Genomic DNA, 57,154 nt, shown 5'->3' on the forward strand with positions numbered 1-57,154 from the left:
GTACCGCCTTGGGCAGGAACTCCGGCTCGACGTCCTTGAGCACCAGCTCGAAGGCGTCGAAGAAGTGCAGCTGCCGCTCGTCGCCGACCTGCGTCAGCGAGCCGGACACCTGGCGGCGGTAGAAGACGCCGGCCAGCGACACCACGGCGAACGTGGCGGCCTCCCTGTGCAGCCGCCAGATCCACGGCCGGTCCTCGGCGGTGTGCAGCGAGCCGGGGAAGTGCAGCAGGTCACGCAGCGAGCGCCGGTAGATCCCGGCCCACGCGTACGGGTAGTCGACCATGGTGCGCACGCTCGCGGGCAGGATGGCGCCGCGGGGGTCGAGCACGACGCCCCTGGGAGCCGACAGCGGGGCGCGGTGCACGACCCGTTTGCGGCCTTCGACCTGGACGTGGTCGGCCCGGACGAAGTCGCAGCCGAGCCCTTCCGCGGCCTCGACGAGCAGCGCCAGGTAGCCGGGGGCGAGCCAGTCGTCGCCGTCCATGAACGTGACGTACCGGCCGGAGGCGGCGGAAAGGCCGATGTTGCGGGCGTCGGCCAGGCCGACGGGGGCCGGGTTGCGCACGACGGTCAGGCCGGGCAGGTCCCGGCGGAAGTCCTCGGCGATCTCGGCGGTGGCGTCCACCGAGCCGTCGTCCACCACGATGAACTCGAAGTCGCGCCGGGCGTTGCGGCACAGGGAGGCGAGCGCGTCCGCGAGGAAGCGCTCGCCGTCCCGCACCGGCAGGATGAGGGAGAGCGTCGTCTCTGCCATGCTCGGCGGGCTCAGACGGTCACGCGGCGCAGCCGGGCCTTGGGCGCCTCCTCACCGGGGAAGACCCTCTTCACGCCGTCGCCGAGGGCCTGCTCGATGATGCGGATGTCGCGCACCAGGTGCTCCAGACCGGCCGGCTCCAGCGAGGCGGCGTGGTCGGAGCCCCACATGGTGCGGTCGAGCGTGATGTGCCGCTCCACGCACACCGCGCCGAGGGTGACGGCGGCGAGCGAGATCTGCAGGCCGCGCTCGTGGCCGGAGTAGCCGACCGGCACGCCGTACCGCTCCTTCAGCGTGGTGATGGTGCGCAGGTTCGCCTCCTCCGGCGGCAGCGGGTACGTGGAGGTGGCGTGCATCAGGATCAGCTGGTCGGTGCCCAGGATCTCGACGGCCTGGTCGATCTCGGACAGGGTGGACATGCCGGTCGAGAGGATGACCGGCTTGCCGGTGGCGGCCAGGGCGCGCAGCAGCTCGTGGTCGGCGACGCTGGCCGAGGCCACCTTGTGCACCAGGACGTCCATCTCCTCCAGGAACTCCACCGACGGGACGTCCCAGGGGGAGGCGAACCAGTGCAGGCCGCGCTCGTCGCAGTACTTGGCGATCTGCCGGTACTCGTCGTGGCCGAACTCGGTGCGCTCCTTGTACTCCAGGTAGGTCATCTCACCCCAGGGCGTCTGCCTGATCTGGCCGCGCTGCTCCACGGGCACGCAGATCGACGGGGTGCGCTTCTGGAACTTCACCGCCTGGCAGCCGGCGTCGGCGGCCACGTCGATGAGGCGGCGGGCGATGTCCAGGTCGCCGTTGTGGTTGATGCCGATCTCGCCGATGACGTACACCGGCTCGCCGTCGCCCACCAGGACGTCGCCGACGGCGACGGGGCCGAGCCGCGGCCGGCTCTTGACGACGGGGGCGGCCGGCTCGGGCCGGGCGGCGAGGACGCGGTCGCACAGCTCGCGCACCGCGCCCGACCCGCCGGGCCTGGTGAGCACGACGCGGGCGGCGGCGCGCACCCGCGGGTGGGCGTCGGGCGTGGCGACGGGCCAGCCGACCTCCGCCATCGGGCCGAGGTCGTTGACGTCGTTGCCGACGTAGGCGACGCGGGCCGGGTCGAGGCCCTCGATCGTCAGCCAGTCGCGCAGCACCGTGCGCTTGTCGGCGAGGCCCTGCAGCACCGGCACGCCCAGCTTGCGGGCGCGGGCGGCGACGACCGGGTTGTGCTCGGTGGACATCACGAGCACCTTCACGCCGGAGCGGCGCAGCAGCGAGACGCCCATCCCGTCCGAGCGGCTGACGAGGACCATCTCCCGGCCCTCGGAGTCGACGTAGGCGCGGTCGTCGGTGTGGACGCCGTCGAAGTCGGTGATGACCGCGTCCACGTCGATCGGCTCGGGCGCGTCGACGAACGGGGCCAGCGCGCGCACCAGCTCCAGGTCCTCGGGGTCGTCCACCTCGATGGCGTGCCGCGGCGACACCGGCTGCACGGCGACGGCGCCGAAGAAGCGGTGCCCGTGCTCGCGCAGGCCGGAGGCGCGCATGACGTAGAAGGCGCCGTTCTCACGGAACTGCGGCTCGCGGTCCTGCCTGCGCGGGCGGACCGCCGGGTCGTGGTTGACCCCGGAACCTGCGGCCGTCCACAGGAACTCGTGGGTGGGCAGGCCGGAGACGACCGAGTCGGCCTCGCCGTCGAGGACGCGGCGCACGGCGGCCGACAGGTCGGCCGGGTCGATGAACGCGCTCGTGCACTGCACCAGCACGACCACCTCGGGGTCGGCGCCGAGCGCGTCGAGCGCGTGCAGCACGGCGGACTCGCTGGAGGCCGTCGCCCCGCTCAGCTCCTCGGGCCGGTCCACCACGGTCGCGCCCGCCTGCCTGGCGGTCTCGGCGATCGCGGCGTGGTCGGTGCTGACGACCACCTGGTCCACCAGCTCGGCCCGCTGACACGCGCGCACGGCGCGGGTGACCAGCGGGACACCGCCCACGAGGGCGAGGTTCTTCAGGGGGACGCCCGCCGAACCTCCGCGGGCGGGAACTACGGCCAGGACTCGCAAGGTGAACTCCTCCACGCTTTCGGATTGCACCCAGAAGCTAGAGGCCCGGATTGAACGCCCAGCGTCACCTCCATTAACTTTCCATGGGGATCCGGTAGAGCAACTCTGGCCTGCCGACCCCGCCGTACCTGGGCACGCGCACCGCCACGCCCAGCTCCACGAGGTGTTCGAGGTAGCGGCGCGCGGTCACCCGCGACACCCCGGTGGCGTCGGCCACGGCCTGCGCCGTCAGGCCCTCGGGCCGGCCGCTCAGCTCGGCGGCCACGGTGTCCAGGGTGTCCCTGGCGAGCCCCTTGGGCGGCTCCGAGCTGCCGCGCAGGTTCCCCAGCACCCGGTCCACGTCGCCCTGGCCGACGATCAGCCCCGCTTCCTCCCTGAACCTGGCATAACGGGCGAGCTTCTCGGCGAGTGTCGCGTACGTGAACGGCTTCAGCAGGTACTGCGACACCCCCAGCGACACGGCCGAGCGCACCATCGCCAGGTCGCGGGCCGAGGTCACGGCGATCACGTCGCACAGCAGCCCGCCCGCCCGCGCCGCCCTGCACACCTCCAGCCCGTGCATGTCCGGCAGGTACAGGTCCAGCAGGACGAGGTCCACCGGCCGGGCCCGCAGGAAGCGCAGCGCCTCCCCGCCCGAGCGGGCCACCCCGGCCACCTCGAAGCCCGGCACCCGCTCGACGTACACGCGGTTGGCCTCGGCGGTGATCTGCTCGTCCTCGACGACCAGCACGGAGATCATCGGACTGGCTCCTTCACGGGCAGCCGCACGGTGAACACCGAGCCCGCGGGCGACGCCTCCACCTCGATGGCGCCGCCCAGCCGCCGCACCGCCTGGCCCACCAGCGCCAGGCCGAGCCCGCGGCCGTCGCCCTTCGTGGTCCAGCCCTTCCCGAACGCCTCCGGCGGCACCAGGCCGGGACCGTCGTCCGCCACCCTGATCACCACCCCGCCGGGGCCCGACCGCAGGTGCACCTCGACCCGGGCCGCCGCGTCGATCGCGTTGTCGATGAGGTTGCCCGCGATCGTCACCAGCTCTCTCGGGTCGAGCCCCAGGTCGTCCAGCTCGCTGTCCTCGCTGATCACCAGCTCGCCGCCCCGCTCGGCCGCCTCGGCGCTCTTGCCCAGCAGCAGCGCCGCCAGCACCGGCTCGCGCACCGCGCCCACCACCCGGTCGGTGAGCTCCTGCGCGGCGCGCAGCTCCGCCGTGCCGAACGCCACCGCCTGCTCGGTCCTGCCCAGCTCCACCAGCGTGATCACGGTGTGCAGTCGGTTGGCGGCCTCGTGCGCGGCCGAGCGCAGCGAATCGGCGAAGCCGCGCTCCACGTCGAGCTGCCCGGCCAGCGTCTGGAGCTCGGTGTGGTCGCGTACGGTCACGACGGCGCCCAGCCTGCTGGCCGCGCTGTTGACCGCGAGCACCCGATCGCCCACCAGGTGGACGCGTTCCTCGTGGTCGCCGAGCACCTCGGCCAGCCCCAGCTCGGCGACGTGCCGGCCCTCGGCGTCGGAGGGCAGGCCGAGGAGCTGGCGCGCGGCGTCGTTGCAGAGGGTGAGCCTGCCGTCGCCGGACACGAGCAGCAGGCCCTCGCGCACCGCGTGCAGCACGGCGTCGTGGTGGTCGTGGATGCGGCCCAGCTCGACCGGGCCGAGCCCGTGCGTCTGCCGGCGCAGCCGCCTGGTGACGAGCCAGGTGCCTGCCGCGCCGAGGGCGAGCGCCAGCGCGGCGACGGCGCCCGTCCACGGCAGCAGCAGGCGCAGGCTCGCGTCGATCCTGTCCATGATGATGCCGGCGCTGACCAGCGCCCGCACCGAGCCGTCCACCGTGACGGGGGCCACCGCGCGCACCGACGGCCCGAGCGTGCCGGTGTAGGTCTCGACGAACGTCCGGCCGCGCAGCGCCTCCTCGGTGTGGCCGAGGAACCGCTTGCCGATCTCGGCGACGTTCGGGTGCGTGTAGCGGGTGCCGTCGGGCTTCATGATGGTGACGAAGTCGACGCCGGTGCGCGCCCGCACCCGCTCGGCGAACGGCTGGAGCCGCCCGGACGGCGACGGCTCGCCGAGGGCCTTCAGCACCTCGGGCGAGGCGGCCACCGTGGACGCGACGGCGCTCGCCGTCGCCCCGGCCTGCGTGGAGACCTGCCGGTGGGCGAGCGCCACGACGAGCGCGGTGCCGCCCGTCACCGTCACCGCCACGACGAGGAGCTGCAGCACCAGCATCTGCCCGGCCAGGCTCAAGCGGCTCATGGCGACCTCTTCGTGAACGAAACTTACGCAATAGTGACGTACGTCACTGCGCCCCGCATAGTCGCACAGCCGGACGTCTGTTTCCAAACCTGGGAGCGCCCTATGCGTGATCGCACCCGATACCTGTACCTGGCCGTCATCGCGGCGGTGTTGCTCGGCATCCTCGTCGGCTTCGTGTGGCCGGAGGTGGGCAAGGAGCTGAAACCGCTCGGCACCGGCTTCGTGGCGTTGATCAAGATGATGATCAGCCCGATCATCTTCTGCACGATCGTCCTCGGGGTCGGCTCGGTCCGCCAGGCCGCCAAGGTGGGCAAGGTCGGCGGGCTCGCCCTCGGCTACTTCATCGTGATGTCCACCGTCGCCCTGGTCATCGGCCTGCTCGTGGGCAACCTGCTCGACCCGGGGACGGGCCTGCAGCTCACCGACGCCGCCAAGCAGGCCGCCGAGGCCGAGGCGGCCAAGGGCGGCGAGAGCGGCACCACCGACTTCCTGCTCGGCATCATCCCGACGACGCTGGTGTCGGCCTTCACCGAGGGTGAGGTGCTGCAGACCCTGCTGGTGGCGCTGCTCGCCGGTTTCGCGCTGCAGGCGATGGGCCGGAAGGGCGCGCCGATCCTGCGCGGCGTCGAGCACGTCCAGCGCCTGGTGTTCCGCATCCTGGCCATGGTGATGTGGGCGGCCCCGGTCGGCGCGTTCGGCGCGATGGCCGCCGTCGTCGGCGCGACCGGGATCGACGCGCTCAAGAGCCTGGCCGTCATCATGATCGGCTTCTACGTGACGTGCCTGCTGTTCGTGGGCGTGGTGCTCGGGGCCGTGCTGTGGATGGTCGCCCGCGTCAACCTCTGGGCGCTGCTGCGCTACCTCGGCCGCGAGTTCCTGCTGATCCTGTCCACCTCGTCGTCGGAGTCGGCGCTGCCGCGCCTCATCGCCAAGATGGAGCACCTCGGCGTCAGCAGGACGGTCGCGGGCATCACGGTGCCGACCGGGTACTCCTTCAACCTGGACGGCACCGCCATCTACCTCACGATGGCCACGCTCTTCGTCGCCTCGGCCACGGGATCGCCGCTGGAGTTCGGCGAGCAGATCGGGCTGCTGCTGTTCATGATGATCGCCTCCAAGGGCGCGGCGGGCGTCACCGGCGCCGGCCTGGCCACGCTCGCGGGCGGCCTGCAGTCGCACCGCCCCGAGCTGGTGGACGGCGTCGGCCTCATCGTCGGCATCGACCGGTTCATGTCGGAGGCCAGGGCGCTGACGAACTTCGCGGGCAACGCCGTCGCCACCGTCCTGGTCGGGACGTGGACCGGCGAGCTGGACAGGGAGCGCGCCGCCGAGGTGCTCGCGGGCCGCGTCCCGTTCGACGAGGCGACCCTGCTCGACGAGGACGAGCGCGAGGAGCCGCCCGGCGAGGACGCGCGTGAACAGCCGCCCGGCGAGGAGTCGCCGCGCACGATGGCTCCCGCGTAGCGGGCCGGCCCGCCGCCCGGTTCCCGCCGTGTCCACGGCAGGGGGCCGGGCGGCGTCGTCACGCCGTGGGCCGGGTGCCCTCCGCGCGGCGCCGCGCGCCGGTCTGGGCGGCGCCCTGGTCGTCTGCGCTCTGCACCCCGCTCTGCACTGCGGTCTGTACCGCGCTCTGGGCGGCGCTCTGGGCGGCGAGGGCGCGGGCGGCCGCCATCACGGCCTCGCGCCGCCGCGCCAGCGCCGCCCGGTCGTCGCGTTCGTCGAGGACGAGCCGGCACAGCTGGGGCACGGCGAAGTTCCACGCGACCAGCCCGAGCACGGTGAACATCCAGTCCTGGGCAGCCCGGGTGCGCTCGGCCTCGGGCAGCCCGGCGGCGACGCCCGCCTCGACGAGGTCGCGCACGTTCTCCCTGTAGCCCGCCCGGCGCTCCTCCTCGCCGTGCAGGGGGTCGCCGGCCGACTCCAGCGCCTCCCACATCAGCAGCCTGATCAGATGGGGATGCTCCTGGTACCAGTCGAAGAGCTGGCCCACCGACTCGGCCAGCGCGCCGGGGTCGATCGCGGCGCCGTGGCAGACCTCGTCCACCTTGGCGCTCACGACGGCGGCGAACAGCTTGTCCTTGCCGCCGAAGTAGAGGTAGATCGCCTGCTTGTTGGCCTTGGCGGCGGCCGCGATGCGCTCGACCCTGGCCCCGGCCAGGCCGTGGGCGGCGAACTCGGCGCTGGCGGCCTGGAAGATCCGCCGCCGGGTGGCCTCCGCGTCGTAGCTCATGGAAGGAATTAAACCATCCGGTTGACTTCTCGGCGAAGCGCGAGCATGCTCTAAACCAACCAGATGGTTTATTTGCTGACGAGGAGTTCGCCGCATGTCCGTTCTCACCACCGACTCGGCCCCCGCCCCCGCCCCGGTGCCCGTCCGCTCGCCGCTGCCCTCCGGCCTGGCCGGCTCCACCGCCGTCGTCGTCGGGGGCACCTCGGGCATCGGGCTCGCCGCGGGCGTCCTGCTGCGCGAGGTCGGCGCCCGCGTCGTGCTGGCCGGCCGCGACGCGGCGAGGCTGGAGGCCGCCGTGGCGCGCGTACGCGGCGACGGGCCCGCCGACGCCGTGCTCGGCGCCATCGCCGACGTCACCGACGAGGACGCCCTCGCGCGCGCCCTCGACCTCGCGGACACAGCCCACCACGTGCTGGTCACCGCCGGCGGCCTGACCGGGGCCGGGCTGGTCACCGGGCTCGCCGCGGCCGACGTCCGCGAGGCGTTCGACAGCCGGGCCTGGGGCGCGCTGGCCGTGGCCAAGGCGGCGGCGACCCGGCTGCCGGCCGGCGGCTCGATCACGTTCAGCTCGGGCGTCTACGTGACCCGCCCCATCCCCGGGATGGCGGGCGCGCTCGCGGCCGTCGGAGCCGTCGAGACGGTCACCAAGGCGCTCGCCGTCGAGCTCGCTCCGCGCAGGCTGCGGGTCAACGCCCTGCGCTTCGGCAGCTTCGACACACCGCTGCTGCGCGGGGCGGCCGGTCTGGGCAGCGACGAGGCGGTGGCCGCGGCCGGCGCGTCCACCCCGCTCGGCCGGTACGGCACCGCCGACGAGGCCGCCGCCGCGGCCCTGTTCCTCATGGCGAACACGTACGTGACCGGCCAGGTGATCACCGTGGACGGCGGCCAGGCCCTGGCCTGACATCAGCCCGCTCGGGCCCGCGCAGAGCCGGTTCAGGTGCCGGTTCAGGTGCCGGTTCAGGTGCCGGGTCAGGTGCCCTCGGCGGCGGGCAGCCGCAGGACGAACCTCGCGCCTCCCTGGCAGTCCTCGACGCGGACCTGCCCCCGGTGCGCCGTCGCCACGTCCCGCGCGATCGCCAGGCCCAGCCCGGTGCCGCCCGCGTCGCGGCTGCGGGCGGCGTCCAGGCGGGTGAAGCGCTCGAAGATGCGCTCGCGGTCGGCGGGCGCGATCTGCGCGCCGTCGTTCTCCACCGCCAGCACCGCCGTGTCGCCCTCGCGCGAGACCGAGACGCGCACCCCGGTCTCCGCGTGGCGCTGGGCGTTGTCCAGCAGGTTCGCCAGGACGCGGGCGAGCTGGAGCCGCACGCCCCGCACCACCACGCCGTCGGCGAGGTCCACCCGCACGGGCACCGTGCCGCCGCGCCCCGCGAGCTCCTGGCGGACGAGGCAGGCGAGGTCCACGGGCTCGTGGGCGGTGTCCATGCGCGAGCCGATCCTGGCCAGCAGGAGCAGGTCGCTGATGATCGCCTCCAGCCGGTCGGTGTCGCGCAGCGTGCTCTTCACCAGCGACTCGACGTCGGTCTCCGCCGGGTAGAGCTGGGCGCTCTCCAGCTGGGCGCGCAGCCCGGCGATGGGGGTGCGCAGCTCGTGCGAGGCGTCGGAGGCGAACTGGCGCTGCTGCTCGGCCGAGCGCTCCAGCCTGGCCAGCGTGCGGTTGACGGACCTCGCGAGCTGGGCCAGCTCGTCCTCGCCCGGCGGCTCGGTGACGCGGCGGCTCAGGTCGCTCGCCTCGACCGCGTCCAGCTCGGCGCGCAGGGTGGCGACGGGCCGCAGCGCGCGCCCGGTGACGAGCCAGGTGGCCCAGCCCGTCAGCACGATCAGCGCGGCGGCCTGGGCCAGCGTGATGACCTCCAGGCTGTGCGAGGCCAGGACGTCGGGCGCGCTGCGCGCCGCGTACACCACGGGGTCGCCGCCGGCGGCGCCGACCCTGACCGCCGACAGGTAGACGCACTCGGACGGCAGGCAGGCGCGCGTGCTGACGACCTGCGCGCCTCCGCGGGGCTCCGCCCGGCTCAGCCGGGGCAGGTTCCTGGCCGCGTCGCTGGTGGCCACGATCCTGCCGTCGGCGGCGACCACCTGGATGAGGTCCACGGCCGGGTCGCGGACCGCGATCGAGCCGTCCGGGGCGAGGCGCCCCTCGCGCAGCTCGGCCGCCACCTGCTCGGCCACGTCGCGGGTGTCGCGGTGGACGCCGGAGGTCACCAGGGCGCGGGCCACGACCCCGGCCGCGATGGCCACGGGGATGAACACGAGGGCGGCGATGGCCGTCGCGATGATGGTGACGCGCCCGCGCAGGGACCTCGCCCACAGTGACACGAACCGAGGCTACTCACCGTCATTACCGGTACATGTCGGGTGAAGGGAAAGATTGCCCCAACGTCACCGTTCGAGCCAGACCGTGGTGTCCGGCGGGATCGTGCCGTCGCCCGGCACCGGGCCGCTGGACAGCAGCACCCGTCCCGCGACGTCGAGGCGCACCGGCTCGTCCCCGGTGTTGAGCACGACGACCAGGCCGGGGTGGCGCTCGATCGCCAGGACGTCCTTGGGGGAGTCGAGCCAGGTGAGCGTGCCCCCGCCGAGCGCCGGGTGCTCCTTGCGGACGCGCAGCGCCGCCCGGTAGAGGTTCAGGGTCGAGCCGGGGTCGTCCTGCTGCGCCTCGGCCGACAGCGGCCCCCACGAGCCGGGGATCGGCAGCCACGGGTCGCGCCAGCCGAAGCCCGCCTCGGACGTCCACGGGATCGGCACCCGGCACCCGTCGCGGCTCTCGCCCGTGCGGAGGAACGCGGGGTCCTGGCGCAGCTCGTCCGGCAGGTCGAGCACCTCGGGCAGGCCCAGCTCCTCGCCGTTGTAGAGGTAGGCGGAGCCGGGCAGCGCCAGCATGAGCAGCGTGGCGGCGCGGGCCCTGGCCAGGGAGCCGTGGCGGGTGACGTGGCGGGGCTTGTCGTGGTTCGACAGGACCCAGGTGGTGGGCGCGCCGACCAGCTCCGCCTCGGCGAGCGCCTTCTCGATGACGGCGCGGAACGACTTGGCGTGGAAGTCGGCCATCATGAAGTCGAACGAGAACGCCTGGTGCAGCTCGTCGGGGCCGACGTACCTGGCCAGCCGCTCGGGCGACGACACCCACGCCTCGGCCACCGCCATCCGGCCGCCGGGGTAGGAGTCGAGGATCGGCCGCCACTCGCGGTAGATGTCGTGCACGCCGTCCTGGTCGAAGTACGGCAGCCGCTCGTCGCCGAGCAGCTCGGCCTGCCGGCCCTCCTTCGGCCCGACGTCGGGCAGGCCCGCGGCCTTGACCATGCCGTGGGCGACGTCCACGCGGAAGCCGTCGACGCCCCGGTCCAGCCAGAAGCGCAGGATGTCGCGGAACTCGGCGCGCACCTCGGGGTTGTCCCAGTTGAGGTCGGGCTGCTCGGGCGCGAACAGGTGGAGGTACCACTGGCCGTCCTCGGCCTGGGTCCAGGCCGGGCCGCCGAAGATCGACTCCCAGTCGTTGGGCTCGTCACGGAAGATGTAGCGGTCGCGCAGCCCCGCCCTGAACCAGGGGTGCTGGTCGGAGGAGTGGTTGGGGACGAGGTCCACGATCACGCGGATGCCGAGCGCGTGGGCGTCGGCGACGAGCGCGTCGAAGTCGGCGAGCGTGCCGAACACCGGGTCCACGTCGCGGTAGTCGGCCACGTCGTAGCCGCCGTCCGCCATGGGGGAGGTGTAGAAGGGGCTCAGCCAGACGGCGTCCACGCCGAGGTCGCGCAGGTAGCCCAGGCGGTCGCGCACGCCTGCCAGGTCGCCGACGCCGTCGCCGCTGGCGTCGGCGAAGCTTCGGGGGTACACCTGGTACACGACGGCGTCGCGCCACCAGTCGTCGTCACTCAGCATGGTCGTCCTTCCCCCGGGATGTCCGTGATGTCTGACGCAGAATGGCGGCTGGCCTCGCGCCGGGTCAAGTGCAAGTTGCCGAAAGTTGCAGACCCGGTCTCATCTGTGCCGAAGGGTCCTCGACGGGGGCATGTCAAGCCCTGGAGATCTGGATCGGGTAACGCTTTTCGCAAGTTCTTCCACTTCTTGCAAAGAGCGGCTAACGTCCCGGAAATGTGAGCCGTGAAAGCGGCCGACAACGGAACTTCGGCGGTGGCGCACGCGTGCCACCGCTCCCTCCATGACCTCAGGAGGTCCCATGCGCATGCGGGCTCTGGGTGTGGCCGCGCTCGCGACCCTCGCGTTCTCCGCCACGGCCTGTGGCGACAACGGCACGGCACAGCCCTCGGCCGCGCCCTCGGCGGCGTCGAGCGGGCCGGCCTCGGCCCCCGCCGACAAGGGCAACGGCAAGCTCGTCATCTGGGCCGACCCCAGCCGGGTCACGGCGCTCAAGCCGTTCGCCGACCAGTTCGGCACCGAGAACGGCGTGACCGTCGAGGTGAAGGAGATCAGCAAGGACAACCAGCAGACCTTCCTGACCGCCTCGCAGCAGGGCAGCGGGCCCGACATCATGATCGGCGCGCACGACTGGATCGGCAACCTCGTCCAGAACGGCGCCATCGACCCGGTCACGCTCACCGAGGAGCAGAAGGCCGCCTTCCCCCCGATCGCGATCAAGGCCGTGACGTTCGACGGCCAGATCTACGGCGCCCCCTACGCCGTCGAGAACGTCGCCCTGATCCGCAACACCAAGCTCGTCCCCGACGCGCCCGCCACGTTCGACGAGGTGGTCGAGAAGGGCAAGGAGCTCAAGAAGGCGGGCAAGGTCAAGGAGGTGCTGTGCCTCCCCGTGACGCAGAAGGGCGACGCCTACCACGTCTACCCGCTGTTCGCCTCCGCCGGCGGCTCCCTGTTCGGCTCCACCGCGAGCGGCGACCCCGACCCCAAGAAGGTGCTCGTCGGCTCGCCCGAGTCGATCAAGGCGTTCGGGAAGCTCAAGGACCTCGGCGAGAAGGGTGACGGCGCGCTCAAGACGTCGATCACCAACGAGAACTACATCGTCAACTTCGCCGCCGGCAAGTGCGCCTTCCTCGTCTCCGGCCCCTGGGCCATGGCCGACGTGAAGAAGTCCGGCCTGTCCTACGACGTCACGCCCGTGCCCGCGTTCAAGGACGGCAAGCCCGCCACCCCGTTCGTCGGCGTCCAGACCTTCTTCGTGGCGTCCAAGGGCAAGAGCAAGGCCCTCGCCCAGGAGTTCGTCGCCAACTACGTCACCAACAAGGACGTCGCCAAGGCCCTGTACGACGCCGACCCGCGGCCCCCGGCGCTGACCGCCGCGCTCCAGGACGTCCAGGCGAGCGACCCCGACGCCGTCAAGTTCATGGACGCGGGCAAGGACGGCCTGCCGATGCCCGCCATCCCCGAGATGCAGGCGATCTGGGAGCCGTTCGGCATCGCCGAGACCGCCGTCGTCAAGGGCGGCGACGCGGACAAGGCGGCCACGGCCGGGCAGAAGGCCATCGACGGCTCGCTCAAGAACTGACGTCATGACGCTCGACGTGCGCGAGGCCGCGGAGACCCGTGAGGCTCCGCGGCCCCGCCGGGAGGTGACCACGGCGTTCGTCGTGAGCAGGATCGCGGTGCTCGCCGTGACCGCCGCGGTCCTGCTCTACGCGGCGCCGCCGCTGGTGGCGTCGCGGTCGTGGGCCGCGCTGGCGGTGCTCGCGGTGACGGCCGCGGTCCTCGCCTTCCTGTACCTGACCCGGCGCTTCATCCCGGCCAAGTACCTCATCCCCGGCACCGTCTTCCTCATCGCCTTCCAGGTGTTCCCCGTCCTGTACACGGTCAGCACCGCCTTCACCAACTTCGGCGACGGGCACCGCGGCGACAAGGCGTCGGCGATCACCGCCATCGAGACCGGCTCGGTGCGCCAGGCCCCCGGCTCGCCCGAGTACAGCCTGACCGTGGCGCTGCGCGACGGCGAGATGGTGTTCCTCCTCGTCGACCCCAAGACCAAGCAGGTCTCGCTCGGCACCGGCGAAGGGCTGACGGGACTGTCCGGCGCCCAGGTGGGCGTCACCGGCAAGGTGCTGAGCGCCCCCGGCCTCACCGTGCTCAAGGCGCCCGAGGCCGCCGCCCGCGCCCAGGAGGTCTCGGCGCTGGCCGTGCCCACGCGGGGCGGCGTCATCAAGGCCAACGGCCTCAGCCGCGCCGTCGAGGGCAGGGCCGCGCTCACCTACGACGCCGCCTGCGACTGCGTCAAGGGCGAGGGCGACGTCTGGAAGGCCGACGAGTCGCAGGGCTACTTCGTCAACGCCAAGGGCGAGCACCTCGCCCAGGGCTGGCAGGTCAACGTCGGCTTCGCCAACTTCGCCCGCGTCCTGACCAACCCCACCATCTCCGGGTACTTCGCCGGGGTGTTCGGCTGGAACCTCGTGTTCGCGCTGGCCTCCGTCGCGGGCACGTTCGCGCTCGGCATGAGCGTCGCGCTCGCCCTGCACCATCCGCGCATGCGCGGCACGAAGGCGTACCGGATCGCGCTGATCCTGCCGTACGCGATGCCGGCCTTCGCGATGCTGCTCGTCTGGCGCGACATGTTCAACCGCGACTTCGGCCTGATCAACCAGTTCTTCGGGCTGGACGTGGACTGGCTCGGCCAGCCGTCCACCGCCAGGCTCGCGGTGATCCTCGTCAACCTCTGGCTCGGCTTCCCCTACATGTTCCTGGTGACGACCGGGGCGCTGCAGGCCATCCCGCGCGAGCTGACCGAGGCCGCCTCCATCGACGGCGCCACGCCGTGGAAGGCGTTCCGCAGTGTGACGCTGCCCCTGCTGCTCGTGGCGCTGACGCCGCTGCTGATCTCGTCGTTCGCGTTCAACTTCAACAACTTCAACGCGATCGCGCTCACCACCGAGGGCGGGCCGTTCCCGGCCGAGAGCCCCCAGGTCGGCTCCACCGACCTGCTGATCACCTACACGTTCAGGCTGGCGTTCGGCACCGGCGGCGCGCAGTTCGGCTTCGCCGCGGCGATCTCGGTGTTCATCTTCGCGATCGTGGCCGTGATCTCGGCCGTGGCGTTCCGCCGCACCCGCAGGCAGGAGGAGGTCTACGCATGAAGCTCGCCCTGCGGCACGTCTTCGTGCTGGTCGTGTGCGCGTTCGCGCTGTTCCCGATCCTCTTCGTGATCTCCGCCGCGCTCAACCCGCTCGGCACGCTCGCCTCCACCGACCTGCTGCCGTCGGGGGCGAGCCTGAACAACCTCACCAACCTGCTGACGTCCGACACCTACCCGTTCGCCCGCTGGTTCTTCAACTCGGTGTTCATCGCGCTGACCGCGTCGTTCGCCAGCCTCCTGCTGTCGATGTTCGCCGCGTACGCCTTCAGCCGCATGCGCTTCGCCGGACGGCGCGTCGGGCTGCTGGCGCTGCTGCTCATCCAGATGTTCCCGCAGTTCCTGGCCATCGTGACGATCTTCATGATCTTCACGAGGGTGACCGAGCTCTACCCGGCGTTCGGCTTCGACACCGTCTGGGGCCTCATGCTGCTCTACCTCGGCGGGGCGCTCGGCGTGAACACCTGGCTGATGAAGGGCTTCCTCGACACCGTGCCGAAGGAGCTCGACGAGGCCGCGACCGTCGACGGCGCCACCCACGCGCAGATCTTCTGGCGCGTCATCATGCCGCTCGTCACGCCCATCCTCGCGGTGACGGCGCTGCTCGCGTTCATCGGCACGATGAGCGAGTTCCTCATGGCCAACGTCTTCCTGCGCGACCCCGAGAGCAAGACGCTCGCGGTGGGCATGTACGGAATGATCGCCGGAGACCACCGCAACGCCAACTTCGGCATGTTCGCCGCGGCCACGCTGCTCACCGCCGTGCCGACCGTGAGCGTGTTCCTGTGGCTGCAGAAGTACATCGTCTCCGGGCTGACCGCGGGAGCGGTGAAGGGATAGAGCAGGCGCTCCCCGGCGACGGCCCATCGGTGCGTCTGTGGCATCCGGCTCGCTGATCACGCTACGGTTGGACCTCCCGTCGTCCGGTTTGATTTTGAACTAGATAGTGGTGCGTCCGCATGAGGTTGCTGTCCGTCGTCGTCGCGACGTCGTTCCTGCCCGCCCTGCCGTCGCCGGCCATGGCCGCCGGGGCCGCCTCGTCCGCGACGGCGGGCACCACCTACTACGTCGACTCCAGGGCGGGCGACGACTCCGCCGACGGCACCAGCGCCGCCAAGCCCTGGAAGACGCTCGACCGCGTCAACGACGCCGACCTCAAGCCGGGCGACGCCGTCAGCGTCAAGCGCGGCAGCAGCTTCCGGGGCGAGCTCAAGCTGTCGGCCAGCGGCACCGCGGCCCGGCCGATCGTCGTCCAGCCGTACGGCACGGGGCCGCTCGCCAGGATCACCGGCGAGTGCGTCGTCGTCAACGGGAACCACTGGCGCGTCAGCGGGCTGCGCGCCACCGGCTGCCGGTGGGCCGGCTTCGAGATCGGCGGCGACCACAACGAGCTGTCCGGCGTCGAGGCCGACAAGAACATCGCCGGGGTCTGGGTGACGCCGTCCGGGTCGAGCAACACGATCAAGGACAGCACGTTCCGCCGCAACAACCGCATGAGCGTCAACGACGAGGGCGGCGACAACGACTCGGGCGCGTTCGGCGTGCTGCTCAACGGCGACGACAACGTCGTCACCGGAAACACGATCACCGGCAGCTACGCCAGGAGCGCCGACTACGGCACCGACGGCGCCGCCGTCGAGATCTTCAACGGCGACAGGAACCGCGTCACCCACAACCGGGCGCACGACAACGAGACGTTCACCGAGCTGGGCGCGGAGAAGGGCAAGACCGCCACGGGGAACCTGTTCGCGTTCAACGTCGTGACCTCCGGCCGCAAGCGCGGCTCGTTCCTCATCACCCGCGGCCCCGGCCACATCGTGGGGCCGGTCAAGGGCACCGTCGCCGTGCACAACTCGGTGTACCTCCCGGCGCGTGACACCATCGGGTGGTCCTGCCACGACGGCTGCTCGCCCGGCATACTCAAGCTGCGCAACAACGTCATCGTCGTGGGCGGCGAAGCGGGCTGGGAGGACGGCCGCGGCGCCGACGAGGCGGGCGGCGTCTACCAGGGCCGAAAGGCGACGTTCAAGCTGGGGCCGAGGTCGGTCATGGCCGACCCGCGCTTCGTCTCGCGCACCGACCTGCGGCTGCGCCCCGGCTCCCCGGCGATCGGGCGCGCCCTGCGGCTCGGCCCGCAGTGGTTCGGCGGCGCGGACCTCGCCAAGGACATCGCGGGCAAGCCCCTGCCCGACGCTCCGGACGCCGGCGCCTACCAGCACTGACTCCCGGCGCCCACCAGCCCTGACGCCTCAGGGGTGCGGCACGAGCCGCTCCGCGGCCTCGGGGGTCAGGCGCTCTCGGCGGGGCCCCAGCGGTCGAGGATCTCCTCGTCGTGGTCGCCGTCGTGCCAGGCCTGCTCCTCGGGCACCGCGTGGGGCAGCCAGCGCTCGTAGTCGGGGGCGCCCGGCGGCACGTCGCGCGTGCCGTGGACGGTGGTGCCGTCGTCGAGGACGTCGACGGTGGGCACGCGCAGGACGCCGCCCGGCAACCTGACCACGCTCATGGGCATCCCCTCCCGCGGGTCCTCCTGGGCACGTCCGCCAGGATAGCCGCCCGCCTGCGGCGGGGGACCCGTTCACCTCATCCCGTACGTCGCCGCCATCCACTGGTAGACCTGCTGGGCCGCGTGCTCGTCGCCGAGCAGCCGGATGAGCCGGCCGGCCCGCCGCGTCAGCACGCACGCGAACGACTCGGCGAACAGCTCCGCCACCTCCTGCCGGTACGGCGGGGCCAGGTGCCGGCGGCAGGACGCGTGCAGCAGCAGCCACCAGCGCGACGCCGACGGCCGCCCGTCGAGGTCGTCGACGGCGTGGCCGAGCTCGTGGCCGCACACGCTGGCCGAGGGCGAGGGGACGCTGCCGACACCGATGCGGCGCAGCGCCGGGTCGTACACGCCGGCGCTGCGCTCCCACGTGCCCTCCTGCAGGGGCAGCGGCACCTCCCGCAGCTTCTCGAACCCCGGCAGGTCGGGCACCGCGCCGGGGCCGACGACCAGACCGCCGCTCAGGTGCCCGGCCAGCCGCGCCCCGAGCGGGCGGGGCACCGCGGCGAGCGTCATGACCGCGAGCAGCGACTCGGACGGCGGGAAGGTCCCGGGCCGCCAGGCGCGGGTGAGCCGGATCTCCAGAGCACCGACATGCAGCCACCCGGGCCGTCCTCTGCTGTGGGGCACCACACCGCGCTCTCTGCACTCCATACCGTCCGTAGCGATCACCATGATTGCTCATCACGGGACGGCAGGTGATGCGATCCGGCGAGTCTAGAGTGGGGGACGTGTTCCCCGATCTCCGTCAGCCCCTGATCAAGCAGCTCGCCGAGTCGGGCGCGCCCCGCCGCCACTGGCACGCCGCCGACGAGGACGGCGGCGTGTGGCTGTTCGAGAGCGTCGAGGGCGACGGCGAGCACTGGGCGATCAGGCAGGTCGAGATCGACGCCCGGCGGTCCGTCCACCGGTACTGGTGGGGGCTGCTGCAGGACGACCACGGCTTCCTCACCGACCAGCCGCTGGAGATCTGGGACCTCACCGAGATCACCGAGGAGGCGTTCGAGGCGGTGTGGGCGGCGGGCGGGCCCGCCTGACTCAGGCTTCCCGCGAGACGTTCTCCAGGATGAGCGCGTTGGCCAGGCCGCCCGCCTCGCACATCGTCTGCAGCCCGTAGCGGGCCCCGCGCTCGCGCATCGCGTGGACCAGCGTGGTGGCGATGCGGGCGCCGCTCGCCCCCAGCGGGTGGCCCAGGGCGAGCGCGCCGCCCTTGACGTTCACCTTGGCCGGGTCGGCGCCGGTCTCCTGGAGCCAGGCCAGCACCACGCTGGCGAACGCCTCGTTCACCTCGAACAGGTCGATGTCGCCGAGCTCCAGCCCCGCCCTGCGCAGGACCTTCTCGGTGGCGGGGATGACCCCGGTGAGCATGAGCAGGGGGTCGGAGCCGGTGACGGCGAAGCTGTGCAGCCGGGCCAGCGGGCGCAGGCCGAGCCGGGCGGCCGTCTCGGCGGAGGCGACGAGCACGGCGGCGGCGCCGTCGTTGATCGGGCTGCTGGTGCCCGCCGTGATCGACCAGTCGATCTGCGGGAAGCGCTCGGCGAACGCGGGGTCGCGGAAGGACGGCTTGAGCCCGGCGAGCACCTCGGGGGTGGTCGAGGGGCGTACGGACTCGTCGTGCTCCAGCCCGGCCACGGGGGCGAGCTCGGCGGAGAAGTCGGCGGCGGCGGCCTTGGCGTGGGAGCCGGCGGCGAAGACGTCCATCCGTTCGCGGCCGAGCGACCACTTGGCGGCGATGAGTTCGGCGCTGACGCCCTGGGGGATCAGCCCGTCGGGGTAGCGGGCGGCGACGCCGGGGCCGAACGGGTCGGCGCCGGGCGGCACGTTCGACCACATGGGGACGCGGCTCATCGACTCGACGCCGCACGCGACGACCAGGTCGTACGCGCCGGACATGACGCCCTGCGCGGCGAAGTGGAGCGCCTGCTGGGAGGAGCCGCACTGGCGGTCCACGGTGACGGCGGGCACCTCCTCCGGGAACCCGGCGGCCAGCCAGGCGTAGCGGGTGGTGTTCATGGCCTGCTCGCCGACCTGGTCGACGCAGCCGCCGATCACGTCGTCGACGAGGAGGGGATCGACGCCGCTGCGCTCGACGAGGGCGCGCAGGGCGTGGGCGAGCAGGTCCACCGGGTGGACCCCGGACAGCGCGCCGCCGGGTTTGCCCTTGCCGATGGGGGTGCGGACGGCTTCCACGATGACGGCCTCGCGCACGGCTGCCTCCAGGGGGTCGGTAGGAAAACTGGACCCACTGTAGCGTCGTCCGTTGGAGATTCCAACGGAGCCGGTCAGAGTCCCTTCACGATGATGTCCATGGCCTGTTCGAACGCCCGGTCGATCTCGTCCGGGTCGTCGGACATGTGGCCCTGCACCTCCGAGAAGATGAAGCCGGTGACGAAGGCGTGCAGCACGTCGCTCGTGCGGCGCAGCTCCTCCTCGGCCACCCCGGCGGCCCGAAGGATGCGGTAGAGCACCTCCCAGAGCCCGAGCTTCCTGTTCTCGATCAGCTCGGGGTGGCCGTGGACGTAGGCCCACAGGGCGGGGTGCGCGCGGACGTGCTCGTGGTAGGCCCGGCCGAGCGCGCGCAGCTGCTCCTGCCAGGGTGTGCCGTCGTCGGGAGGCAGGTGCAGCCGCTCCGCCATGTTCGTGCACACCTCGACCAGCAGCGCCTCCTTGTTGTCGACGTGGTGGTAGAGCGACATCGGGTTGACGTTCAGCTCGGCCGCCAGCTTCCGCATCGACAGGGCCTCGACGCCGCCCTCGTCCACCAGCCGCAACGCCGTGGCCCTGATCTCTTCCCTGGAGAGGGGCGAACCCCTGCGCGCACTCACTGCCATACACCGTATGGTAGCTTCATCCATACGGTGTATGGCTGAATGTCCGCCATCCCGTTCGGCTACTCAAGGGAGCACTCCATGGCGCGGATCCCCGCCCCGCAGGGCCTGCCGATCCTGGGCAACACGCTGCAGATCCCCTCGCACGCCCCCATCGAGCACTTCGTCCGCGTCGCCGGCGAGTACGACGAGGGCATCTACCGGCTCGACATCGCCGGCCGCCGCATCGTCCTCGTGTACGACCCCGACCTCGTCGCCGAGGCGTGCGACGAGACCCGCTTCGTCAAGCGGATCACGCCGCCCCTGTCGATCGTCCGCGACTTCAGCGGCGCCGGCCTGTTCACCGCCGACCACGGCGACCCCCTGTGGGGGCAGGCGCACCGCATCCTCATGCCCGCCTTCAGCCAGCGCTCCATGAAGGCGTACTACCCGCAGATGCTGGAGGTCGCCGAGCGGCTCGTCGCGTCCTGGTCGGCCCGGCAGGGGCAGGACCTGCCCGTCGCCGACGACATGACCAGGCTCACGCTCGACGTGATCTCGCTGACCGGGTTCGGCTACCGGTTCGGCTCGTTCGACACGCCCGAACTGCACCCGTTCCTGCGCGCCATGGGCGGCGCGCTCACCGAGGCCATGCTGCGCAACCAGCAGCTGCCCCTCGTCACCAGGCTCCAGCCGTGGCGCGAGGAGAGCTACCGCCGCGACATCGCCACCATGCGGGAGCTGGTGGACGACGTCATCAGGCGGCGCCGCGCCGAGGGCGCCGCCGACGCCGGGGCGGGCGGCGGAGCCAAGGACCTGCTCGGCCTCATGCTGGAGGCCGCCGACCCCAGGACCGGCGCCCGGCTGCCCGACGACAACATCCGCGACCAGGTCCTGACCTTCCTCATCGCCGGCCACGAGACCACCAGCGGCCTGCTGTCGTTCGCGCTGTACAACCTCCTGCGCGAGCCGCACACGCTCGCCCGCGCGTACGAGGAGGTGGACCGCCTGCTGCCCGGCGACGAGCCGCCCACCTACGAGACGATCATGAAGCTGGACGTCATCCCCAGGATCCTGGAGGAGACCCTGCGCGTCTGGTCGCCCATCCCGGCCTTCGGCGTGAACGCCGTCGCGCCCACCACGATCGGCGACTACCCGATCGACGCCGGGCAGACCATGGTGGTCCTGCTGCCCGTGCTGCACCGCCACCCCAAGGCGTGGGAGCGTCCCGACGAGTTCGACATCGACCGCTGGCTGCCCGAGCGGCGCGCGGAGCACCACCCGGCGGCGTACAAGCCGTTCGGCAACGGCGAGCGGGCCTGCATCGGGCGGCAGTTCGCCCTGACCGAGGCCAGGCTGGCGCTCGCGATGATCCTGCAGCGCTTCGCGCTGTCCGACCCGGACGCGTACAAGATGAAGATCAAGCAGACGCTCACGCTCAAGCCCGAGGGGTTCACCCTCAGGGTGCGCGAGCGCAGGCCGCACGAGCGGGCCTCCGCCGTCGCCGCGCCGGCCCCGGAGGCCGAGCGCGAGGACCTCGCCGTGACCGGCGGCGTCCCCCTCACCGTCGCCTACGGCTCCAACCTCGGCACCGCCTCCGACATCGCCGAGCGGCTCGCCGAGCGGGCCGGGCGCGCCGGCTTCCGCACGACGCTGACCACCCTGGACGACCTCGTGCCGCCGTCCGAGGGGCTGCTCGTCGTCGTGGCCTCCAGCTACAACGGCAAGGCCCCCGACAACGCCCAGCGGTTCGACGCGCTCGAGACCCTGCCCGACCTGTCCGGCGTGCGGCTCGCCGTGCTCGGCTGCGGCAACACCCAGTGGCCCACCTACCAGGCGTTCCCGCGCCGCGTCCACGACAAGCTGACCGCCGCGGGCGCCGTCCCGCTCGTCGAGCGCGGCGAGGCCGACGCCGACGGCGACTTCGACGGGGCCGTCTCCGCCTGGACCGCCGCGCTCTGGGCCGCCGTCAACGACGTCTACAGCGCCTCCGCCGAGGACGCCGGCCCCCGGTACGCCATGGAGGTGCTCACCGAGGCCGAGGTGCGGCCCGCCGTCGTCTCCGAACGGGCCGTCCCGCTGACCGTCGTCTCCAACGAGGAACTGACCCGCGACCCGGCCGGGCTCTGGGACTTCTCCGTCGAGGCGCCCAGGCCCGGCGTGCGCTCCGTCGTCGCCCGGCTGCCCGAGGGCGTCACGTACGAGGCGGGCGACCACCTGGCCGTCTTCGCCAAGAACGACCCCGAACTCGTCGAGTGGGCGCTGCGCTGCCTGCGGGTGCCGAGGGAGCAGGTCGTGCGCCTGCGCGCCGCCGGGCCCAGCCACCTGCCGCTCGACACGCCGGTGACCGCCGGGCTGCTGCTCACCGAGTTCGCCGAACTGCAGGACGTCGCCACCAGGTCCGACCTGGAGACGCTGGCCGCCCACACCGCGTGCCCGTGGACCAGGGAGCGCCTCGCCGCGCTGTCCGCAGGGTACGCCGAGGAGGTGCTGGCCAAGCGCGTCTCACCGCTGGCGCTGCTGGAGCGCTTCCCGGCGATCGAGCTGCCGCTGCCGGTGTTCCTGGAGCTGGCCGGGCCGATCAAGCCGAGGTACTACTCGGTGTCGTCCTCGCCGCTGGCCGATCCCGGGCTCGTCCGCGTCACCGTCGGCCTCGTCGAGGGACCGGCCTGGTCCGGCAGCGGCGAGTACCGCGGCATGTGCTCGGCCTACCTGGCCGGGCTGCGCGAGGGCGACGTCTTCTACGGCTACGTCCGGGTGCCCGCGCCGCCGTTCCGCCTGCCCGCCGACCCGGCCACGCCGGTGGTGCTCGTCGGCCCCGGCACCGGGTTCGCGCCGCTGCGCGGCTTCCTGGAGGAACGCGCGCTGAGCGGGGCGACCGGGCCCGCCGAGGTGTTCGTCGGCTGCCGCCACCCCGAGCACGACTGGCTGTACCGCGACGAGGTGGAGGAGTGGGCCGGGGCCGGGCCGGTCACCGTGCACACGGCCTTCTCGGCGGTGCCGGGGCATCCGTACCGGTTCGTCCAGGACGCCGTGGCGGCACGCGGCGACGCGCTGTGGGAACTGCTCGAAGCGGGCGCGTACGTCTACGTCTGCGGCGACGGGCTGCGCATGGCTCCCGCCGTACGCCGGGCCCTGCTGAGCCTGCACAGGGAGCACACCGGGGGCACGGCAGAGGACGCCGCCACCTGGCTCACCACGCTGGAGGACCAGGGCCGCTACCAGCAGGACGTCTTCGCCTGACAGCCCACCGGTGCTGAGCCGCCGGCTGAGCTGCTTCTCGGCGGATCTCGCCGGGCCAACCCGGCCTTGACCAGGGCCAACGCAGTGGGATGCTCCGGCAAGGAATGTCCCTGGGGTCTGGCATGAGTCGGACTTAAAGCAGCATGCTGGGAAATAACCGCAGCATCTATGACATGTCTGTGGAACATTCCTGAAACGTGTCCACGGCACTGTAGGAGCCTCTGGAAAGGGGGCGGCCATGCTGCTGCGACTGAGGGTGTCGCTGCCGGACCGGCCGGGCGGGCTCGGCCAGGTCGCGAAGGCGCTCGGAACGCTCGGAGCCGACATCCTGCAGGTCACCGTGCTCGAACGGGAGGCCGGGCGGGCGGTGGACGACTTCACCGTCTCCTGGCCCGGGCAGATCGGCGCGGCGGAGGTCCGCGAGCGGCTGTCCGGCATCCCCGGCGTCCGCGTGGAAGGCGTGTGGCCCACCCGCGAGGTGCCGGGCTCCGCGCCCGACTACGACCTGCTCATGCACGTCGCCAGCGAGCCCGCCCGCGGCTTCGCCACCCTCGTGGACGCCCTGCCCGGCCTGTGCGGCGCGGAGTGGTCCCTCGCGCTGGCCGACGGAGCGGTGCGGCACGCCTCCCTGGCCGCCCCCGCCTCCTTCGACCTGCCCGAGGCGCCACCCCGCGTCGCCACCCTGGAGTCCGCCGAGTTCCGGCTGATGCTGTTGCCGGTCGAGGCGCACGGGCTGCACGTCGTCGTGGCCCGCGCCGAGGGCCCCGTGTTCCACCGCGCCGAGGTGGAGCGCGTCGCCCGCATCGTGGACGTCGTCTCCAAGCTCGCCAAGAGCTGACCCGGCGGGCCGCGCGGGAGCGTTGACCCGTCCAAGATCGGACGATTAGCGTGGCGGTCGGAGCAGCGCGCGAAGGAGCGGCCCGTGACCGTCCACGAACCGAGCATCGGCCGTCACTACGAGGACTTCGTCGTCGGGGACGTCTACCGGCACCCGCTCGGCCGCACGATCGGCGAGGCCGACAACACGTGGTTCACGCTGCTCACGATGAACACCAACCAGAACCACTTCAACGCCCACCTGGCCGCGCGGTCCCCCACCGGGAAGATCATCGTCAACTCCGGCCTCACCGTGGCGATCGTGCTCGGCCTCTCGGTGATCGACGTGAGCCAGACCGCGATCATGAATCTCGGCTGGGAGGAGATCAGGCTCACCCACCCGGTGTTCGTCGGCGACACCCTCTACGCCGAGTCCAAGGTCACCGCCAAGCGCGAGTCGGCCTCGCGCCCCTACGCCGGCATCGTCACCTGCCGCACCCGGGGCCTCAACCAGGACGGCGACGAGGTCCTGTCCTGGACCCGCGCCGTCATGGTCTACAAGCGCGACGCGCCCCACGACAAGGGGTACTTCCCCGAGGCCAGGACCGGCCCCATGTGATCCCGAGCCCGGCGGCCCGCCCGCCGGGGAGGAGCGAGGCGATGGACTTCGAGCTGACCGACGAGCAGAAGGCGTACCGCGAGACCCTGCGCGCCTTCGTCGAGAAGGAGATCCTGCCGGTCGCCACCGAGTGGGAGCACTCGGGCCGCTACCCGGCCGAGATCGTCGCCAGGATGAAGCAGATGGGCCTGTTCGGCCTGACCGTGCCCGAGGAGTACGGCGGCATGGCGGCCGACATGGTGTCGTACGCGCTGACCTTCGAGGAGATCGCGCGCGGCTGGATGGGCGTGGCGGGCGTGCTCGGCTCCCACTCGCTGGCCTGCTGGATGATCGCCAGGCACGGCACCGACGAGCAGCGCCGCCGCCACCTCCCCGACCTCGCCACCGGGGCCCGCCGCACCGCCATCGCGCTCACCGAGCCCGGCGCCGGCACCGACCTGCAGGGCATCGCCACCCGCGCCGTCGCCGACGGCGACCACTACGTCGTCACCGGCACCAAGACGTGGATCACCAACGCCAGGCACGCCGACCCCCTGCCCGTGCTGGTCAAGACCTCGGTCACCGAGCCGGCGCACCGGGGGATGTCCGTGCTGCTCGTCGATCCCGGCTCCGACGGCTTCAGCGTCAGCCGCGACCTGCCCAAGCTCGGCTACAAGGGCACCGAGACGTGCGAGGTCGTGCTCGACGGCGTGCGCGTCCCGCGCTCGGCCCTGCTCGGCGGCGTCGAGGGCCGCGGCATGCAGCAGGTGCTCGGCGGGCTGGAGATCGGCCGCCTCAACATCGCCGCCCGCGCCGTCGGCGTCGCCCAGGCCGCGTACGACGCCGCGCTCGGCTACGCCCGCGAGCGGACCGCGTTCGGGCAGCCCATCGCCGAGTTCCAGGCGATCCAGCTCAAGCTGGCCGACCTCGCCACCGAGATCCAGGCGGCGCGGCTGCTCACGTACTGGGCGGCCTCCCGCGCCGACGCCGGGGCCGCCACCGGGGCCCGGGTGGACATGGAGGCCGGCATGGCCAAGTACTTCGCCTCCGAGGTGGCGCTGAAGGCGTCGCTGGAGTCGATGCGCGTCCACGGCGGGTACGGCTACTCGCAGGAGTTCGTGGTGGAGCGGCTGTACCGGGACGCGCCGCTGATGGCGATCGGGGAGGGCACGAACGACGTCCAGCGCCTGGTGATCGCGCGCGCCCTGATCTCCGGCAAGGGGCATGTCGGCTGGTGACCGCAATGCGGGCCCGGCTTCTCCCGGCTGGGCCGGTCAGTCGTGGCGGGGGAGGCCCGACACCTCGTGGTCGGCGTGGAACATGGCCTCGGCGATGAGGGCGCGTACGTGGGAGTCGCGCGCCCGGTAGAGCACGCGGCGGCCGTCCCTGCGGGTGTCCACCAGCCCGGCCAGACGCAGCTTGGCCAGGTGCTGCGACACCGACGGCCGTGCCACGCCGATCGCCCCGGCGAGGGAGTTCACATCGCTCTCGCCCGAGGAGAGCAGCCACATCAGCTTGAGCCGTGTCGCGTCGCTCAGCATGCGGAACGCGTCGACGGCGGCGTTCACCTGTGCGGTGGTGGGCTGCTCCTGCGACGGATTCGCACCTGAGACGTTGTCGCGTGCGTACATGACTACATATGATGGCCGAAAGCGGCATCGTCCGCAAGCGAGGGAGCGTATGTCTGACCACCGCCATCCAGGCACATCACCAACCGGAGCCCCTCAGGACGGCCCCCAGCATGATCACGGTCACGGGCACGGCCACGGTCATGGGCAGGGTCATGGTCACGGGCAGGGTCATGGGCAGGGTCATGGTCACGGGCACGGTCATGGGCATGGGCTGAGGCGCGGGCGTGGGTGGCGCGGGTGGGCGGGGGTGCTCGCCGCCGTCACGCACGCCTTCACGCCGCACAGCCACGACAGCGCCGGCAAGACCGACTCCGCTCTGGAGTCCAGCAGCCGGGGCCTGCGGGTCCTGGCCGTGTCGTTCGTCGTGCTCATGGTCACGGCCGCCGTCCAGGCCGTGATCGTGGTGGCGTCCGGCTCGGTCGCGCTGCTCGGCGACACCCTGCACAACCTCGCCGACGCCCTCACCGCCGTACCGCTCGCCATCGCGTTCTCCCTCGGGCGCCGCGCCGCGAACCGCCGCTTCACGTACGGCTACGGCAGGGCCGAGGACCTCGCCGGCATCGCGATCGTCCTGCTCATCGCCGTGTCCGCGGCGCTCGCCGGGTACGAGGCGGTGACGCGGCTGCTCGACCCGCAGGAGATGCGCAACCCCGGCTGGGTCGCCGCGGCGGCCGTCGCGGGGTTCGCCGGCAACGAGTGGGTCGCCCGCTACCGGATCAGGGTGGGCAGGGAGATCGGCTCGGCCGCGCTCGTCGCCGACGGCCTGCATGCCAGGACCGACGGCTTCACCTCGCTGGCCGTGCTCCTCGGCGCGGGCGGCGCCGCGCTCGGCGTGCCCCTGGCCGACCCGGTCGTCGGCCTGCTCATCACGGTCGCCATCTGCTTCGTCCTGCGCGACGCCGCCCGCGAGATCTACCACCGGCTCATGGACGCCGTGGACCCGGCGCTCGTGGACGCCGCCGAACGCATCCTGGCCGGGGTCGAGGGGGTGCGTCGCGTCGGTACCGTACGGCTGCGCTGGATCGGCCACGCCCTGCACGCCGAGGTGGAGATCCTGGTGGACCACGGTATGTCGGTCGTCCGCGCGCACGCGGTGGCCGTGGAGGCGGAGCACCGGCTCATCCACGACCTGCCGCGCCTGCGGGCCGCGACCGTCCACACCGACCCGGACGGCCCGGACGGCGCCGACCACCACGAGGCTCTGGCCGGGCACCGGATGGCCGGACGCCGCATCAGGTGAGCCGGTAGGGGTAGGTTGGGGCGGGTGTCCGAGCCCTGTGGAACACCGCCGGCCTCCCCTCACGGCTCCACCCCGGAGCCCCGCGCGCCCGGGGCCGCCCCCGAACCACCGCCCACCGCGTCCGCCCCGAAGCCGCCCGCGATGAGCTCCACCGCGCAGCCACGGGCGAGCGGGAGGCCGGTGCCTGTCGCGTCCGTCGCCGAGCGGCCGGGCGGCACTCTCGGGGCGGCGCCCCGGGGGGAGGCGCACAGGCTGGCGTGGCTGGACGCGCTGCGCGGCATCGGTGCGCTCGCCGTCGTCGCCGAGCACCTGCTGCCGTGGTTCCTGCCGTCGCTGCGCCCCTACTGGTTCAGCCTCGGCGTGTACGGGATCATGGTGTTCTTCCTGGTCAGCGGCTACATCATCCCGACCTCGCTGGAGCGGCACGGCGACGTCCGCGCCTTCTGGATCGGCCGCGCCTTCCGCCTTTACCCGCTGTACCTGGCGGTGATCGCGCTTGTCCTCGCCGTCTCGTGGTGGGTGCCGGTGCGGTCGGACGTGCCGCGCGACGGCAGCGCGGTGGTGGGTCACGCCACCATGCTCCTGGACGTCGTCGGCGTCGGCGGCGTCGCCGACACCATGTGGACCCTCTCGTACGAGATGGTCTTCTACCTGCTGGTCACGGCGCTGTTCCTGCTGCGGGCGCACGGCCGCAGCGGGCTGCTGTCGATGCTGTTCGCCGCGGCGGCCGTGCTGGTCGGGCTGGTGGCGTCGGGCGCGGCGTTCACGGGAGGGTTGACCGCCTACGTGTCGTGCGCGGTGTTCGCGGCCGGGCTGGCCTGCGTGGTGACGGGCCGGATGCGTACGGCGGCGGCCTGCGTGCTGGCGCTGATGGCGCTGGCGCTGCTGCTGCTCGGCAGCCGGGTGCCGTGGCTGGGCACGGCGGTGGTGGCGGTGATGTTCGCCGGGACGGCGGTCCGCCGGTGGGAGCGCGGCGACGGCGGCCTGTGGCCGGTGGCGGTGACCGCGGCGCTGGTGGCCGTGGCGCCGCTCTGGGCGGTCGAGGGCGGCTGGTGGTGGGTGCGGGCCGACGTCTGGATCACGACGCTCGTTCTCGCGGGGCTGACGTTCGCGGGCGGGATGGCGCTGCGGGGGCGGCGGCTGCCGCGCGCCCTCACCTGGCTGGGGCTCGTCAGCTACTCCCTCTACCTGGTGCACCACCCGCTGCTGAAGTACGTGGCTGAGCTGACCGGCGACCTGCGGCGGGCGCCCCTCGCCCAGCAGGCGGCCGTGTCGGCGGTGACCGTGGCGGGGGTGCTGGCGGTGAGCGCCCTGTCGTACCGGTACGTCGAGCGGCCCATGCAGGAGCTCGGACGCCGGTTGGGGCTCAGGTCGGCGCCGGCGCCCGCGCGGTCTGCGGGTGGCGGGCCGGTGCCCGTGCCACCACCCGGACCTCGGCCGTGAGACGGGCCGGCTGCCTGACGGCCACGTAGGTCAGGACGATCTCCCCCTGCGGCAGGTACCGCCGGCTCGTCGGATGGACGAACGTGTGGGGGTCGGAGGCGGACACCCCGCCGTCGCGCCGTCGCGCCGACGCGCCGTCGCGCCTCCCGCCGGGGTCCGGCACGGTGACGGCACGGGGCGAGAGAGGGGCCGGAGCAGCCATGCCGGGTCTGCTGGTGCTCATGGGCTCGGGCGAGACCAGCCCGACCATGGTCGAGGTGCACCGCGCCGCCGCGCGCGCCCTGCCGCCCGGCGCGCGGGCCGTCCTGCTCGACACGCCGTACGCGTTCCAGGAGAACGCCGCCGACATCTCCGCCCGCGCCCGGCGGTACTTCAGGCACAGCGTCGGGCTCGACGTCGAGGTGTCGTCCGGCGTCGCGGGGGCCGGCTGGGTGTTCTCCGGGCCGGGCAGCCCCACCTACGCGCTGCGGCGCTGGCTCGGCTCCGGCGTCGCGGGCGACCTGAGGGCCCGCGTCCGGTCCCGGCAGGGCGTCACCGTGCTCGCCTCGGCCGCCGCCTGCACGGCCGGGCTGGCCACGGTGCCCGTGTACGAGATCTACAAGGCCGGCGCCGAGCCGCACTGGCGGGAGGGACTCGGCCTGCTCGAACCGTTCGGCCTCCGGGCCGTGATCGTCCCGCACTACGACAACGCCGAGGGCGGCACCCACGACACCCGCTACTGCTACCTGGGCGAACGGCGGCTGTCGCGCATGGAGCGCGAGCTGCCCACGGGCGCGGTCGTCCTCGGGCTCGACGAGCACACCGCCCTCGTCGTCGATCTGGAGGCCGAGACCGCCGAGGTGGCCGGGCGGGGCGGGCTCACCGTACGCAGGGGCGGCGCGCAGGCCGTCCTGCCGGCCGGGGCCCGCGTCACGCTCGCGGAGCTGCGCGGTCTCGCCGAGGACGGAGCCCGGACGCGCGCCCCCGTGACACCCCCCTCCGCGCGCCGGCAAGCCACCCTGGAGGAGGCCGTCGGCTCGTGCGGGCGGCGCTTCGACGCCGCGGCGGCCCGGCCCGACCCCGTGGCCGCCGCCCGCGCGGTGCTCGACCTCGAAGCCGAGATCGTCAGGTGGGCGGCCGACACGGAGGAGGACGCCGGGGGCGTCGAGCAGGCCAGGGAGCTGATGCGGCTGCTCATCGGCCGCCTCGGCGAGCTGGCCGCCACGGCGGCACTGGGCCGTCTGGCCGTTCCGCTGCTGGAGCTCCGCGCCGAGCTGCGGGCCCAGGGCCGCTACGACGTCGCCGACGCCCTCCGCGCCGTTCTCCTCCAGGCCGGCCTGAAGGTGGAGGACACCCGGCAAGGCCCTCACCGGCTCCCGGCCCCGCCGTCGCGCGAACCCGAGACGCCGCCGGAGAAGAGCGGCTGACCTCGACCTGTCACTCGACGTGCTCGCCCCACCACGCTTGGCCCACATGAGCTCGCGTGCCAGACTCGAACCCATGGAAGGCGATGAGGTGATGCGTCCTCTGCCCGATGACGGCTGGCTGGTCGCTCATCCGCCTCCGCGGCGCGCCCGGCTCTTCGCCATGGCGCCCGACGCGGACGGCTACACCGTCGAGGACTGGCTGAAGCTGCCCGAGACCGGGGAGCGGATCGAGTTGATCGACGGGAGCTTCGTGGTGAGTCCCGTGCCCGGCTACGACCACGCGATCGCGGCCAAGCGCCTGGTGCGTCTCCTCGACGACGCCCGTCCGCACGACCTCGAGGTGGTCGAGACGGGAAACCTCCAGGTCGGCGACGACGGTTTCATCCCTGACATCGTCGTCGGACACGCCGAGTCCATGCTCTCGGGCGCCACCAGGCTGGCACCCGGCGACGTGGTCTGCGTGGCGGAGATCGTCAGTCCGGGCAAGGGCAACCACCTGCGCGACTACGACGTCAAGCCACCCAAGTACGCCGCCGCGGGCATCCCGGTCTTCATCCGGGTGGAGCTGCTCGGCGAGAGCGCGCCCCGCGTCGAGGTCTTCACCCTCTCCGCCGAGGGGTACGTGCTGGAGGCCGAGGCCAAGGCGGGCGACACCCTGACGGTCGGCAGGCCCTTCCCGCTCTCCTTCGACCCGGCCGTCCTCGCCGGGCCGGGCCGGCGATAGCAGCCTGCATTCCTGCAGGTCAGAAGGTGCGGGCCACCTCACGGGCGCGGTCCTCGGCGCGCTTGCGCTCGTGCTCGTACGAGCCGGTGAGGGTGGGGTGGTGGCGAATCTCCTGGACGTCGGCGACGCCCGCCCAGCGCAGCCAGTCGAGGAAGTAGGTGGACTGGAAGTCGTTGCCGAAGCGGGAGTCGAGGCCGGGGCCCCAGACCGCGCTGGTGTAGACGACGGCCGCCCGCTTGCCCGCCAGCAGGCCGGTGTAGCCGGTGTCGGGGTGCACGTCGAAGACCATCGCGGGCTGGCTCACCACGTCGATGAACTGCTTCAGCTTGTACGGCACCCCGCCGTTCCACATGGGGACGCTGAAGAGGTAGCGGTCGTAGGCGTCGAAGCGTTCGAACGTCGCCACGGCGGCGGCCCAGGCGGCGGCCTGCGCGCCCTGCGGCGTCCCGCCGCCGAACACCGTCATCTTGGCCGCGGCGGCGTCCGGGCCGAACTCGGGCAGGGAGCCGTCCCACAGGTCGAACCTGTCGACCTGCGCGCCGGGGTGGGAGTCCTGGTACTCCTGGACGAACGTCTCGGCGATGCCGAGCGAGATGGACTCCGTGCCGCGCGGGGAGGCGGAGACGTGCAGCAGGCGTGACATGGTGATGCCCCTTTCCGGACTGTGGTCCGATTAGCTCTCCTGGAGAATACGGACTGCGGTCCGGATAGTCAATCGCGGTCGCCCGCGGGGTTACGCGGGGGAGGGGCGGGCCGCAGGTCAAGGGGCCCGGCCTTGACGGATCGGAGGCAGGCGTAGGACGGCTGCGCCTCTGGAGTCTGCTCTCGGTGGAGCTGCTGGAGGGGCGTGCCTGGCGAACCGCCTGCGGACGGAGGGGCGGGCGGGGCTCAGGCCGGGCCCGGGGTCGGCTGCCGGTGGAGGTCGGTGCGGGCGTCCCGTGCGAGGTTTCGGCCTGCTCCTGGTGCTCCGTGGGAGTCCGTGGACGACCGCCCGCGGACTCCTGGCCGGCCGGGCTCCCGGTCTCCGGCGGCCCGGCTGCGGGACCGGGAAGTGGCGGGCGGCCCTGGTGGGGACCCGAGCCCTACGGCTGGGCGTGGCGAGGAGAGGAGCCCGTTGCCGGGGGTCTCCGGTGGGGACGGCGGGTCGTCAGCGGCGGGGTGGGTCGATGCGGGAGCCGTCCAGGGTGAAGACCATGAGGCGGGCCAGGTCGACCCCTACCTTGGCGGCGTCCCCTGTGCGCCAGACCGGGCGGCTGCCGAGGCGGACGATCAGGTCCGAGCGGCGGTGGATGCCGCTGCCGGCGTTCTGCCCCACCTGCTCCTGGTCCTGGAACTCCTCCTGCTGGGCCGAGAACAGGCGGCGGACGAGCCCGCCGAGCCCGCCGGGGCCGCTCTTCCGGCCGTTGCGGTTGGCGCGGGGGTCCGGCGGCTCGGGGACGGGCGCGGCCGGGATGCCGCACTCCAGGTACGCCAGCCACTCGTGGCCGTGGTACTCCAGCGCCCGCACCCGCCCGTAGAAGGACGGCCCCTCGTACGACTCCGGCACGGCGGCGAGGCCGTCGGGCCGCAGCCCGACCAGCACCTGGTTGCCGACGTGCTGGGAGATGGCGTACGACCGCGGATCGCTCCACGGCAGGACGAGCTGGTGCGGCCCGAAGTCGAGCATGACGTACTGGTTCTGCGGGGTCCTGACGGTGGCGGCGGCCAGGTTCAGCTGCTGGGAGTTGAGGAAGGCGGCGACGAAGGCGGTGGCTGGATCGTTGTAAATCTGGGCCGGGGTGCCGACGTCCTGGAGCACCCCGCGGTTCATGATCGCGATCCTGTCGGCGAGCGTCAGCGCTTCCACCTGGTCGTGCGTGACGTAGACGGTGGTCACGCCGAGGGACCTGACCAGCGCGGAGATCTCCATGCGCAGCTCGGTCCGCATGCCGGCGTCGAGGTTGGACAGCGGCTCGTCCATGAGGAAGAGCTTGGGCTGGCGGACGATCGCCCGGCCCATGGCGACCCGCTGGCGCTGGCCGCCGGACAGGGTGCCGGGGCGGCGGTCGAGCGTCTCCTCGATCTGCAGCACCCTCGACAGCTCGTTGACCCGTTCGCGCACCAGCGACGGGTCGGACTTGGCGATCTCCAGGGGGAACGCCATGTTCCCCCGCACGGTCCTGTGGGGGTAGAGGGCGCCGTTCTGGAAGACCATGGCGACGTCGCGGTCGCGCGGCGCGAGGTCGTTGGCGAGCTGGCCGTCGAGCCAGAGGTCGCCCTGGGTGATGTCCTCCAGCCCGGCGATCATGCGGAGCAGCGTCGACTTGCCGCATCCTGAGGGGCCGAGGAGGACGAGGAACTCGCCGTCCTCGGCGCGCAGGCTCAGCCGGTCGACTGCCAGGTAGTCGCCCGGGTACACCTTGGTCACTTTGTCGAGAACGACCGAGCTCATGGGCCCACACCTTGCGCGCGTGTCACCTGTGACGGGGCTGATTGATGAGGTAGTACATCGCGCCTTAACACTCCATGTCCACCCTTGACATAAAGAATCTGCTCCTAAGGCGTTTCGGGCCTGGGCTTATGGGCGACCGTAGGCGGAAATTTCGCGATATGTCCAGCCTGGAAAGGCTTGCGTAAAGTTGCCGCAAGAGCTTTCATAGTCCAGAACCGATCGGGGGGGTAAGCATGACCGCGTGGTGGCGGAACGCCGTGATCTACCAGGTGTACGTACGCAGCTTCGCCGACGGCGACGGCGACGGCGTGGGCGACCTGATCGGCGTGCGCGACCGCCTGCCGTACCTCGCGCGGCTGGGCGTGGACGCCGTCTGGCTCACGCCGTTCTACCCCTCGCCCATGGCCGACTTCGGCTACGACGTGGCCGACTACCGCGACGTCGACCCGCTGTTCGGCACGCTCGCCGACGCCAAGGCCCTCATCGACGAGGCCCACGACCTCGGCCTGCGGCTGATCTTCGACATCGTCCCGAACCACACCTCGTCCGCGCACCCGTGGTTCCAGGAGGCGCTGCGCGGCGAGAACCGCGACCGCTACATCTTCCGCGACCGGCCCAACGACTGGGAGTCGATCTTCGGCGGACCGGCGTGGACCCAGGTCGAGGACGGGCAGTGGTACCTGCACCTGTTCGACTCCTCCCAGCCCGACCTCAACTGGGACAACCAGGAGGTACGGGCCGAGTTCGAGTCGATCCTGCGCTTCTGGCTCGACCTCGGCGTCGACGGCTTCCGCGTGGACGTCGCCCACGGCATGGTCAAACCGCGCGACCTGCCCGACATCGGCCACTCCGGCCAGACGCGGCTGATCGGCAGCGAGCCGGTGCCGTACTTCGACAACGACGGCGTCCACGACATCCACCGCGCCTGGCGGCGCATCCTGGACTCCTACCCGGGCGAGCGCGTCGGCGTCGCCGAGGCGTGGGCGCCCACGCCGGAACGGCTCGCCCTGTACGTCCGGCCCGACGAGCTGCACCAGGCGTTCAACTTCCACTACCTGTTCACCCCGTGGGACGCCGGCGAGCTGCGCCGGGTGATCGACTCCTCGCTCGCCACCGCCTCCAGCGTCGGCGCGCCCACCACCTGGGTGCTGTCGAACCACGACGTCAAGCGGCACGTCACCCGCTACGGCAGCCTGGCGAGGGGCCGCGCCGCCGCGCTGCTGACGCTCGCGCTGCCCGGCTCCGCGTACGTCTACCAGGGCGAGGAGCTGGGCCTGCCCGAGGTCCTCGACCTGCCCAACGACCTGCTGCAGGACCCGCAGCGACTGCGCGACCCCGACAGCGGACGCGACGGCTGCCGGGTGCCGCTGCCCTGGACGCGCGAGTCGGGCTGGCAGGACCCGTGGCTGCCGATCCCCGGCGACTGGGCGTCGCTCAGCGTCGAGGCGCAGGAGGGCGACCCCGGCTCGACCCTGGAGCTGTACCGCGGGGCGCTGCGGCTGCGCCGCGACCTCGACGGCGAGCTGGTCTGGCACGACTCGCCGCAGGGCACGCTCGTCTTCTCGCGCGGCGACGTGGTCTGCGCGGTGAACCTCACCGGCGAGGCCGTCGACTTCGGCGTCGAGGGCGAGCTCCTCATCGCCTCGGATGTCCCCGGAGCGGCGGATTCGGCGGCCTGGTGGAAAGTAAAGTGTCTGCCATGAACGGTCACGCTCGCCTCGCCGACATCGCCGCCCAGGCCGGGGTGAGTGAGGCCACGGTCAGCAGGGTGCTCAACGGCAAGCCGGGCGTCTCGGCGGCCACCCGCCAGGCCGTGATGACGGCGCTCGACCTCATGGGCTACGAGCGCCCGCCCCGGCTGCGCCAGCGCAGCAACGGCCTCATCGGCCTGGTCACGCCCGAGCTCGACAACCCGATCTTCCCTGCGTTCGCGCAGGCCATCGAGAAGGCGCTGACGCAGCACGGCTACACGCCCGTGCTGTGCACCCAGCTGCCCGGCGGCGCGCCCGAGGACGAGTTCACCGAGCTGCTGGTCGACCGCGGCGTGAGCGGCATCGTGTTCGTGTCCGGCCTGCACGCCGACACCACGGCCCGCATGGACCGCTACACCCGCCTCACCGACCGCGGCCTGCCGATCGTCCTGGTCGACGGCTACAGCGAGCACATCGACGCGCCCTTCATCTCGCCCGACGACCGGCTCGCCGCCCGGCTGGCCGTGCAGCACCTCGTCGACCTCGGGCACGAGCGCATCGGCCTCGCGCTCGGCCCGCGCAGGTTCGTCCCCGTCATCAGGAAGATCGAGGGCTACCGGCAGGCCATGACGCAGCTCCTCGGCGCGTCCGACCTCGACGACCTCGTCGCCCACTCGCTGTTCTCCGTCGAGGGCGGGCAGGCCGCCGCCGCGCAGCTGCTGAACCGCGGCTGCACCGGCATCGTCTGCGCGAGCGACCTGATGGCGCTCGGCGCGATCCGCGCCTGCCGCCAGGAGGGCCTCGCCGTGCCGGGCGACGTGTCGGTGGTCGGCTTCGACGACTCGCCGCTCATCGCGTTCACCGACCCGCCGCTCACCACCGTGCGCAAGCCGATCGGCGCGATGGCGTCGGCGGCCGTCCAGACCCTGCTCGAAGAGGTGAACGGCGCCCCCGCCAAGCACATCGAGCTGATCTTCCAGCCGGAGCTGGTGGTCCGCGGCTCCACCGGCTCGGGCCCGCTCGTCAACCGCTGACCCGCCCGGCTCCCCCCGCACCCCGCCGCCGACAGAAGGAACCGACAGATGCGTGACGTGCTGGTCCTCGGCGGCTCCGGGATCGACACCACCGTGTACGTGCCCGGGCTGCCCCTGCCGTACAAGGACACCTACCACGTGCCCCCCGTGATCGACCGCATCGGCAACACCGGGGCCGGGGTGGCGCTCGGCTGCCGGGCGCTCGGGCTCGATGTGGCGTTCGCCGACCTGGTGGGCGACGACCCGCAGGGCGGGCTGGTGCGCCACGCGCTGCGCGGCGTGGACTGCTCCTGGGGCACGGCCGCGGCGGGCACCCCGCGCAGCGTCCTGCTCGTCGGCCCCGACGGCCGGCGCACCTCCCTGCACGACCCCAAGGGCACGCCGGGCGAGCGGCTGCCGCGCGACCTGTACGCGGGCGTGCGCGCCAGGCACGTCCACGTCTCGATCGTGGACTTCTGCCGCGACGTGTTCGACGACCTCGACGGCGTGCCGGTCTCCACCGACCTGCACGACTGGAACGGGCGCGACGACTATCACAAGGACTTCGCCCACCGCGCCGACCTGGTCTTCCTGTCGGCCACGGCGCTCGACGACCCGGCGGCCGTGATGCGCGGCATCCTCGACGACGGCCGGGCCCACACCGTGGTGTGCACGCGCGGCGCCGACGGCTGTCTCGTCCTGACCCGCGACGCGCCGCTGCGCGCCTTCCCCGCCGCGCCGCTGCCCGGCCCGGTCGCCGACAGCAACGGCGCCGGCGACGCCTTCGTCTCCGGCTTCCTGTACGGCACGCTGAAGGGCCTGCCGGTGGAGGAGCGGGTCCGGCTGGGCGCGATCGCCGGGGCGCACGCCTGCACGTCGCCCGGCACCCACGAGGCCCCGATCACGGAGGCGGAACTCCTGACCCGCGCCGCCTGAACCCGGCCGGTCCGGCCAGGACCGTCGACCTGACCGGCCTGACCGGCCTGCCCCGCTCAGGTCCGAACGGGCGATCGGGGGCGGTCAGCCGAGGGTGACGCGGACGCCGGCGCTCAGCCCCGAGTCGTGCACCTCAAGCCCGGCGGGCTCGGCCTTCCTCGGCACCTCGAACACCAGCGCCCCGGTGAACGACTCGCCGGGCCCGATGCGTACCGGCGTGACCTCCGCGCCGCTCCGGTCGAGGAGCCGCGTGCCGCCGTGCCGCACGTCGTCATCGTCGATGAGCTTCTGCTGCCCGGGGTACAGGACGCGTGGTTCCTGGCCCCGGTTGTTCACCTTCACCCCGACCCGGCAGGTACGGACATCGGCTGACTTGGCGGCCTTGCCGCACGTGGAGCCCGTCACGGCGAACTCGAGCTTGCCGTCCCGCACCGGGCCGTCGGCGCCGATGGCGGGGGAGCGGATCAGCCACGCCAGCAGGGCCAGCAGCCCCACCAGCAGCACGACCGTGATGATGAGCGCCGTCACGCAGCCGTTGAGCACGCCGCGCCTCGGCTCGGCCTGCCGGTACACCGGGGGCGGCAGCGGGCCCTGGCCCGTCTGGTGATGGGAGAGCGGGCCGTGCGCGGTCTGCGGGTGGGGCAGCGGCCCCTGCACGGTCTGGCGCGGCGGCAGCGGGCCCTGCCCCGTCTGGTGGTGCGGCAGCGGCCCCTGCCCGGTGCGGTCGTGCTGCGGCACGGGCGGCCGGGGGCCGGTGCGCTCCGCCGGCGGGACGGCCGTGGGAGGCCGCGGGCCTGTGCGCTCGGCGGGCGGCACCTGGGCGTGCTGCGCCTGCCCCTGGGACAGAGGCCCTTGAGGGGCCTGCCCTTGGGGAGCCGGCCCCTGGGGCGAAGGGCCCTGCGGCGCCGGGCCGGGCGGCACGGGCGGCCGGGGGCCGGTGCGCTCGGCGGGTGGGACGGGTGCGGGAGGCCGCGGGCCCGTGCGCTCGGCGGGTGGGACGGGCGCCGGTGACCGGGGGCCGGTTCGTTCGGCGGGCGGGACGGGTGCGGGCGGCCGGGGGCCCGTGCGCTCGGCCGGGGGCACCTGCGGGGCGGCGCCCGGAGGCGGCATGACGCCCGGCCGGTCCACCTGCGGGGGAAGGACGCCCGGCCGGTCCGCCTGCGGGGGCATGACGCCCGTGCGGTCCGCCGGAGGCGGGGGAGGGGCCTGGCGGGCGGGGCGCGGGATGTCCGAGAAGTTCCAGCTGTCGGTCAGGTGCCGGGTGGCGGCGAGCTGGGCGGCGGGCTCGTCGGCCGCGCCGACGAGCTCCAGCAGGAGCTGCCTGGCCGCGGGCCGGCGCGCCGGGTCGGGGTGGATGGCGGCGGCGACCAGCCGGTCGAGCGGCGCGGGCAGCCCGCGCAGGTCGGGCGGCGCGGTACGGGCCCTGGCGGCCATCACGTACGCGTCGCCCTCGCCGAACGGGTGTCCGCCGAGCCCCGCGTACGCGATGAGCGACCCCCAGGCGAAGACGTCGCCCGCCGGGCTCGTACGGCCCTCGAAGACCTGTTCGGGAGCGATCCAGCCCGGCGTGCCCATCACCATGCCGGCGTTGGTGTGCCGCGAGCTGACGTGCGTCGAGCGCGCCAGCCCGAAGTCGATCACGCGGGGACCGGCCAGGGTGAGCATGACGTTGGCGGGCTTGAGGTCGCGGTGCACCAGCCCGGCCGCGTGGATGGCGGTGAGCGCCGCCGCGACCCCCACGGCGGCGGCGTGCAGCACGGACGGCGACAGCGCGCCGTGCTCGATCAGGTGGTCCTCTAGGGAGACGCCGTCGATGTACTCGGTGACGAGGTACAGCACGCCGTCGTCCTCGCCGTGGTCGAGGACCCTGGCGGTGCAGAACGAGGCGACCTTGCGGGCGTTGGACACCTCCTCGTGGAAGCGCGCCCGGTAGACGGGGTCGGCCGCGAAGTCGCGGCGGATCGCCTTGAGCGCCACCCGCGGGCCGTCGGCGGCCCTGGCGAGGTAGACGGTGCCCATGCCGCCCGAGCCGAGTCGGCTGACCAGCTCGTAGGGCCCGATCGCCGGCGGGTCTTCGGGCTTCAGTGGAGAGCCTGCGGAGCGCCCCAACGTCGCCGTCCTCTCGCCGTCGCCATCACGACTCAAACCGCCCGTTCCTCCGCCCGGCATGCCCCGATTCCACCCCAGACTCTAACGGAGGACGGGGCTTCCCGGTGGCGACGCGGGATCCTCGGCACCGTACGAGCTGATCATGCCGTGGAACCGCGCCGCGCGCACACCGGACGCGTCACCGGGCGGGGACGGCCGCGCGGGTGGCGGCGCTCAGCGCAGCGCCGCCGCCTCCGCCGCGAGCTTCTCGACGCGCGCCCAGTCGCCGGAGGCGAGCGCGTCGGCGGGGGTCAGCCAGGTGCCGCCCACGCAGCCGACGTTGGGCAGCGCCAGGTAGGAGGCCGCCGTGTCGGGCCTGACGCCGCCCGTCGGGCAGAACCGCACGTCGGGCAGCGGCCCGGCCAGCGACTTGAGGTAGGGCACGCCGCCCGCGGCCTCGGCGGGGAAGAACTTCAGCTCCTTCAGGCCGCGCTCGGCCAGCGCCAGGACCTCGGACACGGTGGTGGCGCCGGGCAGGTACGGCACGCCGCTCCCGGCCATGGCCTCCAGCAGCGCCGGCGTGGTGCCCGGTGACACGAGGAACGTGGCGCCGGCGGCGACGGCGGCCGCGATGTCGGCCGCGGTGCGGACGGTGCCCGCGCCGACCGTGGCGTCGGGGACCTCGGCGGCGATCCTGGCGATGGCCTCCAGCGCGCCGGCGGTGCGCAGCGTCACCTCGATGGCGGGCAGGCCGCCCGCGACGAGCGCCCTCGCCATGGGCACGGCCGTCTCGACGTCCTCGATCACCACGACCGGGATCACCGGCGCGAGATTGAGCAGGCTCATGTGTCTCTCCTCATCGGCCCCTCGGGCCGTCGTCCTCGTGAAGCTCGTGCGTGCCGGCCCGTCAGCCCACCAGCTCGGCGGCGGCGCGCCGGGCCAGCCAGGCGGCGGCGCCGGCCAGGCCGGGCTGGGGGTTGACGATCAGGGCGGTGGAGATGCCCCGCAGGTACTCCGCCATGTCCGGGTTGTCGGTGAAACGGGCCCGGAAGGCGCTGGCGCGCACCCGGTCCACGATACGGGGCAGCACGCCGCCGCCCAGATAGACCCCGCCCCTGGCGCCCAGGGTGAGGGCCACGTTGCCGCTGAAGCTGCCCAGCATGCCGCAGAAGACCTCGACGGTCTCGGCGCACAGCGAGTCGTCCAGCCTGGCGACGATGTCGGACGCGGTCAGCTCCGGCGCGGTGACGCCGTTGACCTCGGCCAGCGCCCGGTGCAGCCGCACCAGGCCGGGTCCGGACAGGACGTGCTCGGCCACGACGTGCCGCAGCCCCCGCGACTGGAGCACCCGGACGATCTCCAGCTCCCGGCGGTCCACGACGGGCACGGTGACGTGGCCGCCCTCGCCGGGGACGGGCGTCCAGCCGTGCTCGGTGGGCACGAGAGCGCCGACGCCCAGCCCGGTGCCCGGCCCGAGCACGGCCTTGACGCCGTGCGCGGGGTCGGGGCCGCCGAGCGACACCAGGTCGGCGCCCTCCAGGTGCGGCAGCGACACCGCCAGCGCCTCGAAGTCGTTGAGCAGGGCGGCGAACGGCACGGCCAGGTCGTGGACGGAGCCCGACCAGGGCGAGTTGGTCAGCCGGTAGCGGTCGCCGTCGATGGGGCCCGCCACGGCGAGGCAGGCGGCGCCTGGCCTGGCCCCGCCCGCGTGCTCGGCGAGGTAGGTCTCGACGGCCTCGGGCAGGGACGGGTGGTCGGCCCCCGCCAGGACGGCGACGTGGGAGGGCCGCGCGCCGGCCGAGGTGACCAGGCCGAACCTGGCGTTGGTCCCTCCGACGTCGGCGACCAGCCAGGGAAGGTCGAATGCGCTCACCGCGTACCTCCAGGGGCTCCGGCGGCGCCAGGGGGGTGGTGCGCCGCGTCCCCGGCAACGGTAGGCGAGCGGCCGGCGCCCAGGACAGGGTCCCCGGGCGGGGCCGCCGCAGGAGCGGGCCGAGCCGGTGTCCGGCGGCGGCCCGGGACAGGGCCCCCGGCAGGGGCGGGGAAGGGCCCTGTGAGGGGCCCGGCAGCCGGGGGCCCCGCCAGGGGCCCGCTCGGGCGCCCGGCGGCGGGCGCCCTGAGGGTCATCGGGCGGCCTCGGCGTGCCGCGGGGAGACGGCCGTGCCGGTCTCCAGGTGCGACAGCCCGGCCTCGGCCGGGAAGCCGAGCCCCGGTCCGTGGTGGGACGACTCGGCGCCGCTGACGCCGAAGATGCCCGCCCCGCGCTCGGCCGGGCCCGCCATCCGGCGGAACGCCGCGAACAGCTCGCGGCCGGTGCCCACCCACTGCGCGTCGCTCAGCGCGCGCCCGTCCGGTGTGCGCGCCGCCAGCTCCTCGGCGGGCACCAGCAGCTCCAGCGTGCCCGCGGCCGAGTCGAGCCTGATCGGGTCGCCGTCGCGGACGAGCGCGATCGGCCCGCCGTCGGCGGCCTCGGGCGACAGGTGGATGGCGGCCGGCACCTTGCCCGACGCGCCGGACATCCGCCCGTCGGTGACGATGGCGACCCGCTGCCCGCGGTCGAGCAGGACGGCCAGCGGCGGCGTGAGCTTGTGCAGCTCGGGCATGCCGTTGGCGCTCGGGCCCTGGTAGCGGATGACCGCGACGAAGTCCTGGCCGTCCAGCTCGCCCGCCTCGAACGCGCGCAGCAGGTCGAGCTGGTCGTCGAACACCTTGGCCGGGGCCTCGATGACGAGGTGCTCCTGCTTGACCGCCGACACCTTGCTGACGGCGCGGCCCAGGTTGCCCTCCACCATGTGGATGCCGCCGTCGGCCGAGAACGGGTCTGACACCGGGCGCAGCACGTCCAGGTCCTTGCTGCCGCCGGTGACGGGCGTCCAGACCAGTTCGCCGTCCTCCAGCGAGGGGGCGTCGCGGTAGCGGTCGAGGCCGGGGCCGGCCACGGTGAGCACGTCCGCGTGGAGCAGGCCCGCGTCGAGCAGGTCGCCGATGAGCACCTGCATGCCGCCCGCGTCGCGGAAGTGGTTCACGTCCGCCTGGCCGTTGGGGTAGATCCTGGTGAGCAGCGGCACGACCTTCGACAGGCAGGCCAGGTCGTCCCAGGTGAGGACGATGCCCGCGGCGGCGGCCATGGCGACCAGGTGCAGCGTGTGGTTGGTGGAGCCGCCGGTGGCGAGCAGCGCCACGCAGGCGTTGACGATCGACTTCTCGTCCACCAGCTCGCCGATCGGCGTGTACGCAGGGCCGTGCGCGGTGATCTCGACCGCCCGCCGCCCCGCCGCCTCGGTCAGGGCGTGGCGCAGCTCCGTGTGCGGGTTGACGAAGGTCGAGCCCGGCAGGTGCAGGCCCATGACCTCCATCAGCGCCTGGTTGGAGTTGGCGGTGCCGTAGAAGGTGCAGGTGCCGGGCGAGTGGTACGACTTGGCCTCGGCGTCGAGCAGCTCGTCCCTGCCGACCTTGCCCTCGGCGTACAGCTGGCGGGTGCGCGCCTTGACCTTGTTCGGCAGCCCCGACGTCATCGGCCCGGCGGGCACGAACAGCGCGGGCAGGTGGCCGAAGTGCAGCGCGCCGATCAGCAGGCCCGGCACGATCTTGTCGCACACGCCGAGCAGCAGCGCCGCGTCGAACATGTCGTGCGACAGCGCGATCGCCGTCGACATCGCGATCACGTCGCGGCTGTAGAGCGACAGCTCCATGCCGGCGCGGCCCTGCGTGATGCCGTCGCACATGGCGGGCACGCCGCCCGCCACCTGGGCGACGCCGCCGGCCCGCCGCACGGCCGCCTTCAGCTCCGGCGGGTACGTCTCGTACGGCTGGTGGGCGGACAGCATGTCGTTGTAGCTGGTCACGATGGCCACGCCCGGCTTGGCCGAGCCGCGCAGCGCCGGCTTGTCCTCGCCGGAGGCGGCGGCGAAGCCGTGCGCGAGGTTGGCGCAGCCCAGGTGGGCGCGGGCCGGGCCCTTGGCGCGGGCCGCCTCGCCGTCACGCCTGATCCGCTCCAGGTACGCGGCCCTGCTGACCCGGCTGCGCTCGGCGATCCTGTCGGTGATCTCCTGGATGGTGCGGTTCACAGTTCCTCCTCGTGCCAGGCGCGACCGCTGCGGCCGAGCAGTTCGTGGGCTCCGGCGGGGCCGGTCGAACCGGCGGGGTAGGGCTCGGGCAGGTCGGCGTGGGCCTCCCAGGCGTGCAGGATCGGGTCGATCCAGCGCCAGGCGGCCTCGACCTCGTCGCGGCGCATGAACAGCGTGGGGTTGCCGGAGAGCACGTCGGTCAGCAGCCGCTCGTACGCGTCGGGCACGCGGGCGGCGAACGTCTTGCCGAAGCTGAGCGACAGCGGCACGGGCTTCAGCGTGACCTCGCCCGCGCCCGGCTCCTTGGCCATGATGTGCAGCTCGATGCCCTCCTCGGGCTGGAGCCGCAGCACCAGGCGGTTCGGGGTGCCGCCGGGGAAGATGGAGTGCGGCACGTCCTTGAACTGCACCACGATCTCCGAGCGCCGGTACGGCATCCGCTTGCCGGTGCGCAGGTAGAACGGCACGCCGGCCCAGCGCCAGTTCCTGATCTCGGCGCGGATCGCCGTGAACGTCTCGACCCGGCGGGAGGCCTCGGTGGGCGGGGTGGAGCCGGGCTCGTCGAGGTAGCCGGGCATGCCGTCGGCGCCGACGTACTGGCCGCGCACGGTGAACCTGTCCACCTCGCCGCCGACGATGGGCCGCAGCGACTGCAGCACCTTGACCTTCTCGTCGCGGATCGCCTCGCGGTCGTTGCGGGCGGGCGGCTCCATGGCGGTCAGCGTGAGGAGCTGGAGCAGGTGGTTCTGCACCATGTCGCGCAGCGCGCCCGCGTGGTCGTAGTAGCCGCGCCTGCCCGGGGTGCCGACGGTCTCGGCCGCGGTGATCTGGACGTGGTCGATCCACAGCGAGTTCCAGATCGGTTCGAGGAAGGCGTTGGCGAAGCGGAGGACCAGCAGGTTCTGGACGGTCTCCTTGCCCAGGTAGTGGTCGATGCGGAAGATCTGGCGCTCGTCGAAGATGGCGCCGACCTCGTCGTTGATCCGCTGCGCGCTCGGCAGGTCGCGGCCGAGCGGCTTCTCCAGCACGACCCGCGAGCCGGGCGTGACCAGCCCGGCGGCGTGGAGCTCACGGCAGAACGGCCCGAACGTCATGGGCGGGCTGGCCAGGTAGAACACCCGGTCGCGCTGCTCGTACCCGGACAGCAGGGCGGCCAGCGCCTGCCAGCCGGAGCGGTCGCTGCCGCCGACGTCCACGGAGACGTGGTGGAGCCGGCCCAGGAAGCGCTGCCACATGGCGTGGTCGTCCACGGGGACCTGGTCGCGTACCTCGGCGTCCACCTTGCCGCGGAAGTCGGCGTCCGTCAGGCCGCCCCTGGACATCGCGATGACGCGGGTCTCCGGTGCCAGGCGGCCGTCCCTGTCGCTGTGGTACAGCGCGGGGATCAGCTTGCGCATGGACAGGTCGCCGGTGCCGCCGAAGACGACGAGGTCGGCCGTGTGGGCGCCGGCGTGATCTGCGGGTGAGGTCGAGAGGGGAGACAAGACGGGAGCTCCGATGATCTACCAACCTGTGGACAGAACGGACACTAACCAGAGTTTGGGTCCCGCACAAGCAGAGTTTTGGCATTTGAGATAAAAAAGTAGCGGCTTTTCATGACGTAAGTGCGTGTGGTTCACTTAGCCGATGCCTCGACGTACCGCCGCGACCCTCGCCACCAGTGGCGAGGTGCTGCGCCTCATCCGCACGGGTGAGGCCGTGACGCGGGCCGACCTCGGCCGGGTGACCGGCCTGTCGCGTCCCGCCGTGCAGCTGCGCGTGGGCGAGCTGCTGGAGCGCGGCCTGGTCGTGGAGCGCACCGACGCCCCCTCCACCGGGGGCCGCCCGCCCGTCCGGCTGGAGTTCAACGCCGGGGGCGGCGTCGTGCTCGTGGCCGCGCTCGGCGCGAGCCGCACCCGCGTCGCCGTCTGCGACCTCGCCGGGAGCGAGCTCGCCGGGCGCGACTTCGCCATCGACGTCGAGCAGGGCCCCGACGTCGTGCTGCCGCTCCTCATGGACACCTGGGACGAACTGCTCGGCGACCGGCCCCGCTCCATGATCAGGGGCGTCGGCATGGGCGTGCCCGCCACCGTCGAGTTCGCCCAGGGCCGCACCGAGAGCGCCCGCGTCATGGCCTCGTGGACCGGCGTGCTGATCCCGCCGATCATCCGCGAGCGCTTCCCCGTGCCCGTCCTCGTCGACAACGACGTCAACGTGCTCGCCATCGGCGAGCACCGCGGCGCCTACCCCGACCTCGACGACCTGATGTTCGTCAAGGTCTCCACGCGCATCGGCGCGGGCATCATCGCGGGCGGGGAGATCCTGCGCGGCGCGCTCGGCGCCGCCGGCGAGATCGGCCACATCCCGGTGCTCGACGGCGCCGGCGTGCTGTGCCGCTGCGGCAACACCGACTGCGTCGACTCCGTGGCCAGCGGCACCGCGCTGCTGCGCGACCTGCGCGAGGCGGGCAAGGACGTCAAGACCATCGCCGACGTCACCGCCCTGGTCCGGGCCGGCGACGCCGAGACCATGGCCATGGTGCGCACGGCCGGGCGCAGGATCGGCGAGGTGCTCGCCGGGGCCGTCAACATCCTCAACCCCTCGGTCGTCGTGCTCGGCGGCGACGTCGCCGAGGCGTTCGGGCCGCTCGTGTCGAGCATCCGCGAGGTCGTCTACCGCCGCTCCACCGCCCTGGCCACCCGGCGGCTGCGCATCGAGCCGAGCAGGCTGGGCTCGGGCGCGGGCATCGGCGGCTGCGCCGTCATGGTCCTCGACCACGTCCTGTCGCCTGAGGCGGTCGACGAGAGCATGACGCTCTCCGCCGTACGCCGCTGAAGTCCTACCGGAAGCGGCTGCGACGGCCGGCGGCGGCACCCCGCGGCCGCCCAGCCCGGGTATCAACGCCCTCCCCCGCGAGGGGGAACGGTCGCCGCTAGACGTCCCAGCGGGGGTCGTCGCTCTCGCGTACGACGCCGTCGGCGCCGAAGATCAGGTAGCGGTCGAGGTCGTCGGCGAACCAGCGGTCGTGGGTCACCGCCAGCACCGTACCCTCGTAGGCGGCCAGCCCCCGCTGCAGCGCCTCCGCGCTCGCCAGGTCCAGGTTGTCGGTCGGCTCGTCGAGCAGCAGCAGGGTGGCGCCCGACAGCTCCAGCAGCAGGATCTGCAGCCGGGCCTGCTGGCCCCCCGACAGCGTCTCGAACGGCCGCCCGCCCGCCGGGGCCAGCTCGTAGCGGGCCAGCGCGGCCATCGCCTCGTTGCGGGTCAGCGCGTGCCGCTCCATCACCGTCTCGGCGATCGGCCGCCCCGTCAGGTCGGGCCGCAGGTGGGTCTGGGTGAAATGCCCGGGACGCACCCGCGCCCCCAGGGCGGCCGAGCCGGTGTGCGGGATCGGCTCGCCCGCCAGCAGCCGCAGGAAGTGCGACTTGCCGGTGCCGTTGAGCCCGAGCACGCCCACGCGCTCGCCGTAGAGCACCTGAGCGGAGAAGGGTCGCAGCAACCCGGTGAGCTCCAGTTCCTCGCACGTCACGGCGCGCTTGCCGGTCCGTCCGCCCCGCAGGCGCACCCGGACGTTCTGCTCCTTCGGGGCGCGCGGCGGCGGGCCCGCCCGCTCGAAGCGCTCCAGCCGCGTCAGCGCCGACCGGTACGCCCCCGCCAGCGCGTCGTTGCCGGCCGAGCCCCTGCGCAGCGTGTCGGCCAGGCGGCGCAGCCTGGCGTGCTCCTCGTCCCAGCGCCGCCGCCGCTCCTCCAGCCGCTCCTTCCTGCGCGCGCGGGCCTCGGCGTACCCGGCGAAGCCGCCGCCGTGCACCCACACCCCGCGGTCCTCGACGGTGATCACCCGGTCGGCCGCCTCCGCCAGCAGCCGCCGGTCGTGCGAGACGAGCAGCACGGTCTTGGCCGACGCCCTGATCGCCCGCTCCAGCCACTGCTTGGCCGGGACGTCGAGGTAGTTGTCCGGCTCGTCCAGCAGCAGGATCGGGTCGGGGCCGCGCAGCAGCGCCTCCAGCATGAGCCGCTTCTGCTCGCCGCCCGACAGGGTGGCGAGGCTGCGCCCGCGGACCTCCTCGTACGGCAGGCCGAGCGCCTGCGTCGCGCACGCGTCCCAGGCGACCTCCAGCTCGTAGCCGCCCGCGTCGGCGTAGTCGGCGATGGCCTGCGCGTAGGCGAGCTGGCGCGGCTCGTCGTCGCGCGACCGCAGCGCCGCCTCCGCCGACCCCAGCGCCCGCGCGGCGGCCCGCACCTGCGGGGGCGCGACCTCCAGCAGCAGGTCGCGGACGGTCCCCACGCCGAGGAACTGCCGCATCACCCCGACGCCGCCCCCGGCGGACACCCGGCCCTCGGCGGGGGCGAGCTCGCCCGCGATCAGCCGCAGCAGCGTCGTCTTGCCCGCGCCGTTCGGCCCGACGAGCGCCGCCTTCGCGCCCGGCCCGACCTTGAACGACGCCTCCCGCAGCAGCGGACGCCCGTCGGGCAGCAGGTACGTCAGTCCGCTCACCTCGATGTGCCCCACTCGATCCCCGTTCGATTAACTAGACCAACGATCCGGTTCCAGTACAGCGTATTATCCGGTCGTGGACAACGTGTGGCTGCGCCCCCCGCGCGAACCCCGGCAGACCCTCAGCCTCGGCAGGATCGTGGCCGAGGCCGTCGCCCTGCTGGACGAGGAGGGCGTCGCGCGGCTCACCATGCGCCGGCTCGCCGAGCGGCTCGGCACCGGCTCCACCACGCTCTACTGGCACGTCAAGACCAAGGACGACGTCCTCGACCTCGCGCTCGACGCCGTCTTCGGCGAGGTGCCGCTGCCCGACGCGGGCGGCGACTGGCGGGAGCGGGTCCGCGAGGTGATCGGCGGCTGGCGGGCGGCGCTGCTGCGCCACCCCTGGTCGGCCACCATCCTCGACCGGCCGCTCATGGGCCCCCACGCGCTGGACCACACCGAGGCCCTCTACGCCGCGCTAGCCGCCGCCGGGCTGGAGGGGCCCCGGCTCAAGGCCGCCGCCTACAGCCTGGCCAACTTCGTCATGGGGTCGGTCATCATGCAGGTCACCGCGGAGGGACACGGCGACGCCGCGGCGTTCCTGCGGGAGCGCGCCGCGCGCTACCCGCTGCTGGCCCGCCACGGCCTCGACTGCGACTGGGACGCCGCCTTCGCCGACGGCCTGGGCTTCCTGCTCACCGGCATGCGCGACGGCGGCGGCACGGGCGCGCCCACCTGAGCGGCGCCCGCACCCGCGCGATCTCGGGCCGGTCAGGACGACGCGAAGGTGCCCTCGCGGCGGATCGTCTGCCACGGCAGCCGCACGCCGAGCAGGGCCGTGGCCAGCGACTGGATGACCACCAGGTACATGAGCTGCCGGTAGACGAACTGCTGCAGCGGCAGCACCCACAGCACGCGCGCCCGCTCCCCGTCCAGCCGCAGCGCGTACGCGCCGGTCAGGGCCTGCACCACGACGAACCCGGCCCACACCGCGACCACCGGCAGCGGGTCGCCGACGAGCACGCCGTAGAGCGCCATGACGTCCACCACCGGGGCGAGCAGCGGCAGCAGCACCTGGAACAGCACCAGGTAGCCGAGCCCGCGGCGGCCGAACGTCCCCGGCTCGGTGACCGCCCCGCGGTGCTTCCACATCGCCTGCAGCGTGCCGTAGCACCAGCGGTAGCGCTGGCGCCACAGCTGACGCAGCGAGGTGGGGGCCTCGGTCCAGGCGAGGGCCTTCTCCTCGTAGACGACCCGCCAGCCGTCGCGGCAGATCGCCATCGTCAGGTCGGTGTCCTCGGCCAGCGTGTCGACGCTCAGCCCGCCGACCGCGCGCAGCGCCGACCTGCGGAACGCGCCGATCGCGCCCGGCACCGTCGGCATGCAGCCGAGCAGGTCGAAGGCGCGCCTGTCGAGGTTGAAGCCGATGACGTACTCGATGTGCTGCCAGCGGCCCAGCATGCCGCGCCGGTTGCCGACCTTGGTGTTGCCGCTGACCGCGCCCACCTTCGGGTCGCTGAGCGGCGCCACCAGGTGGCCGATCGTGGCCGGTTCGAACACGGTGTCGCCGTCGACCATGACGACGATCTCGTGGCCGGAGTTCGCGATGCCGGTGTTGAGCGCCGCGGGCTTGCCGCCGTTGGCCTGCCTGATCACCCTCACGCCGGGCAGGCCGAGCGCCGCCGCCCTGGCCGCCGTGGCGTCGGTGGACCCGTCGTCCACGACGATCACCTCGACCTCGCCCTGGTACGTGGTGTTCACCAGCGACCGGACGGTCGCCTCGATGCCCGCCTCCTCGTTGTAGGCGGGGACGATCACGGTGACGGGCGGCGGCTGCGGCCAGGCGGGCGGCCGGCTCGCCCGCCTCCTGCCTCCACGTACGCGCTGGACGTGCGCCCAGGCCAGCACGAGGAAGAACAGCAGCCTGGCCAGCGTGAGCACGCCCGCGACCGCCAGGATCCAGGCCAGGACGTCCGCGAACGCCGAGGAGGCCCGCTGCGCCAGGCTCAGCGCCTGCCCCACGAGCCGGTCGCCGCCGGACGCCGGCACGTACGCGCTGTCCAGCCCCAGCCCGTCGGTGAGCGTGGTCGCGCGGTACCCGTCGCGTTCCAGCTTGGTGAGCAGCCGGTCCACCGCCTCGACGGTCTGGGCCCGGTCGCCGCCCGCGTCGTGCATCATCACCACGGCCCCGCGTCCCCTGGCCGGCGTGCCCGCCTTGACCACGGCGGGCACCCCTGGGCGGCTCCAGTCCTTGGTGTCGAGGTCGGTGAGGGCCACCAGGTAGCCGTCGGCCCCGAGCTCGCGCATGGCCTGCCACTGGGCGCCGGACACGCTCGCCGGCGTGGAGGAGTACGGCAGGCGCACCAGCCGCGTGTGCACGCCGGTGGCGCCCGCGATGGCCTTCTGGGTGAGCGAGACCTCCAGCCTCAGCCGCCAGGCGGGCACGCTCGCCAGGTCGGCGTGGGCGTAGGTGTGGTTGCCCAGTTCGTGGCCCTCGTCCAGGATCCTCCTGGCCAGGGCGGGGTTCTCGGAGACGCGGGCGCCGACGGCGAAGAACGTGGCCCTGGCGCGGTGCCGCTTGAGCACGTCGAGCAGGCGCGGCGTCCAGACCGGGTCGGGGCCGTCGTCGAAGGTGAGGGCGACGGTCCTGGCGGGCAGGCGCAGGCTGCGCGGGCCCTGGCCGGTGGCGTTGACGAGGGGGCCGCCGCGCCGCACCCGCTCGGCCTCGGGGGAGGAGCCCGCGTCGGCGGCGGGCGCCACGGCGGTCTCTCCCACCTCGTTGGTGGCGTAACCGTGCAGCACCAGCGCGCCGGTCATGAGCAGCAGGGCGACGGCCACGAGGAACCAGTGGCCGCGCGGGTCGGCCTTCCTCGACCGCCCGCCGGCGCCGGAGGCGCGGGACGGCGCACCGGTGCGCCGGGAAGGGCGCTCGGGCGCGGCGGCGGCGCCGGCGTCGTGGGACGGCGCAGAGGGGTGGCCGGGCGCGACGGCGGGCCCTGAGGCGTGGGGTGGTGGGGAGGGGTGGCCGGGCGCGACGGTGGGCCCCGAGGCGTGGGGTGGTGGGGAGGGGTGGCCGGGCGCGACGGCGGGCCCCGAGGCGGGGGACGGCCGGGAGGCGGGCTCGGGCGCGGCCGGGGGGTCCGGCGGGGTCGGCTCGGCGGGCCAGACCCGGGTGTCGGCGTGGCTCATCGCTTCGGGCCCTGGGTCCTGACGTCCTTCCCCGGCGGCTCCTTGGCCTGGCCGGGCGGGGTGCGGTCGGCGGTGGGCGACGTCACAGGGTCGCCGGAGGTGGGGCCGGTGCTCGCCGGCGCGGTCGGTTCCGCCGTGCGCCGGGTCGAGGAGGGGGAGGACGTGGGCGTGGAGCCCACGACCTGCCGGTCCGACGGGTCGGACGATCGGGTGGGGGTGCGGGTGGGCGAGGCGGTGGTGGTCCTGGTGGGCCGCGCCGGCTGGGACGTGCCGGGGCCGGTGGGCGTGCCGGACGGCCTCGACGACGTCCGGGTCGGGACGGCGGGCCTGGTGGCCTCGGGGCCGCCGGTGCCGGACGGCCAGCGCACGGCGTCGAGCGTGGTGGAGGTGAACGCGCCGCCGACCAGGAGCGCCGCCCCCGCCAGCATGAGTGTGCCCAGGAGCACCCCCGCGATCATCAGGACCCGCCTGCGCCGGCCGCTCTGGTCGACGAACACGGCGGTGCCCGGCGCTCGATGGGTTCTGCTCACGTCCTCAGATCGTAGTGACGTGGGTGGGCTGTTCTTGCAGATGTAAACAGATGAGCGGAAAGTAACAGCAAATCGTGATCCTCCGCCCGGGAAGCGGGGCTGGACGGAGTGGCGGGCTGGGTGGAGTGCCGGACTGGGCGGAGTGGCGGGCTGGGGGTAGTGGCGGGCTGCCGATTCCTGCGGAGGTGAGCGGGTGGCCGGCGACGGTGAGGTCAGCAGCCGCAGACCAGGGTGCGCAGGGCCGTCTCCAGGCAGGCGTGGGAGTGGGCGGGCGACGGCCAGGCGAAGCGCACCAGCCCGCCGTCCACCCGTACGGTGACGCCGAGCCGGTCCAGCTCCCACAGCCACACCTCGCGCGCCTCCTCGCCGAGCTGCCTCGACACCCCGGCGGCGAGCTGCTCCCTGTGGGCCTCGTTGACGTGCGCGAGCACCCGTTCCGCGGTCTCGGCCAGCGGGTCGGGGGCGGCGTCCAGGTACTCGTCGGCGTCGAGCACGCCCGACTCCTGCCCGGTCAGGTAGACCACCTGGCCGACGTCGACGCGCAGCAGCCGGGGCGCGTCCGGGTGGCCGTGGCGCTCCAGCGCCTCGAACAGCGCCTCGTCGGCGTCGTACGCGGCCACGGCGACGGCCGCGTCCCGGGCCTCGGGCTCCGGCACGGGTTCCGCCCAGCCCTGCACCTCGATGATCCCGCGCGGGTGGTCTTCGGCCCCCAGCCTGCGTGTGACGGTCAGGTGCGCCGACACGACGGCGTCACCGCGCAGGCCGTGCAGCTCCTCGCCGGGGTGGACGAGGAGCACGGGACGGCCGTGCCCGTCCACGCCGCCCCGGGCGGGGCAGGGGGCGCCGTCCAGGAAGAGCCGGGCGACGGGCGCGGTCGCGGCGAGGGTGCGGATCCGCTCGGGGAGCGGGAGCATGACGTTCTCCTAGAGTAGGTTAGGCTTACCTAAGTAAGGATTACCTAACCACATTGAGGTGAACGTGCGCTACACCGGCCCCAAGGTCCGCCTGTCGCGTCGCGCGGGCGTCCCGCTGACCAGGAAGGCCGTCCGCCACTTCGAGCGGCGCCCCTACCCGCCCGGCGAGCACGGCCGCACGACGCGCCGCCGCGACACCGGCGACTACGGCCTGCGGCTGCTGGAGAAGCAGAAGCTGCGCTGGTACTACGACGTCTCGGAGCGGCAGCTACGCCGGTACTGGGCCCTGGCGCTGCGCAGGCCGGGCGCCTCGGGCGCCGAGCTGGTCGGGCTGCTGGAGACCCGCCTGGCGTCGCTCGTCGTCCGCGCCGGCCTCGCCCCGTCGATCTACGCCGCCCGCCAGTACGTCGCCCACGGGCACATCGCCGTGGACGGCCGCAAGGTGGACATCCCCAGCTACCTGGTCAAGCCCGGCCAGGTCGTGTCGGTGCGGGAGCGTTCGCGGCGGCTCGCGCCCTTCGTGGCCGCGGCGGAGGGCGTGCACGCCGACGAGCGCACCGCCCCCTACCTGGAGGTGGACCACGCGGGCCTGCGTTTCACGCTCATCCGCAGGCCGGAGCGCGCCGAGATCGCGGTGCCGGTGGACGAGCAGCTCGTCGTGGAGTTCTACTCCCGCTAGCCCGCCGCGGCCCGCTCCTGGCGGCGCTTCTGGCCCGACGGCCGGCCGCGTTTCTGGCCGGGCTTCTGCGCGGGCTTCTGTGCGGGCTTCTGCGCGGGCTTCTGCGCGGGACTGCGACCCGGCTCCTGCGCGGGCTGCTCGGCGCCCTGCCAGGCGGGCGGCTCCTGCCCGCGCAGGGCCGCCACCTCGCGGCGCAGCTCGGTCAGCTCCTCCAGGATGCGCCGGGTGTGGGCGGAGGAGTCCTCCTGCAGCGCGGCCCGCTCCTCCGCCGACTCCTCGTCCATGGCGCTCACCACGACCGCCATGAAGAGGTTCAGCACGACGAACGTGCACACCAGGATGAAGATGGTGAAGAAGATCCAGGCGGTCGGGTGCTCGGTCATCACGTCCCGCGCGATGTTGCCCCAGTCGTCGCCCGTCATCGTCTGGTAGAGGGTGAACAGCGACGTCGGCAGCGTGCCGAAGCGCTCCGGCGCGGCCTGCCCGTACAGCTTGGTGGCCATGACGGCGGCCACGTACAGGACGAGGCCGAGCAGCACCACGATCGAGCTCATGCCCGGCATGGCGCGCAGCAGCGCCGAGACCACCCGGCGCAGGCTCGGCACCACCGACAGCAGGCGCAGCGCCCGCAGGATGCGCAGCGACCGCAGCACCGACAGCCCGCCGGTGGCGGGCGCGAGCGCGATGCCGACGATGAGCGTGTCGAAGAGGTTCCAGGGGTCGCGCAGGAAGGCCCGGCGCTCGACGTACACCTTGGCCAGCAGTTCGGCCACGAAGACGTAGAGCGCCGCGTGGTCCACCGCGGCCAGCAGGTGGCCGTGGCTCGCCGCGAGCGACGGGACGGTCTCCAGGCCGAGCGTGGCCGCGTTGACGAGGATCACGGCGACGATGAAGCGCTGGAAACGCCGGTCGTCGAGGACGGCGCGCATGCGTTCACGCACGGGTTCGGCTCCTGGGAGGGATCGGTCTGGCTGCCCTCCCATGATGGCGCATGAAGATCACTGCCGAGTGATCAACGTGGTCCCGTGGTATAAAAACCACCTGAAACCGGACGAGGAGACCGAGGGGCATGTCGTATCCGAACTACGGGCCGTCGTACTACGGCCCGCCGCCGCAGAGTCATCCCAACGGCACCACCATCCTGGTCCTCGGCATCCTCAGCCTCGTGGTGTGCAGCTTCCTCGGCCCGTTCGCCTGGGTCATGGGCAACAGGGCGCTGCGTGAGATCGACGAGAGCGGCTACCTCTACGAGAACCGCGGCTCGGTGCAGGCCGGCCGCATCTGCGGGATCATCAGCACGGTCCTGCTAGCCCTCACCCTCGTGCTCGTGGTGCTCGTCCTCGTCGCCGCGCTCCTCACCAGCACCACCCGCTAGCGCCCGCGCCGGCCGCGTGCCGTAACCGGCCAGGCCCGACTCCAGCAGGTCGAAAGCGCGCTCGGCCGCGGCCCTGACGCCGGGCGCGATGTCGTCCCACGGTTCGCCCGCGAGCCTCCTGCGCACCGCCCGCTCCGAGACCACCCTCGTCGTGTCGAGGATCACGGCGGCCACGACGTGCGGGGTGAGGTCGTCGGGGCTCGCGTCGAGCTCGTCGGCCAGCGCCTTCGCCAGCTCCAGCTCCCGCCGGTCGTGCAGTTCGCGCATGCGCGCCGTCAGCGCCTGGCTCGCGCCCACCATCCGCGCGAAGACGTCGTTGCCCTCGTTGAAGCCGTAGCGCCAGTCGCGCGTGTCGAGCGCGTCGAGGAAGTCGCGGCGGAACGCGCCCACCACGCTCTCGCCGGGCCGGCGCCCCCGTACGACCTGCGCCGGCAGGTCCACGGCGACGTCCTGCCGGTCGGCGAAGAGGTCTTCCTTGGTGCCGAAGTAGTTGAACACCGTGTTCACGGACACGTCGGCGGCCCGTGCCACGTCGGCGACCGTGACGTCGTCGAACCCGCGCGCCATGAACAGGCCCATCGCGATGTCCGCGATGCGCTGCCTGGTCTCGCGTTTCTTGCGCTCCCGCAGCCCCTCCGCCATGCCCTCGATGATACCTGTGTTGCTGTCGCCCCAAACTTGTAGTTACTCTAATTTTGGAGGCGATGAAATTTGATCGAGACGCTGGGTCTGTCCAAGACCTTCAGGAACGGCGCGCACGCCGTGCGCGGCGTGGACATCCACGTCGGCCAGGGGGAGATCGTGGGGTTCCTCGGGCCGAACGGCGCCGGCAAGACCACCACCATGCGCATGCTGACCACGCTGCTCAGGCCGACGTCCGGCACGGCCGTGGTCGCCGGGCGCGACCTGCTGCGCGAGCCGGCCGAGGTGCGGCGGCGCATCGGGTACGTCTCGCAGGGCGGCGCCGTCAACCCCTTCACGCCGCTCGGCGAGGAGCTCGAACTCCAGGCGATGCTCCACGGCCTGACCCGCGACCGGGCCCGCGCCCGGGTACGCGAGGTCCTCGCCGGGCTCGACCTCGCCGGGACGCGGGACGCCATCGGCGCCACGCTGTCGGGCGGCCGGCGCCGCCGCTTCGACATCGCGTTCGCGCTGCTGCACGAGCCCGCCCTGCTCTTCCTCGACGAGCCCACCACCGGGCTCGACCCGCAGAGCCGCGCGAACCTGTGGGACCACGTCCGCAGGCTGCGCGCCGAGCACGACGTCACCGTCTTCCTCACCACCCACTACCTGGACGAGGCCGACGCCCTCTGCGACAGGGTCCTGATCATCGACCACGGCCTGATCGTCGCCGAGGGCGCCCCCGCCGAGCTGAAGACCGGCGGGCGCACCCTCGACGACGTGTTCCTGGACATCACCGGCAGGTCGCTGCGGGAGGAGGCCGGTCATGGCGCGTGAGACCTGGCTGCTGTTCCGCCACCACCTGCGGGTGACCCTGCGGCAGAAGGCCGGCGTCGCCTTCGGCATGATCCAGCCGCTGCTCTTCCTCGTGCTGTTCGGGCCGATCTTCGCCACCATCGGCACCTGGGAGACGCTGGTCCCCGGCCTGATGGTCCAGCTCGCGCTGATGAGCACGGGCCTCGCCGGGTTCGGCGTGGTCTTCGAGCGGAGCTCGGGCGTGCTGGAGCGGATGCGCGTCACCCCGGCCTCCCGCCTGGCGCTGCTGCTCGGCCGCGTGCTCGGCAACGCCGTCACGATGACCGTCCAGGCGCTGCTGCTGGTCGCCGTCGGCTACGCCTTCGGGCTGCGCGCGCCCGCCGCCGGCCTGCTGGCCGGGCTGGCGCTCGTCGTCGTGCTCGGCGTGAGCCTGGCCGCGCTGTCGTACGCCGTCGCCCTCACCATCGACGAGAACCTGTTCGCGCCCGTCATGTCCACGGCGGTCGTGCCGCTGGTCCTGCTGTCGGGCGCGTTCCTGCCCATGTCGATGGCGCCCGGCTGGCTCGACGCGCTCTCGCGCGTCAGCCCGTTCAGGTACACGCTGGAGGCGCTGCGCGACCTGTTCGCCGGGCACTACGCCACCGGCGCGGTGGCCGCCGGGGCCGCCGTGACGGCCGCCTTCGCCGTGGCCGGCCTGGCCGTCGGCACCAAGGTGTTCAACCGCGAGAACGCCTGAGCCGCGCGGGGGGCGGGCGTGGCGGCCCGCCCCGTGGGGGCCTTCCGCGCCGGATTCCCGCTCACGTCCTGCCGCGTCGGGCTTCCGCGCGCCCCGGCGTTTCACTACGGTGAACGACCATGACGCTCCAGGCGAAGCAGGCGGCGGCGGACGGGGAACGCGCTCACTGGCTGGCGGTGCGGCCGAGGCTCGTCCTCGCCAGCGCCTTCATGCTCTTCCTCGAACTGGCGCTCATCAGGTGGACCGGGTCGAACATCGTCCACCTGAGCTACTTCACCAACTTCGTCCTGCTCGGCTCGTTCCTGGGCATCGGGCTCGGCTTCCTGCGCGTCGGACGCACGCGCCGGCAGCCCTACTACTCGCCGATCGTCCTGTTCGTGCTGGTCATGGTGGTGCTGACGTTCCCGGTGACCGTCGACAGGGAGACCGAGGGCGTCCTGTACTGGACGAGCCTGTCCACGAGCGGGCCGCCCGCCTGGCTGATCCTGCCGGTGATCTTCGGCGCGGCGGCGCTCGTGCTCATGGGGCCCGCCGAGCTGGTCGGCCGCTGCTTCCCGGAGCTGCCGCGCTTGGAGGCCTACCGCTACGACCTCATCGGCAGCCTCACCGGCATCGCCGCGTTCACCGCGCTGTCGTTCCTCAGCGCCCCGCCGGTGTTCTGGGGGATCGTCGCCGCCGCCTGCTACGCGGTGCTGCTGACGCCCCGGCCCGCGTCGCTGTACCTCGGGCTGGTGATCGCGCCCGCGCTGGCCGTGGTCGCCCTGCTGCTGGGCGAGACGCTGACCGCGGGCGCGCTCTGGTCGCCGTACTACAAGGTCACCTACAAGCGGTTCGAGCAGCTCGGCGTGCCCGTCACCGACATCTCGGT

At 73.2% G+C, this 57,154-nt stretch carries 50 protein-coding genes (2 of these 50 running past the window's edge); 25 read left to right on the plus strand and 25 right to left on the minus strand.

Features of this window, described 5'->3' with window-relative positions:
• The 4 genes in view from BMX74_RS24735 to BMX74_RS24750 are tightly spaced (at most 58 nt apart) and all read right to left on the minus strand, a layout consistent with a single transcriptional unit that may run on beyond the window.
• Positions 1-754: the 5' portion of a glycosyltransferase family 2 protein gene (locus BMX74_RS24735; RefSeq protein WP_055502780.1), read on the minus strand. The gene continues 236 nt to the left of window position 1, outside the view; only the first 754 of its 990 coding nucleotides appear in the window; it begins with the start codon at positions 752-754; the stop codon falls past the left edge of the window.
• An 11-nt stretch (positions 755-765) separates the two neighbouring features.
• The gene (locus tag BMX74_RS24740; RefSeq protein WP_256257251.1) at positions 766-2,817 is read right to left on the minus strand and encodes an N-acetylneuraminate synthase family protein; all 2,052 of its coding nucleotides are present in this window, start codon (positions 2,815-2,817) and stop codon (positions 766-768) included.
• Positions 2,818-2,875: 58 nt separating this feature from the next.
• Positions 2,876-3,541 carry a response regulator gene (locus BMX74_RS24745; RefSeq protein WP_091103089.1) on the minus strand — a complete coding sequence of 222 codons (666 nt, stop codon included), beginning with the start codon at positions 3,539-3,541 and terminating at the stop codon, positions 2,876-2,878.
• Entirely contained in the window at positions 3,538-5,043 is a 1,506-nt protein-coding gene (locus BMX74_RS24750) for a sensor histidine kinase (protein WP_055502778.1), read from the minus strand. Before BMX74_RS24750 ends, BMX74_RS24745 begins: the two co-directional genes overlap by 4 nt.
• A 102-nt stretch (positions 5,044-5,145) precedes the next feature.
• Here BMX74_RS24750 and BMX74_RS24755 point away from each other — a divergent pair, with 102 nt between their 5' ends.
• Positions 5,146-6,507 carry a cation:dicarboxylate symporter family transporter gene (locus tag BMX74_RS24755; RefSeq protein ID WP_055502777.1) on the plus strand — a complete coding sequence of 454 codons (1,362 nt, stop codon included), beginning with the start codon at positions 5,146-5,148 and terminating at the stop codon, positions 6,505-6,507.
• Between the two features lie 58 nt (positions 6,508-6,565).
• Here the strand turns inward: BMX74_RS24755 and BMX74_RS24760 are convergent, their stop codons facing one another.
• Positions 6,566-7,273 (minus strand): TetR family transcriptional regulator, encoded by a 708-nt coding sequence (locus BMX74_RS24760; protein WP_091103091.1) that lies wholly within the window; start codon positions 7,271-7,273, stop codon positions 6,566-6,568.
• A gap of 94 nt (positions 7,274-7,367) precedes the next feature.
• Here BMX74_RS24760 and BMX74_RS24765 point away from each other — a divergent pair, with 94 nt between their 5' ends.
• Positions 7,368-8,174: an SDR family NAD(P)-dependent oxidoreductase gene (locus BMX74_RS24765; RefSeq protein WP_091103092.1), complete on the plus strand. Its 807-nt coding sequence runs from the start codon at positions 7,368-7,370 to the stop codon at positions 8,172-8,174.
• 68 nt (positions 8,175-8,242) lie between these two features.
• Here BMX74_RS24765 and BMX74_RS24770 read toward each other — a convergent pair whose 3' ends face one another.
• Both BMX74_RS24770 and BMX74_RS24775 read right to left on the minus strand, forming a co-directional pair.
• Positions 8,243-9,589 (minus strand): sensor histidine kinase, encoded by a 1,347-nt coding sequence (locus tag BMX74_RS24770; protein WP_055502775.1) that lies wholly within the window; start codon positions 9,587-9,589, stop codon positions 8,243-8,245.
• A 63-nt stretch (positions 9,590-9,652) separates the two neighbouring features.
• Positions 9,653-11,146 (minus strand): glycoside hydrolase family 13 protein, encoded by a 1,494-nt coding sequence (locus tag BMX74_RS24775; RefSeq protein WP_091103094.1) that lies wholly within the window; start codon positions 11,144-11,146, stop codon positions 9,653-9,655.
• Between the two features lie 298 nt (positions 11,147-11,444).
• Between BMX74_RS24775 and BMX74_RS24780 the strand changes: the two genes are divergently transcribed.
• From BMX74_RS24780 to BMX74_RS24795, 4 genes are all read left to right on the plus strand, one after another.
• Positions 11,445-12,728, plus strand: a complete 1,284-nt coding sequence (locus tag BMX74_RS24780; RefSeq protein WP_091103095.1) for a sugar ABC transporter substrate-binding protein — start codon at positions 11,445-11,447, stop codon at positions 12,726-12,728.
• 4 nt (positions 12,729-12,732) lie between these two features.
• Positions 12,733-14,301, plus strand: a complete 1,569-nt coding sequence (locus tag BMX74_RS24785; RefSeq protein ID WP_091103097.1) for an ABC transporter permease subunit — start codon at positions 12,733-12,735, stop codon at positions 14,299-14,301.
• Entirely contained in the window at positions 14,298-15,137 is an 840-nt protein-coding gene (locus tag BMX74_RS24790; RefSeq protein WP_091103098.1) for a sugar ABC transporter permease, read from the plus strand. The genes BMX74_RS24785 and BMX74_RS24790 overlap by 4 nt, the downstream gene beginning before the upstream one ends.
• A 119-nt stretch (positions 15,138-15,256) precedes the next feature.
• Complete coding sequence (locus BMX74_RS24795; protein ID WP_256257252.1) at positions 15,257-16,519, plus strand: right-handed parallel beta-helix repeat-containing protein; 1,263 nt, start codon at positions 15,257-15,259, stop codon at positions 16,517-16,519.
• Between the two features lie 65 nt (positions 16,520-16,584).
• On the opposite strand, the gene BMX74_RS24800 is transcribed toward BMX74_RS24795, so the two are convergent.
• Together BMX74_RS24800 and BMX74_RS24805 are read right to left on the minus strand one after the other, a co-directional pair.
• A complete protein-coding gene (locus tag BMX74_RS24800) occupies positions 16,585-16,800 on the minus strand; it encodes a hypothetical protein (protein WP_055502769.1) in 216 nt (71 codons plus the stop codon).
• 72 nt (positions 16,801-16,872) lie between these two features.
• Positions 16,873-17,469, minus strand: coding sequence for a hypothetical protein (locus tag BMX74_RS24805; RefSeq protein WP_143078753.1), 597 nt, complete (start codon positions 17,467-17,469; stop codon positions 16,873-16,875).
• A 101-nt stretch (positions 17,470-17,570) separates the two neighbouring features.
• Here BMX74_RS24805 and BMX74_RS24810 point away from each other — a divergent pair, with 101 nt between their 5' ends.
• Complete coding sequence (locus BMX74_RS24810) at positions 17,571-17,876, plus strand: hypothetical protein (protein ID WP_143078754.1); 306 nt, start codon at positions 17,571-17,573, stop codon at positions 17,874-17,876.
• Between the two features lies 1 nt (position 17,877).
• On the opposite strand, the gene BMX74_RS24815 is transcribed toward BMX74_RS24810, so the two are convergent.
• Both BMX74_RS24815 and BMX74_RS24820 read right to left on the minus strand, forming a co-directional pair.
• Positions 17,878-19,047 (minus strand): thiolase family protein, encoded by a 1,170-nt coding sequence (locus BMX74_RS24815; RefSeq protein ID WP_055502766.1) that lies wholly within the window; start codon positions 19,045-19,047, stop codon positions 17,878-17,880.
• A 74-nt stretch (positions 19,048-19,121) separates the two neighbouring features.
• The gene (locus tag BMX74_RS24820) at positions 19,122-19,670 is read right to left on the minus strand and encodes a TetR/AcrR family transcriptional regulator (protein ID WP_091103100.1); all 549 of its coding nucleotides are present in this window, start codon (positions 19,668-19,670) and stop codon (positions 19,122-19,124) included.
• Between the two features lie 39 nt (positions 19,671-19,709).
• Here BMX74_RS24820 and BMX74_RS24825 point away from each other — a divergent pair, with 39 nt between their 5' ends.
• From BMX74_RS24825 to BMX74_RS24840, 4 genes are all read left to right on the plus strand, one after another.
• On the plus strand, positions 19,710-22,889 hold the full coding sequence (locus tag BMX74_RS24825; protein WP_055502764.1) for a bifunctional cytochrome P450/NADPH--P450 reductase: 3,180 nt from the start codon (positions 19,710-19,712) through the stop codon (positions 22,887-22,889).
• Between the two features lie 238 nt (positions 22,890-23,127).
• The gene (locus BMX74_RS24830) at positions 23,128-23,727 is read left to right on the plus strand and encodes an ACT domain-containing protein (protein WP_055502763.1); all 600 of its coding nucleotides are present in this window, start codon (positions 23,128-23,130) and stop codon (positions 23,725-23,727) included.
• Between the two features lie 84 nt (positions 23,728-23,811).
• Entirely contained in the window at positions 23,812-24,324 is a 513-nt protein-coding gene (locus BMX74_RS24835) for a MaoC family dehydratase (RefSeq protein WP_091103102.1), read from the plus strand.
• A gap of 41 nt (positions 24,325-24,365) precedes the next feature.
• On the plus strand, positions 24,366-25,541 hold the full coding sequence (locus BMX74_RS24840; RefSeq protein WP_091103104.1) for an acyl-CoA dehydrogenase family protein: 1,176 nt from the start codon (positions 24,366-24,368) through the stop codon (positions 25,539-25,541).
• A 36-nt stretch (positions 25,542-25,577) separates the two neighbouring features.
• Here BMX74_RS24840 and BMX74_RS24845 read toward each other — a convergent pair whose 3' ends face one another.
• Positions 25,578-25,934 carry an ArsR/SmtB family transcription factor gene (locus BMX74_RS24845; RefSeq protein WP_055502760.1) on the minus strand — a complete coding sequence of 119 codons (357 nt, stop codon included), beginning with the start codon at positions 25,932-25,934 and terminating at the stop codon, positions 25,578-25,580.
• A 247-nt stretch (positions 25,935-26,181) separates the two neighbouring features.
• Between BMX74_RS24845 and BMX74_RS24850 the strand changes: the two genes are divergently transcribed.
• From BMX74_RS24850 to BMX74_RS24865, 4 genes are all read left to right on the plus strand, one after another.
• A complete protein-coding gene (locus BMX74_RS24850; protein WP_218154031.1) occupies positions 26,182-27,174 on the plus strand; it encodes a cation diffusion facilitator family transporter in 993 nt (330 codons plus the stop codon).
• Between the two features lie 180 nt (positions 27,175-27,354).
• Entirely contained in the window at positions 27,355-28,617 is a 1,263-nt protein-coding gene (locus BMX74_RS24855; RefSeq protein WP_256257253.1) for an acyltransferase family protein, read from the plus strand.
• 200 nt (positions 28,618-28,817) lie between these two features.
• Entirely contained in the window at positions 28,818-30,023 is a 1,206-nt protein-coding gene (locus BMX74_RS24860) for a type 1 glutamine amidotransferase family protein (protein ID WP_091103107.1), read from the plus strand.
• Between the two features lie 73 nt (positions 30,024-30,096).
• Positions 30,097-30,747, plus strand: coding sequence for a Uma2 family endonuclease (locus BMX74_RS24865; protein ID WP_177227498.1), 651 nt, complete (start codon positions 30,097-30,099; stop codon positions 30,745-30,747).
• Positions 30,748-30,766: 19 nt separating this feature from the next.
• Here the strand turns inward: BMX74_RS24865 and BMX74_RS24870 are convergent, their stop codons facing one another.
• On the minus strand, positions 30,767-31,390 hold the full coding sequence (locus BMX74_RS24870; RefSeq protein WP_055502756.1) for an FMN-dependent NADH-azoreductase: 624 nt from the start codon (positions 31,388-31,390) through the stop codon (positions 30,767-30,769).
• A 504-nt stretch (positions 31,391-31,894) separates the two neighbouring features.
• On the minus strand, positions 31,895-33,178 hold the full coding sequence (locus tag BMX74_RS24875) for an ABC transporter ATP-binding protein (protein ID WP_055502755.1): 1,284 nt from the start codon (positions 33,176-33,178) through the stop codon (positions 31,895-31,897).
• 233 nt (positions 33,179-33,411) lie between these two features.
• Here BMX74_RS24875 and BMX74_RS24880 point away from each other — a divergent pair, with 233 nt between their 5' ends.
• Genes BMX74_RS24880 through BMX74_RS24890 form a run of 3 tightly spaced genes read left to right on the plus strand, consistent with a single transcriptional unit; the run spans position 33,412 to position 36,818 of the window.
• Positions 33,412-34,881, plus strand: coding sequence for a glycoside hydrolase family 13 protein (locus BMX74_RS24880; RefSeq protein ID WP_091103111.1), 1,470 nt, complete (start codon positions 33,412-33,414; stop codon positions 34,879-34,881).
• Entirely contained in the window at positions 34,878-35,903 is a 1,026-nt protein-coding gene (locus BMX74_RS24885; protein ID WP_055502753.1) for a LacI family DNA-binding transcriptional regulator, read from the plus strand. The genes BMX74_RS24880 and BMX74_RS24885 overlap by 4 nt, the downstream gene beginning before the upstream one ends.
• 48 nt (positions 35,904-35,951) lie before the next feature.
• On the plus strand, positions 35,952-36,818 hold the full coding sequence (locus BMX74_RS24890; protein ID WP_055502752.1) for a carbohydrate kinase family protein: 867 nt from the start codon (positions 35,952-35,954) through the stop codon (positions 36,816-36,818).
• Between the two features lie 84 nt (positions 36,819-36,902).
• On the opposite strand, the gene BMX74_RS24895 is transcribed toward BMX74_RS24890, so the two are convergent.
• From BMX74_RS24895 to zwf, 5 genes are all read right to left on the minus strand, one after another.
• Positions 36,903-38,927, minus strand: a complete 2,025-nt coding sequence (locus BMX74_RS24895) for a serine/threonine-protein kinase (protein WP_177227500.1) — start codon at positions 38,925-38,927, stop codon at positions 36,903-36,905.
• 213 nt (positions 38,928-39,140) lie between these two features.
• Complete coding sequence (gene eda / locus BMX74_RS24900) at positions 39,141-39,752, minus strand: bifunctional 4-hydroxy-2-oxoglutarate aldolase/2-dehydro-3-deoxy-phosphogluconate aldolase (protein WP_055502750.1); 612 nt, start codon at positions 39,750-39,752, stop codon at positions 39,141-39,143.
• 61 nt (positions 39,753-39,813) lie between these two features.
• Positions 39,814-40,779, minus strand: a complete 966-nt coding sequence (gene glk / locus BMX74_RS24905; RefSeq protein WP_055502749.1) for a glucokinase — start codon at positions 40,777-40,779, stop codon at positions 39,814-39,816.
• A gap of 250 nt (positions 40,780-41,029) precedes the next feature.
• The gene (gene edd / locus BMX74_RS24910) at positions 41,030-42,973 is read right to left on the minus strand and encodes a phosphogluconate dehydratase (protein ID WP_091103115.1); all 1,944 of its coding nucleotides are present in this window, start codon (positions 42,971-42,973) and stop codon (positions 41,030-41,032) included.
• Positions 42,970-44,457 (minus strand): glucose-6-phosphate dehydrogenase, encoded by a 1,488-nt coding sequence (gene zwf / locus BMX74_RS24915; RefSeq protein ID WP_091103117.1) that lies wholly within the window; start codon positions 44,455-44,457, stop codon positions 42,970-42,972. Before zwf ends, edd begins: the two co-directional genes overlap by 4 nt.
• Positions 44,458-44,599: 142 nt before the next feature.
• Here zwf and BMX74_RS24920 point away from each other — a divergent pair, with 142 nt between their 5' ends.
• Positions 44,600-45,787, plus strand: coding sequence for an ROK family transcriptional regulator (locus tag BMX74_RS24920; protein WP_055502746.1), 1,188 nt, complete (start codon positions 44,600-44,602; stop codon positions 45,785-45,787).
• Between the two features lie 97 nt (positions 45,788-45,884).
• Here BMX74_RS24920 and BMX74_RS24925 read toward each other — a convergent pair whose 3' ends face one another.
• Entirely contained in the window at positions 45,885-47,459 is a 1,575-nt protein-coding gene (locus tag BMX74_RS24925) for an ABC-F family ATP-binding cassette domain-containing protein (protein ID WP_091103119.1), read from the minus strand.
• A 61-nt stretch (positions 47,460-47,520) separates the two neighbouring features.
• Here BMX74_RS24925 and BMX74_RS24930 point away from each other — a divergent pair, with 61 nt between their 5' ends.
• Complete coding sequence (locus BMX74_RS24930; RefSeq protein WP_055502744.1) at positions 47,521-48,165, plus strand: TetR/AcrR family transcriptional regulator; 645 nt, start codon at positions 47,521-47,523, stop codon at positions 48,163-48,165.
• A gap of 32 nt (positions 48,166-48,197) precedes the next feature.
• Here the strand turns inward: BMX74_RS24930 and BMX74_RS24935 are convergent, their stop codons facing one another.
• From BMX74_RS24935 to BMX74_RS24945, 3 genes are all read right to left on the minus strand, one after another.
• A complete protein-coding gene (locus tag BMX74_RS24935) occupies positions 48,198-50,615 on the minus strand; it encodes a bifunctional polysaccharide deacetylase/glycosyltransferase family 2 protein (RefSeq protein WP_091103120.1) in 2,418 nt (805 codons plus the stop codon).
• The gene (locus BMX74_RS24940; RefSeq protein WP_143078755.1) at positions 50,612-51,145 is read right to left on the minus strand and encodes a hypothetical protein; all 534 of its coding nucleotides are present in this window, start codon (positions 51,143-51,145) and stop codon (positions 50,612-50,614) included. Before BMX74_RS24940 ends, BMX74_RS24935 begins: the two co-directional genes overlap by 4 nt.
• A gap of 212 nt (positions 51,146-51,357) precedes the next feature.
• Positions 51,358-52,059: a DUF2470 domain-containing protein gene (locus tag BMX74_RS24945; RefSeq protein ID WP_055502742.1), complete on the minus strand. Its 702-nt coding sequence runs from the start codon at positions 52,057-52,059 to the stop codon at positions 51,358-51,360.
• A 64-nt stretch (positions 52,060-52,123) separates the two neighbouring features.
• Between BMX74_RS24945 and rpsD the strand changes: the two genes are divergently transcribed.
• The gene (gene rpsD, locus BMX74_RS24950; protein WP_091103189.1) at positions 52,124-52,738 is read left to right on the plus strand and encodes a 30S ribosomal protein S4; all 615 of its coding nucleotides are present in this window, start codon (positions 52,124-52,126) and stop codon (positions 52,736-52,738) included.
• Here rpsD and BMX74_RS24955 read toward each other — a convergent pair.
• Positions 52,735-53,679 (minus strand): ion transporter, encoded by a 945-nt coding sequence (locus BMX74_RS24955; protein ID WP_091103123.1) that lies wholly within the window; start codon positions 53,677-53,679, stop codon positions 52,735-52,737. The genes rpsD and BMX74_RS24955 overlap by 4 nt on opposite strands.
• 128 nt (positions 53,680-53,807) lie before the next feature.
• Between BMX74_RS24955 and BMX74_RS24960 the strand changes: the two genes are divergently transcribed.
• Positions 53,808-54,113: a DUF4190 domain-containing protein gene (locus tag BMX74_RS24960; RefSeq protein ID WP_055502741.1), complete on the plus strand. Its 306-nt coding sequence runs from the start codon at positions 53,808-53,810 to the stop codon at positions 54,111-54,113.
• On the opposite strand, the gene BMX74_RS24965 is transcribed toward BMX74_RS24960, so the two are convergent.
• On the minus strand, positions 54,045-54,755 hold the full coding sequence (locus tag BMX74_RS24965; RefSeq protein ID WP_055502740.1) for a TetR/AcrR family transcriptional regulator: 711 nt from the start codon (positions 54,753-54,755) through the stop codon (positions 54,045-54,047). The genes BMX74_RS24960 and BMX74_RS24965 overlap by 69 nt on opposite strands.
• A 69-nt stretch (positions 54,756-54,824) precedes the next feature.
• Between BMX74_RS24965 and BMX74_RS24970 the strand changes: the two genes are divergently transcribed.
• The 3 genes from BMX74_RS24970 to BMX74_RS24980 form a co-directional block, all read left to right on the plus strand.
• Positions 54,825-55,571, plus strand: coding sequence for an ABC transporter ATP-binding protein (locus BMX74_RS24970; protein WP_091103125.1), 747 nt, complete (start codon positions 54,825-54,827; stop codon positions 55,569-55,571).
• Positions 55,561-56,286 (plus strand): ABC transporter permease, encoded by a 726-nt coding sequence (locus BMX74_RS24975; protein ID WP_055502738.1) that lies wholly within the window; start codon positions 55,561-55,563, stop codon positions 56,284-56,286. Before BMX74_RS24970 ends, BMX74_RS24975 begins: the two co-directional genes overlap by 11 nt.
• A gap of 119 nt (positions 56,287-56,405) precedes the next feature.
• A protein-coding gene (locus BMX74_RS24980) for a spermine/spermidine synthase domain-containing protein (RefSeq protein ID WP_091103127.1) crosses the window boundary here: on the plus strand, positions 56,406-57,154 show its beginning. It continues 1,288 nt past the right edge of the window; only the first 749 of its 2,037 coding nucleotides appear in the window; it begins with the start codon at positions 56,406-56,408; the stop codon falls past the right edge of the window.

Origin of the sequence: Nonomuraea pusilla (genome assembly GCF_900109355.1) — a bacterium.
GTDB lineage: Bacteria > Actinomycetota > Actinomycetes > Streptosporangiales > Streptosporangiaceae > Nonomuraea > Nonomuraea pusilla.

Coding starts and splice junctions, on each gene's coding strand:
- BMX74_RS24745 (WP_091103089.1), bottom strand. CDS start 3,541: ATGATCTCCGTGCTGGTCGTCGAGGACGAGCAGATCACCGCCGAGGCC.
- BMX74_RS24750 (WP_055502778.1), bottom strand. CDS start 5,043: ATGAGCCGCTTGAGCCTGGCCGGGCAGATGCTGGTGCTGCAGCTCCTC.
- BMX74_RS24755 (WP_055502777.1), top strand. CDS start 5,146: ATGCGTGATCGCACCCGATACCTGTACCTGGCCGTCATCGCGGCGGTG.
- BMX74_RS24760 (WP_091103091.1), bottom strand. CDS start 7,273: ATGAGCTACGACGCGGAGGCCACCCGGCGGCGGATCTTCCAGGCCGCC.
- BMX74_RS24765 (WP_091103092.1), top strand. CDS start 7,368: ATGTCCGTTCTCACCACCGACTCGGCCCCCGCCCCCGCCCCGGTGCCC.
- BMX74_RS24775 (WP_091103094.1), bottom strand. CDS start 11,146: ATGCTGAGTGACGACGACTGGTGGCGCGACGCCGTCGTGTACCAGGTG.
- BMX74_RS24780 (WP_091103095.1), top strand. CDS start 11,445: ATGCGCATGCGGGCTCTGGGTGTGGCCGCGCTCGCGACCCTCGCGTTC.
- BMX74_RS24785 (WP_091103097.1), top strand. CDS start 12,733: ATGACGCTCGACGTGCGCGAGGCCGCGGAGACCCGTGAGGCTCCGCGG.
- BMX74_RS24790 (WP_091103098.1), top strand. CDS start 14,298: ATGAAGCTCGCCCTGCGGCACGTCTTCGTGCTGGTCGTGTGCGCGTTC.
- BMX74_RS24795 (WP_256257252.1), top strand. CDS start 15,257: ATGAGGTTGCTGTCCGTCGTCGTCGCGACGTCGTTCCTGCCCGCCCTG.
- BMX74_RS24800 (WP_055502769.1), bottom strand. CDS start 16,800: ATGAGCGTGGTCAGGTTGCCGGGCGGCGTCCTGCGCGTGCCCACCGTC.
- BMX74_RS24820 (WP_091103100.1), bottom strand. CDS start 19,670: ATGGCAGTGAGTGCGCGCAGGGGTTCGCCCCTCTCCAGGGAAGAGATC.
- BMX74_RS24825 (WP_055502764.1), top strand. CDS start 19,710: ATGTCCGCCATCCCGTTCGGCTACTCAAGGGAGCACTCCATGGCGCGG.
- BMX74_RS24830 (WP_055502763.1), top strand. CDS start 23,128: ATGCTGCTGCGACTGAGGGTGTCGCTGCCGGACCGGCCGGGCGGGCTC.
- BMX74_RS24840 (WP_091103104.1), top strand. CDS start 24,366: ATGGACTTCGAGCTGACCGACGAGCAGAAGGCGTACCGCGAGACCCTG.
- BMX74_RS24845 (WP_055502760.1), bottom strand. CDS start 25,934: ATGTACGCACGCGACAACGTCTCAGGTGCGAATCCGTCGCAGGAGCAG.
- BMX74_RS24860 (WP_091103107.1), top strand. CDS start 28,818: ATGCCGGGTCTGCTGGTGCTCATGGGCTCGGGCGAGACCAGCCCGACC.
- BMX74_RS24865 (WP_177227498.1), top strand. CDS start 30,097: ATGGAAGGCGATGAGGTGATGCGTCCTCTGCCCGATGACGGCTGGCTG.
- BMX74_RS24870 (WP_055502756.1), bottom strand. CDS start 31,390: ATGTCACGCCTGCTGCACGTCTCCGCCTCCCCGCGCGGCACGGAGTCC.
- BMX74_RS24875 (WP_055502755.1), bottom strand. CDS start 33,178: ATGAGCTCGGTCGTTCTCGACAAAGTGACCAAGGTGTACCCGGGCGAC.
- BMX74_RS24880 (WP_091103111.1), top strand. CDS start 33,412: ATGACCGCGTGGTGGCGGAACGCCGTGATCTACCAGGTGTACGTACGC.
- BMX74_RS24885 (WP_055502753.1), top strand. CDS start 34,878: ATGAACGGTCACGCTCGCCTCGCCGACATCGCCGCCCAGGCCGGGGTG.
- BMX74_RS24890 (WP_055502752.1), top strand. CDS start 35,952: ATGCGTGACGTGCTGGTCCTCGGCGGCTCCGGGATCGACACCACCGTG.
- eda (WP_055502750.1), bottom strand. CDS start 39,752: ATGAGCCTGCTCAATCTCGCGCCGGTGATCCCGGTCGTGGTGATCGAG.
- BMX74_RS24920 (WP_055502746.1), top strand. CDS start 44,600: ATGCCTCGACGTACCGCCGCGACCCTCGCCACCAGTGGCGAGGTGCTG.
- BMX74_RS24935 (WP_091103120.1), bottom strand. CDS start 50,615: ATGAGCCACGCCGACACCCGGGTCTGGCCCGCCGAGCCGACCCCGCCG.
- BMX74_RS24945 (WP_055502742.1), bottom strand. CDS start 52,059: ATGCTCCCGCTCCCCGAGCGGATCCGCACCCTCGCCGCGACCGCGCCC.
- BMX74_RS24960 (WP_055502741.1), top strand. CDS start 53,808: ATGTCGTATCCGAACTACGGGCCGTCGTACTACGGCCCGCCGCCGCAG.
- BMX74_RS24965 (WP_055502740.1), bottom strand. CDS start 54,755: ATGGCGGAGGGGCTGCGGGAGCGCAAGAAACGCGAGACCAGGCAGCGC.
- BMX74_RS24975 (WP_055502738.1), top strand. CDS start 55,561: ATGGCGCGTGAGACCTGGCTGCTGTTCCGCCACCACCTGCGGGTGACC.